This is a genomic window from Nocardia suismassiliense, from assembly GCF_900269665.1.
Classification (GTDB): domain Bacteria; phylum Actinomycetota; class Actinomycetes; order Mycobacteriales; family Mycobacteriaceae; genus Nocardia; species Nocardia suismassiliense.
Window position 1 is genome coordinate 7329282 of record NZ_LT985361.1, and the last position, 57671, is coordinate 7386952.

At 67.3% G+C, this 57671-nt stretch carries 50 protein-coding genes (2 of these 50 cut by a window edge); 17 read left to right on the plus strand and 33 right to left on the minus strand.

From position 1 onward, the window contains the following. On the minus strand, positions 1 to 578 hold the start of the coding sequence (gene serA, locus DBO33_RS32690) for a phosphoglycerate dehydrogenase (protein ID WP_107658479.1). The gene continues 1021 nt to the left of window position 1, outside the view; only the first 578 of its 1599 coding nucleotides appear in the window; it begins with the start codon at positions 576 to 578; its stop codon lies off the left edge, out of view. Positions 579 to 725: 147 nt separating this feature from the next. On the opposite strand from serA, the gene DBO33_RS32695 reads away from it, so the two are divergent. After that, positions 726 to 1280: a TetR/AcrR family transcriptional regulator gene (locus tag DBO33_RS32695; RefSeq protein WP_107658480.1), complete on the plus strand. Its 555-nt coding sequence runs from the start codon at positions 726 to 728 to the stop codon at positions 1278 to 1280. Positions 1281 to 1348: 68 nt separating this feature from the next. Continuing rightward, positions 1349 to 3055: an alpha/beta fold hydrolase gene (locus DBO33_RS32700; RefSeq protein ID WP_107658481.1), complete on the plus strand. Its 1707-nt coding sequence runs from the start codon at positions 1349 to 1351 to the stop codon at positions 3053 to 3055. A gap of 677 nt (positions 3056 to 3732) precedes the next feature. Here the strand turns inward: DBO33_RS32700 and DBO33_RS32705 are convergent. Beyond that, the gene (locus tag DBO33_RS32705) at positions 3733 to 4620 is read right to left on the minus strand and encodes a LysR family transcriptional regulator (protein WP_107658482.1); all 888 of its coding nucleotides are present in this window, start codon (positions 4618 to 4620) and stop codon (positions 3733 to 3735) included. 136 nt (positions 4621 to 4756) lie between these two features. Here DBO33_RS32705 and DBO33_RS32710 point away from each other — a divergent pair, with 136 nt between their 5' ends. Together DBO33_RS32710 and DBO33_RS32715 are read left to right on the plus strand one after the other, a co-directional pair. After that, positions 4757 to 5968: an MFS transporter gene (locus tag DBO33_RS32710; RefSeq protein ID WP_107658483.1), complete on the plus strand. Its 1212-nt coding sequence runs from the start codon at positions 4757 to 4759 to the stop codon at positions 5966 to 5968. A 48-nt stretch (positions 5969 to 6016) separates the two neighbouring features. After that, positions 6017 to 6820 carry a nucleotidyltransferase domain-containing protein gene (locus DBO33_RS32715; RefSeq protein ID WP_107658484.1) on the plus strand — a complete coding sequence of 268 codons (804 nt, stop codon included), beginning with the start codon at positions 6017 to 6019 and terminating at the stop codon, positions 6818 to 6820. A gap of 4 nt (positions 6821 to 6824) precedes the next feature. Here the strand turns inward: DBO33_RS32715 and DBO33_RS32720 are convergent, their stop codons facing one another. Next, a complete protein-coding gene (locus tag DBO33_RS32720) occupies positions 6825 to 7319 on the minus strand; it encodes a winged helix-turn-helix transcriptional regulator (RefSeq protein WP_107658485.1) in 495 nt (164 codons plus the stop codon). Positions 7320 to 7435: 116 nt separating this feature from the next. Between DBO33_RS32720 and DBO33_RS32725 the strand changes: the two genes are divergently transcribed. Continuing rightward, entirely contained in the window at positions 7436 to 8077 is a 642-nt protein-coding gene (locus tag DBO33_RS32725; RefSeq protein ID WP_107658486.1) for a dihydrofolate reductase family protein, read from the plus strand. A 70-nt stretch (positions 8078 to 8147) separates the two neighbouring features. Here DBO33_RS32725 and DBO33_RS32730 read toward each other — a convergent pair whose 3' ends face one another. From DBO33_RS32730 to DBO33_RS32775, 10 genes are all read right to left on the minus strand, one after another. Continuing rightward, positions 8148 to 8351, minus strand: a complete 204-nt coding sequence (locus DBO33_RS32730; RefSeq protein WP_054814460.1) for a cold-shock protein — start codon at positions 8349 to 8351, stop codon at positions 8148 to 8150. Between the two features lie 143 nt (positions 8352 to 8494). Further along, positions 8495 to 8923, minus strand: coding sequence for a putative immunity protein (locus DBO33_RS32735; RefSeq protein WP_107658487.1), 429 nt, complete (start codon positions 8921 to 8923; stop codon positions 8495 to 8497). Positions 8924 to 9107: 184 nt separating this feature from the next. After that, entirely contained in the window at positions 9108 to 10949 is a 1842-nt protein-coding gene (gene iolD, locus DBO33_RS32740; protein WP_107658488.1) for a 3D-(3,5/4)-trihydroxycyclohexane-1,2-dione acylhydrolase (decyclizing), read from the minus strand. Then, positions 10946 to 11833 (minus strand): 5-deoxy-glucuronate isomerase, encoded by an 888-nt coding sequence (iolB, locus tag DBO33_RS32745; RefSeq protein ID WP_107658489.1) that lies wholly within the window; start codon positions 11831 to 11833, stop codon positions 10946 to 10948. The genes iolD and iolB overlap by 4 nt, the downstream gene beginning before the upstream one ends. Positions 11834 to 11867: 34 nt before the next feature. After that, a complete protein-coding gene (locus tag DBO33_RS32750; protein ID WP_107658490.1) occupies positions 11868 to 12761 on the minus strand; it encodes a Cgl0159 family (beta/alpha)8-fold protein in 894 nt (297 codons plus the stop codon). A 33-nt stretch (positions 12762 to 12794) separates the two neighbouring features. Next, positions 12795 to 13733 (minus strand): 5-dehydro-2-deoxygluconokinase, encoded by a 939-nt coding sequence (gene iolC, locus DBO33_RS32755; RefSeq protein WP_107658491.1) that lies wholly within the window; start codon positions 13731 to 13733, stop codon positions 12795 to 12797. 28 nt (positions 13734 to 13761) lie between these two features. Then, entirely contained in the window at positions 13762 to 14565 is an 804-nt protein-coding gene (locus tag DBO33_RS32760) for an ATP-binding cassette domain-containing protein (protein WP_107658492.1), read from the minus strand. After that, the gene (locus DBO33_RS32765; protein WP_199856826.1) at positions 14562 to 15614 is read right to left on the minus strand and encodes an ABC transporter permease; all 1053 of its coding nucleotides are present in this window, start codon (positions 15612 to 15614) and stop codon (positions 14562 to 14564) included. Before DBO33_RS32765 ends, DBO33_RS32760 begins: the two co-directional genes overlap by 4 nt. Before the next feature lie 18 nt (positions 15615 to 15632). After that, positions 15633 to 16637, minus strand: coding sequence for a sugar ABC transporter substrate-binding protein (locus DBO33_RS32770; protein WP_234391160.1), 1005 nt, complete (start codon positions 16635 to 16637; stop codon positions 15633 to 15635). Between the two features lie 10 nt (positions 16638 to 16647). Next, positions 16648 to 17538 (minus strand): TIM barrel protein, encoded by an 891-nt coding sequence (locus DBO33_RS32775; protein WP_107658494.1) that lies wholly within the window; start codon positions 17536 to 17538, stop codon positions 16648 to 16650. Positions 17539 to 17800: 262 nt separating this feature from the next. Between DBO33_RS32775 and DBO33_RS32780 the strand changes: the two genes are divergently transcribed. Further along, entirely contained in the window at positions 17801 to 18805 is a 1005-nt protein-coding gene (locus DBO33_RS32780; RefSeq protein WP_107658495.1) for a LacI family DNA-binding transcriptional regulator, read from the plus strand. A gap of 61 nt (positions 18806 to 18866) precedes the next feature. After that, positions 18867 to 19886, plus strand: coding sequence for a Gfo/Idh/MocA family protein (locus DBO33_RS32785; RefSeq protein ID WP_107658496.1), 1020 nt, complete (start codon positions 18867 to 18869; stop codon positions 19884 to 19886). Positions 19887 to 19981: 95 nt separating this feature from the next. Here the strand turns inward: DBO33_RS32785 and DBO33_RS32790 are convergent, their stop codons facing one another. After that, on the minus strand, positions 19982 to 20524 hold the full coding sequence (locus tag DBO33_RS32790; RefSeq protein WP_234391161.1) for a hypothetical protein: 543 nt from the start codon (positions 20522 to 20524) through the stop codon (positions 19982 to 19984). Positions 20525 to 21304: 780 nt separating this feature from the next. On the opposite strand from DBO33_RS32790, the gene DBO33_RS44235 reads away from it, so the two are divergent. Continuing rightward, positions 21305 to 21805 carry an endonuclease domain-containing protein gene (locus tag DBO33_RS44235; protein WP_234391162.1) on the plus strand — a complete coding sequence of 167 codons (501 nt, stop codon included), beginning with the start codon at positions 21305 to 21307 and terminating at the stop codon, positions 21803 to 21805. 107 nt (positions 21806 to 21912) lie between these two features. Here the strand turns inward: DBO33_RS44235 and DBO33_RS32800 are convergent, their stop codons facing one another. From DBO33_RS32800 to DBO33_RS32815, 4 genes are all read right to left on the minus strand, one after another. Beyond that, on the minus strand, positions 21913 to 23091 hold the full coding sequence (locus DBO33_RS32800) for an McrC family protein (RefSeq protein WP_107658498.1): 1179 nt from the start codon (positions 23089 to 23091) through the stop codon (positions 21913 to 21915). A gap of 2 nt (positions 23092 to 23093) precedes the next feature. Continuing rightward, complete coding sequence (locus tag DBO33_RS32805; protein ID WP_107658499.1) at positions 23094 to 24257, minus strand: McrB family protein; 1164 nt, start codon at positions 24255 to 24257, stop codon at positions 23094 to 23096. Between the two features lie 137 nt (positions 24258 to 24394). Then, a complete protein-coding gene (locus tag DBO33_RS32810; protein ID WP_107658500.1) occupies positions 24395 to 25813 on the minus strand; it encodes a vWA domain-containing protein in 1419 nt (472 codons plus the stop codon). 124 nt (positions 25814 to 25937) lie between these two features. After that, a complete protein-coding gene (locus tag DBO33_RS32815; protein ID WP_107658501.1) occupies positions 25938 to 26816 on the minus strand; it encodes an AAA family ATPase in 879 nt (292 codons plus the stop codon). Between the two features lie 97 nt (positions 26817 to 26913). Between DBO33_RS32815 and DBO33_RS32820 the strand changes: the two genes are divergently transcribed. The 3 genes from DBO33_RS32820 to DBO33_RS32830 all read left to right on the plus strand — a co-directional run bounded on the left by DBO33_RS32820 (position 26914) and on the right by DBO33_RS32830 (position 29661). Beyond that, positions 26914 to 27330, plus strand: coding sequence for a PPOX class F420-dependent oxidoreductase (locus DBO33_RS32820; RefSeq protein ID WP_107658502.1), 417 nt, complete (start codon positions 26914 to 26916; stop codon positions 27328 to 27330). Between the two features lie 354 nt (positions 27331 to 27684). Then, positions 27685 to 28899 (plus strand): cation:proton antiporter, encoded by a 1215-nt coding sequence (locus tag DBO33_RS32825; RefSeq protein WP_159080647.1) that lies wholly within the window; start codon positions 27685 to 27687, stop codon positions 28897 to 28899. A 468-nt stretch (positions 28900 to 29367) separates the two neighbouring features. Next, a complete protein-coding gene (locus DBO33_RS32830; protein WP_135232572.1) occupies positions 29368 to 29661 on the plus strand; it encodes a hypothetical protein in 294 nt (97 codons plus the stop codon). A 238-nt stretch (positions 29662 to 29899) separates the two neighbouring features. Here the strand turns inward: DBO33_RS32830 and ilvC are convergent, their stop codons facing one another. The 3 genes from ilvC to DBO33_RS32845 form a co-directional block, all read right to left on the minus strand. Beyond that, positions 29900 to 31015, minus strand: a complete 1116-nt coding sequence (gene ilvC, locus DBO33_RS32835) for a ketol-acid reductoisomerase (protein WP_325050765.1) — start codon at positions 31013 to 31015, stop codon at positions 29900 to 29902. Between the two features lie 69 nt (positions 31016 to 31084). Next, complete coding sequence (gene ilvN / locus DBO33_RS32840; RefSeq protein ID WP_107658505.1) at positions 31085 to 31588, minus strand: acetolactate synthase small subunit; 504 nt, start codon at positions 31586 to 31588, stop codon at positions 31085 to 31087. A 76-nt stretch (positions 31589 to 31664) separates the two neighbouring features. Beyond that, positions 31665 to 33590 (minus strand): acetolactate synthase large subunit, encoded by a 1926-nt coding sequence (locus DBO33_RS32845; protein WP_107660796.1) that lies wholly within the window; start codon positions 33588 to 33590, stop codon positions 31665 to 31667. A gap of 328 nt (positions 33591 to 33918) precedes the next feature. On the opposite strand from DBO33_RS32845, the gene DBO33_RS32850 reads away from it, so the two are divergent. Together DBO33_RS32850 and ilvD are read left to right on the plus strand one after the other, a co-directional pair. Further along, complete coding sequence (locus DBO33_RS32850) at positions 33919 to 34650, plus strand: PH domain-containing protein (protein ID WP_107658506.1); 732 nt, start codon at positions 33919 to 33921, stop codon at positions 34648 to 34650. Positions 34651 to 35165: 515 nt separating this feature from the next. Continuing rightward, the gene (gene ilvD, locus DBO33_RS32855) at positions 35166 to 37007 is read left to right on the plus strand and encodes a dihydroxy-acid dehydratase (RefSeq protein ID WP_107658507.1); all 1842 of its coding nucleotides are present in this window, start codon (positions 35166 to 35168) and stop codon (positions 37005 to 37007) included. Positions 37008 to 37593: 586 nt separating this feature from the next. Here ilvD and DBO33_RS32860 read toward each other — a convergent pair. Continuing rightward, a complete protein-coding gene (locus DBO33_RS32860; RefSeq protein ID WP_234391163.1) occupies positions 37594 to 38451 on the minus strand; it encodes a DoxX family protein in 858 nt (285 codons plus the stop codon). A gap of 151 nt (positions 38452 to 38602) precedes the next feature. Between DBO33_RS32860 and DBO33_RS32865 the strand changes: the two genes are divergently transcribed. Beyond that, positions 38603 to 39706, plus strand: coding sequence for a PQQ-dependent sugar dehydrogenase (locus DBO33_RS32865; RefSeq protein ID WP_107658509.1), 1104 nt, complete (start codon positions 38603 to 38605; stop codon positions 39704 to 39706). A gap of 305 nt (positions 39707 to 40011) precedes the next feature. Here DBO33_RS32865 and gatB read toward each other — a convergent pair whose 3' ends face one another. The 10 genes from gatB to DBO33_RS32915 all read right to left on the minus strand — a co-directional run bounded on the left by gatB (position 40012) and on the right by DBO33_RS32915 (position 53082). After that, entirely contained in the window at positions 40012 to 41517 is a 1506-nt protein-coding gene (gene gatB / locus DBO33_RS32870; RefSeq protein ID WP_107660797.1) for an Asp-tRNA(Asn)/Glu-tRNA(Gln) amidotransferase subunit GatB, read from the minus strand. Positions 41518 to 41571: 54 nt separating this feature from the next. Further along, complete coding sequence (locus DBO33_RS32875) at positions 41572 to 42957, minus strand: alpha/beta hydrolase family protein (RefSeq protein WP_107658510.1); 1386 nt, start codon at positions 42955 to 42957, stop codon at positions 41572 to 41574. Beyond that, positions 42939 to 44108 carry an MAB_1171c family putative transporter gene (locus tag DBO33_RS32880; protein ID WP_107658511.1) on the minus strand — a complete coding sequence of 390 codons (1170 nt, stop codon included), beginning with the start codon at positions 44106 to 44108 and terminating at the stop codon, positions 42939 to 42941. Before DBO33_RS32880 ends, DBO33_RS32875 begins: the two co-directional genes overlap by 19 nt. A gap of 72 nt (positions 44109 to 44180) precedes the next feature. Further along, the gene (locus DBO33_RS32885) at positions 44181 to 44624 is read right to left on the minus strand and encodes a hypothetical protein (RefSeq protein ID WP_107658512.1); all 444 of its coding nucleotides are present in this window, start codon (positions 44622 to 44624) and stop codon (positions 44181 to 44183) included. Positions 44625 to 44701: 77 nt separating this feature from the next. Continuing rightward, complete coding sequence (locus tag DBO33_RS32890) at positions 44702 to 45736, minus strand: ATP-dependent 6-phosphofructokinase (protein ID WP_107658513.1); 1035 nt, start codon at positions 45734 to 45736, stop codon at positions 44702 to 44704. Between the two features lie 72 nt (positions 45737 to 45808). Further along, positions 45809 to 47356, minus strand: coding sequence for a serine/threonine-protein kinase (locus DBO33_RS32895; protein ID WP_234391164.1), 1548 nt, complete (start codon positions 47354 to 47356; stop codon positions 45809 to 45811). A gap of 110 nt (positions 47357 to 47466) precedes the next feature. After that, positions 47467 to 48294 carry a serine hydrolase gene (locus tag DBO33_RS32900; protein ID WP_107658514.1) on the minus strand — a complete coding sequence of 276 codons (828 nt, stop codon included), beginning with the start codon at positions 48292 to 48294 and terminating at the stop codon, positions 47467 to 47469. Positions 48295 to 48346: 52 nt separating this feature from the next. After that, positions 48347 to 50944 (minus strand): serine/threonine-protein kinase, encoded by a 2598-nt coding sequence (locus DBO33_RS32905; protein ID WP_234391165.1) that lies wholly within the window; start codon positions 50942 to 50944, stop codon positions 48347 to 48349. Between the two features lie 61 nt (positions 50945 to 51005). After that, positions 51006 to 51701, minus strand: a complete 696-nt coding sequence (locus DBO33_RS32910) for a response regulator (protein WP_107658516.1) — start codon at positions 51699 to 51701, stop codon at positions 51006 to 51008. A 55-nt stretch (positions 51702 to 51756) separates the two neighbouring features. After that, positions 51757 to 53082, minus strand: a complete 1326-nt coding sequence (locus tag DBO33_RS32915) for a sensor histidine kinase (RefSeq protein ID WP_107658517.1) — start codon at positions 53080 to 53082, stop codon at positions 51757 to 51759. Positions 53083 to 53239: 157 nt separating this feature from the next. Between DBO33_RS32915 and DBO33_RS32920 the strand changes: the two genes are divergently transcribed. Genes DBO33_RS32920 through DBO33_RS32930 form a run of 3 tightly spaced genes read left to right on the plus strand, consistent with a single transcriptional unit; the run spans position 53240 to position 56802 of the window. Next, positions 53240 to 53560: a hypothetical protein gene (locus DBO33_RS32920; protein WP_107658518.1), complete on the plus strand. Its 321-nt coding sequence runs from the start codon at positions 53240 to 53242 to the stop codon at positions 53558 to 53560. Positions 53561 to 53605: 45 nt separating this feature from the next. After that, entirely contained in the window at positions 53606 to 54313 is a 708-nt protein-coding gene (locus tag DBO33_RS32925; protein WP_107658519.1) for an ABC transporter ATP-binding protein, read from the plus strand. After that, a complete protein-coding gene (locus DBO33_RS32930; RefSeq protein WP_107658520.1) occupies positions 54310 to 56802 on the plus strand; it encodes an ABC transporter permease in 2493 nt (830 codons plus the stop codon). Before DBO33_RS32925 ends, DBO33_RS32930 begins: the two co-directional genes overlap by 4 nt. Before the next feature lie 10 nt (positions 56803 to 56812). On the opposite strand, the gene DBO33_RS32935 is transcribed toward DBO33_RS32930, so the two are convergent. Next, positions 56813 to 57671 carry the end of a serine/threonine-protein kinase gene (locus tag DBO33_RS32935; protein ID WP_234391166.1) on the minus strand. The gene runs 1109 nt beyond the window's last position, so only the last 859 of its 1968 coding nucleotides appear in the window; its start codon lies beyond the right edge, outside the window; the stop codon is at positions 56813 to 56815.

Consider the following 57671-nt stretch of genomic DNA (forward strand, 5'->3'; position numbering starts at 1 on the left):
TCCAGGCTCAGCAACTCGATGCCGAGCTGGGCGGCGCGGGCCGGCGACACGTAGGGGTCGTACGCGACGATCTTGGTCTCGAAGGCGGCGAGCCGAGCTGCGAACAGCTGGCCGATGCGGCCGAGGCCGACCACGCCGACGGTCTTGTCGAAGATCTCGACGCCGTTGAACTTGCTGCGCTGCCAGGTGTGCTCGCGCAGCGTCGCATCGGCGGCCGGGATCTGGCGGGCGGCGGCGAGCAGCAGCGTGACGGCGTGCTCAGCGGCGGTGTGAATGTTCGAGGTCGGCGCGTTGACGACCATGACACCGCGCTCGGTGGCCGCGGGCACGTCGACATTGTCGAGGCCGACGCCGGCGCGCGCGACGATCTTCAGGTTCTTGCCCGCCTCCAGCACCTCGGCGTCCACCGTGGTCGCGGAGCGCACGAGTAGTGCGTCGGCTTCGGGGACCGCGGCGAGTAGAGCCGGGCGGTCAGGGCCGTCGACCCACCGAACCTCGACTCCGTCACCGAGCGCGTCGACGGTCGACTGGGCAAGCTTGTCGGCGATCAGGACAACAGGACGGCCTGCTTGGCTCACTGTGGAGTACTCCTGGGGAAAGGGGTCGGCAATTACCGCCGATCAGCTTAGTGGGCGTCGTTTCGGCATGTGCTACCCCCTGGTAAGGCGGCCGTCGTCAGTATGACCCATTGGTCAAATTATGCAGACCGGTCTACTGTTACCGGCATGGGTGCCAAGGGAACCGAGACGCGCGGCAAGCTGATCGACGCCACCCGCGGACTGGTGGAGAAGCACGGATACTTCGGCGCCGGCCTCAACCAGATCATCGAGACCAGCGGCGCACCGCGCGGTTCGCTGTACTTTCACTTCCCCGGCGGCAAGGACCAACTCGTCGCGGCGGCCGTCGCACAGTCCGGAAATGAGATCACCGCGCTGATCGACGCGGTCGCGCCCGGCGACACCGCGGCCGCGGCGACCAGCTTGCTCGCCGCTTTCGGTGATCGGCTGGAAGCCTCCGACTGGCACCAGGGTTGCCCGGTCGCCACGGTCACCCTCGACGTTTCCGCGGCGAACGACACGATCCAAGCCGAATGCGCCGCCGCGTACACGGCATGGGAACAGGCGCTGCGCATTCGATTGCAGGCCGACGGCCGCTCGGACGCGGCGGACCTGGCCGCGGCGATCCTCGCCATGATCGAGGGCGCTCTGCTCTTGGCCCGTGCGCAGCGCAGCCGCGAACCGCTCGAGCGGGTGGCGCGCACGATTCGCGCGATGCTCTGATCCGGCGTTATGCCAAAGGTTTTCGCAGGTCTACAGAATATGTAGACCGGTCTATTAAGGAGAGATCTATGACCGCCAGCCTCGTTGTCGGCGCCGCCGGGTTCATCGGCCGCGCCGTGGTCGAACAGCTGCTGAAGCAAGGGGGAACCGTCACGGCCGCGCTGCGGCCGGGAAGCGAGAAACGACTCGCCGCATGGCTGGAGTCACGCGCCGTCGACCAGACCCGGCTCCGCGTCGTGCCTTGTGACATCACCGCGAAAGATCTAGGCCTGCCTGCCGATCTCGACACCTCCGGCATCCACGACGTCTATAACTGTGCGGCGCGTTTCGCTTTCGGCCTCGACAAGGACGACGCGTACGCGGTGAACGTGACCGGCGCGCTCAACGTGCTCGACTGGGCGGCGGAGCTGCCTGCCCTGCGGCGCGTCGTGCACATCACCGGCTATCGCGTCACCGTCGAGGACTCCGGCGAACAGCGCTACGAGCGTGGGGCTTACGAGGCCTCAAAGGTCGAGTCCGACCCGATGCTGCGGCGACGGGCAGCCGAGCGCGGCATACCGCTCACCATCGCCAACCCGAGCAGCGTGCTCGGCCCCGGCCAATACGTCGGGCTCGCAAGCATTGTCGCGGACCTGTGGCACGGCAGGCTCGCGGCGATCCCCGGCGGTCGCGAAACCTTCCTTCCGATAGTCGATCTGGACTACTTCGCGACCTTCCTGACCGCCCTGCCAAGTCAGGACGACACGGTGGGCCGATCCTTCACAGTGCTCGATCCCCGAACCCCGGTGCTGCCGGACCTGATTCGGCTGCTCGCGCGACATCTGGGGGTGCGCGCGCCGCGCTTCTCGATTCCGGTCAGTGTTATCCAGAAGCTACCGCGGGCGCTCACCGGTGCCGATCCCGAGTCACTGCCGTTCATCGCCGACGACCGTTACGACACCTCAGCAGCGGACGAGGTCGCACGACGGGCCGGAATCACCATGCCGCACACCGAGACCGTGCTGCGGACCTGGGCCGATCATCTGGTGTCGAGCCGGTTCGGCGCCGTCGAAGCGGATCCGACCGCCGGATTCGTCGACGGCACTTGGGTTTCCGGGGATCGGGAGAATCCCGCGTATGTGCTGTTGCACGGACTGCCCCTCGACGGCGACTCCTGGTGGGCGGTGCGGTCGGCGCTCGAAGCGCCGAGCCTGGTCGCCGACCTGCCCGGCCTCGGACGGTCGGTACCGGGCGACATCGATGACGTGCTACCGCGATTGATGAGTTCCGTGCGCAGTCGTCCGGTGCTGGTCGGTCATTCGCTCGGCTGCGGTCCGGTGCTGCGGTACGCGGCGGCGCATCCGGATCGCGTCTCCGGTGTTGTCCTGGTGTCGCCCGCGTTTCTACAGCAGCCGACCGGTTGGCTGCTGCGCTCTCCGCTGACCGCGGTGGCGTTGCGGCGAATGTCGACCGCCGCCTTGGCAGCTCGGCTGGGTATCCCCGTCGGCGCGGCGACCGACGCGGCCGCCAACCTGCGGCGGCCAGGGGTGGCAGCGCGTACGGTCGCTGCGCTCCGACGGGCGAGCGCACCCGCTAGGCAACACGAGTTGACGGAACTGCTCGCGGGGATCACCGTGCCGGTGCGGATCGTCGTCGGGGCCGCAGACCCGCTCTCGGTGGCCGTGCCGCGTGAGCCGATCGTCATCGAGGGCACCGGCCACTACCCACAGTTGACTCATCCGGACCGGGTCGCGGCCGAGCTCGCCCGGTCGGCCGTCGGCGCACGGGCACGCTGACAGCACGAGGAGGGCCCCGCACCACTGGGGTGCGGGGCCCTCTCCGGAATCGCGCTCAGTGGCGCGAGACCCGGTCGATTACTCGACCATCACGTTGATTCAGCGGCCGCCGAAGGATCCCGTCCACAGGGTGTTGACGATTCCGTGGAGAGCGGCACCGAAGGTGTCCAGGAAACCGCCCAGGGCAGCGCTACCGGTGTCGATGATAACGGGGATCATTTAAATACCTCTTCGTTGAAAGACCATCCAGTTGTACTGGCTGACACAAGGCACATCGGCGTCTCGACAAAGTCGGTTACCAATTTTCGCTATTTAGTGATGCAGGTTACAGTCACATCACGAAGAACACCTGGTCAGGTGACCATTTGGGGTTGCCGCCCGGAGAACCATGGGCTTGACCACGTCGTATGCATCGACACCTACGCACGGAGATGGCTACAGCGGTAAACATGACGATCTTCTAAGAAATCGATGGGACCCGAATAAGAGGGGCATTCGAACTCGGACATTCCCGACAAGTAAGACGGTTGCGCAATACGTTGTAACAAGTGCTCGAATTCCTCGATTGCTCTCACTAGAAGCACTCTTATGCGCCTCGCGAACAACAGCATCCAGCTGCCGAATCAGCCCTGGATAAACCTGGCGCGCAATACCGTTCGCCGCCTCCGCAATACCGCTCAGCCTGCCGCTGCGACGGCCCGCGAAAATGCCCGTACCCGGGTGGTTTCCCGGTTGCGATGCCAGACCAGCCCGAGCCGGGAGTGCGCCAACCCGGTCACCGGCACGAAGCGCACCGCCGGCCGGTCGTGGTACACGGCGGTCGGATGGCACAGCAGCATCGCACCCTGACCGGCCGCCACCAACTCGATCCCCTCCCGCAGGGTGGCGACGCCCGGACCCGCCGGCACCGGCCGACCGCCCGGTGTGACATCCAGCGACTGCGCGCGCCGCCAGTACTGCGGTGCGGGTCCGCGCACACCGATCAACGCGAACTCTGCGAGATCTTCCGGCGACAAGCTGGCTCGCGCCGCCAGCGGGTGCTCGTTGTGCACCGCCAACATCTGCGGCTGCTCCGAAAACACCTGCCCGAGAACGAGATCGCTCTCCCCCATCGGCAGCAGCACCACCGCGATATCGACCTCGCCGCGCTGCACCGGACCGAACGGGTCGGCCAGCGGAATCTCGATCACCTCGGTGCCGCAGTGCGGGAATCGGCGCGCGAACAGCGCGAGAGCGTCCGTCAGATTCTCGCTGGTCGAGCCCTGAAAACCGATGCGCAGCACACCTTCCATGCCGCGCGCAGCGGCTCGGACACCGTCTACCGTCGCACGCAGCGCGGCATACGCGGGCTGCAGGTCGGCGAGGAAGTCCGCGCCCAGCGGGGTGAGCGCGACCTTGCGACTGGTGCGCTCGATCAACCGCGCGCCCACCCGGTGCTCCAGCGCGCGCAGCAGTTGACTGACCCGGCCCTGCGAGACGTACAGCCGTTCACCCGCCCGCCCGAAGTGCAGTTCCTCGGCGAGTACCAGGAAAGCCTCGAGCTCGCGCACCTCCAAGCCGCTCATGAACGCGCCTCGCTAGCGATCGGCTCCGTCATGCGCTCGCTCATCGGCTTCCCTCTCCACCGTCGATTAGTCCAGCTCATAGAACGATGAGACCTTCGCCGTTGTTTCCACCAGGCCTGATCAGTTGGCTGGAGTCATGACACAGGTTGAGGAAATCGCGAGTTCGGCACCGGCAGCGCGCGATTCGGCATTGCGCGGCTGGCTCGGCGTCGGTGCCGTGACCGGGGCCACGTTCACGGTCGTCACCTCGGAGATGCTCCCGGTCGGGTTGCTCACTCCGATCAGCGCGACATTGCGGGTCAGCGAGGGTGCGGCGGGCCTTTCGCTGACGGCCACCGGCCTGGTCGCCGCGCTGTCCGCACCGTTGATCACCGCCGCGCTCGGGCGCACCGACCGCAGGCTCGTGCTCTGCGCGCTACTCGCGGTGCTGACGGTGGGCAATGTCGGCGCGGCGTGGGCACCGAATTTCGCGGTCATGATGGGGGCCAGGGTGCTGGTCGGCGTCGGGATCGGCGGCGTGTGGGCGATCGCGGCGAGCATGGCGGCGCGCCTGGTCCCGCCGAAGTCGGTCGGTACCGCTACCGCGCTCGTGTACAGCGGCGTCGCGGTGGCCTCGGTGATCGGCGTCCCCGCCGGGACCTACATCGGCGCACTCGCCGGATGGCGCGCGGCGTTTCTCGTCATCGCCGGGCTTGCGGTGGTCCTGCTGGTCGCGATCGCCGTGCTACTTCCGAGATTGGCTGCCACGCAAGCGGTTCCGCTTCGGGACACCCTGCGATTGACGCGAGAACCGCAGTTACGCACGGCATTGCTGGTCGTCGCGTTCCTGGTGACCGGCCACTTCGCCGCCTACACCTACATCCGCCCACTGCTGGAGAAGGTGACCGGCATCGGCGCGAGCGCCATCGGCACCCTGCTCCTGGTGTACGGAATCGCCGGTGTCCTCGGCAATTTCGGTTCGGGCGCCGCGGGTGTGCGCAGCCCGCGGCGGACGCTGATCACGATCGGCATCCCGCTGGCGGTCACCGTGCTGCTGATACCGGCACTGGGCGGTTCGCTGTGGCTCGCGGTCGTGCTGATGGTGGTGTGGGGGCTGTCTTACGGCGGGGTGTCGGTCACCTCGCAGAATTGGGCGTTCGCCGGGGCACCGGACGCACGCGAGGCGGCCTCCTCGCTCAACGCGGGTGTCTTCAACGCCGCCATCGCCCTCGGCGCGTTCGTGGGCGGGCGCTCAGCGGACGCGTTCGGCGTCACCTCCGCGATGTGGCTCGGCGGCGCGCTGGTCCTCATCGCGCTGACCATCGCCGCCGTCAGCCGCCCGGCAGCGGCCCGCGAGCTGCGCGGATAGCCGAAAACCAGATGCGGTCGTGATCATCGGCCGCCTAGCATCGGCGGCATGGCCCTGCGCGCGATCCCCGCTTCGATGGACCCGACAGTGGTCGGGTCCATCGACTTCGAGCTGGACCGGGTCGAGCGCGAGCACCGCGTCTCGGTCCGGCTCGCCATCGAAAGCGGCAGCCGCGCCTGGGGTTTCCCGTCGCCGGATTCCGACTACGACTGCCGTTTCGTCTACGTCGCGAGCCTGGATACCTACCTCTCGCCCTGGCGCACCCGCGACGTCATCGAGACGCCGCTGACCGGGCTGCTCGACGTGAACGGCTGGGACCTGGCCAAGGCGCTGCGCCTGCTGGTCGCCGGCAATGCCGTGCTCATCGAATGGCTGATGTCGCCGATCGTGTACCGCGGCGATACCCGATTCCGAGATGACCTGCGTGCCTTGGCCGACGAGGTCGCCGACCGCGACCGGGTGGCCCGGCACTACCTGCACCTGGGTGCCAAGCAGTGGGAGTTGTTCGACCGCAACCGATCACTGAAGAAGGTGTTCTACTCGCTGCGCCCGGCCATGGCGTTGCGCTGGCTGCGTCAGCACCCTGGCGCGGCGGTGGCGCCGATGCACCTGCCGACCCTGATGGACGAGTGCGACCTGCCCGCCGAACTCGTTGCGTCAGTGGCGGAGTTGACCGAGCTCAAGTCACGCACCCGCGAAATGGGCAGCGGGACAGTGCCTGCGCCGATCGCCGCGTTCATCGAGGCCGAATTCGACCTGGCGACAGACGCTTTCCCGAAGACCGCGGACCCGGACCTCGACCGCGCCCGTAGCCTCACCGCGGAGTTCTTCCGCGCCGAGGCACAGCAGTAACCGCTCACGATTCGGCGACGGCCGCCGCGTACGCCTGGGCAAGCCGGTGCGTGGCGGTCGGCCGATCCTGGTCCGGACGGGGGATCCCCAAGTGGGACTCCCGAAGTTCAGCCATGAACTCCGCCCACAGCTCCGGCCCGCCCTCCGCCAGTAGCTCGGCTCGCACCCGCAGTCGCTTTGTGGTCGGCCGGTGCCGCAACCCCCAGGCCCCGAGTTGCGCCATGATCGGTACGAGCTGGATGGCAGGCTCGGTCAGCCGGTACTCGACCTTCTGACCAGGCCTGCTGTCCGCTCGACTGAGCATGCCCGCCGCGACCAGCCGTTTGAGGCGGTCGGCCAGGATGTTCGAGGCGATGCCCTCCTCCGAGCCGGCCAGCAGTTCCCGGAAATAGCGCCGGTTGCCGAACATCACGTCGCGCAGCACCAGCAGGGTCCACCGATCGCCGATCACTTCGATCGTCGCGTTGATCGGGCAGCCCGAGCGTCCCTCATCGCGCATCCACCGCTCCTTCTCCGCAAAACCGAGTCGAACATCTGCTTGCAATATACAACCAGTTACCCGTAATCTGACCCCAAGCGATTGCAAACTGCAAGCACTATAGAAAGACTGACACCATGGCGAAGCTGCACGTGCGCAACCTGGCGATCTCCCTCGACGGCTACGTCGCCGGACCGAACCAGAGCGCGGACAACCCGCTCGGCGAAGGCGGCACGAGCCTGCACGAGTGGGTCTTCGCCACGCAGACCGGTCGCACCTGGTTCGGCGACGAGGGCGGCGAGACCGGTGTCGATGACGATTTCGTCAAGGCGGGCGAGGTCGGCATCGGCGCAACCATCATGGGCCGCAACATGTTCGGGCCGATCCGCGGCACGTGGCCGGACGAGGAGTGGAAGGGCTGGTGGGGCGACAACCCGCCGTACCACCACGACACCTTCGTGATGACCCATCACCCGCGGCCTTCGCTGCCGATGGCGGGCGGGACCACGTTCCACTTCGTGAACGACACCCCGGAAGAAGTGCTGAAGCAGGCAGTCGAGGCAGCCGATGGCAAGGACGTCCGGCTGGGCGGCGGATCATCGGTCGTGCGCCAGTTCCTGCAGGCGGGTCTGGTCGACGAGCTGCACCTGGCCGTCGTGCCGATCCTGCTCGGCGGCGGCGAGCGACTCTACGACGACCTCGGCACGCTGCCCGGCTACCGGGTCAGCTCGGTGGTCCGCTCCCCCGCGGTCACCCATGTGCAGTTCAGCAAGGCCTGAGCAGTCCCCTGAAATGGGGAAAGGCCCCGCACCATGCCGGTGTGGGGCCTTTCGAAAGCTTGGGAGCGAATCAGAGGACGCGAACGTCCTGCGCCTGCGGGCCCTTCTGGCCCTGGCCGATTTCGAACTCCACGCGCTGCCCCTCATCGAGGGACCGGAAACCCGCGCCGCTAACGGCCGAGTAATGCACGAAGACGTCGGGGCCTCCGCCGTCTTGCGCGATGAAGCCGAAGCCCTTCTCGCTGTTGAACCACTTCACAATGCCCTGAGCCATTTCATACTTTCTGTAGACGAGCCAGATTCTGGCAAATGGAATGCCCTGGTCTCGTAGATCAACGATGCCATGATCCGACGAATTTCTCCACATCTTCCCCCGTCAACTGTGAGCAATACAACGCTGACGTGGGGTTGTTGCCTTCACCTCCCATGCTCTGACAGGCCCCGATCCGGGAAAACCACCCGAAACAGACGTTCGGGAACCTGAGCTTGTTGCCAGGCGCGTTCGTCGTCCCCCTCCGACGAATCGGCCTGTACCGCCTGCATCGCATAGTTGGCCGCATGCACCGCGTGGCCCGCCACATGGGCGGTGGCCGCGGCATGCCCGGCCGCTCGCGCGGCGAAAGCGGCGGGTCCGGTGGTCTCGCGGGCCGCGTCGTGGGCGGCGAAGGCTGCTCGGCGCGCTTCCGGCATCGTCAGGTCGCCGCGTACCCATGCTCGGGCGGCCTCGATCGCCGCCGCCGGTCGGGGATCCTGGGGGCAGGCGCGCTCGAAAAGCGGCAGCACATGCTCGGCGCATGCGGCCGCCCACAGCGCCAACGCTGTGTGGTCGACCCTGTTGAGGGTCACCGACCCGCTCTGATCGCCTCGGTCCGCACAGGCTTTTCCCCTTCTCGACGCAAGTGGTCGCCGATGCCGGGCCACGTCCAGTTACCTTGTGCCGCAAGGGCCATCACTACCAGCGCAGCACTGCGCCGCTAAGTCATCCTACGACTTTCTGCCCCGTCGCGCAGCCCCCACGGGCATCCCCGGTTCACGGTTGCAGATAGCGCACCTGACGCGGTTTCGCCGCGGCGTAGGCGGCGCGACCGGACAGGTGTTCGGGGACACCGACCTCCCACCAGGCGCCGGCTTCGGTCCAGGACGACGGCTGGGTGCGGATCACCAGCACGGCTGGGCGGGATTCGCGGACCGCGGCCTCCCGCGCTCCGGCGTAGGCGTCGCGGAACTCGGTCAGGTCGGCGGCGGTGAAGACGGCACAGCCCAGCGCGCGAGCGTGCGCGGCGAAGTCCACCCGCGGCGGCTCGGCGTGGGCGCTGCGGCAGTCGGCGTAGAAATTATTGAACGGTGCGCCGCCTTGCCCCTCCTGAAGACGGGCGATCACCGCGTAACCGTCGTTGTCGCAGACCACCGCGACGAACGGGTGCCCGGCGAAGGCCGCCGAGAACAGTTCGGAGTTCAGCATGAGGTAGGAGCCGTCGCCGAGCATGGTGGTGACCAGGCCGTCGGTGTGCGCCATGGCCGCACCCCAGGCGCCGGCGAGTTCGTAACCCATGCAGGAGAAGCCGTATTCTACGTCCATGCTCGGGACGCCGCCGGTGGCGCGCCAGCCGCCGACGAGTTCGCCGGGCATGCCGCCCGAGGCGGTCATGACATAGTCGTTCGGTCCGCTGAGCTCGTTGACGATGCCGACGACCTGGGCGTAACTGGGTGTGCCCGGGGTGTGAGCGCGCAACTTGTCGATGTGGGCGTCCCAGGTGCCGCGCTGAGCTGCGGCGCGGGCGGACCACTCGGGCTCGACGCGCCATTCCCCCAGGTGATCGGCCAGATCGCGGACCGTCGCGGCCGCGTCGCCGACTACCGCGAGCGCGCCGTGTTTGACCGCGTCGAACCGTGCGGTGTTGATCGTGACGAGGCGGACTTCTGGTGCGAAGACCGTCCACGAGGCGGTGGTGAAATCCTGCAGGCGGGTGCCGACGGCGAGGACCAGGTCGGCTTCGGCGGCCATCGTGTTCGCCGAGTTCGAGCCGGTGACGCCGAGCGGGCCGGCGTAGAGCGCATGGTCGTGCGGCACCAGGGTCCGGCCCGCCGTCGTCTCCACGATCGGAATCCCATGGCGCTCAGCGAATTCGAGCGCCGTGCGGCCCGCACCCGAGTAGCGGACACCGCCGCCGAGCACCAGCAGCGGCCGCGCGGAGCTACGCAGCGCCGCGGCGGCGTCGGCCAGCGAGCGCTCGTCGGCGCGCGGGCGCAGGATGCGATGCACGGTCGGTTCGAACAGGGCGTCGGGGAAGTCGTAGGTCTCGGCCTGGACGTCTTGGGGTAGGGCGAGGGTTACCGGACCGGCCTCGGCCGGGTCGGTGAGCACCCGAACCGCCTGGGGCAGTGTCGAAATCAACTGCTCCGGGCGGGTGATCCGATCGAAGTACCGGCTCACCGCACGGAAGGCGTCGTTGACCGTGGCGGTGGCGTCGCCGAAGTGCTCGACCTGCTGGAGCACCGGGTCGGGGGCGCGGGTGGTGAAGGTGTCGCCCGGAAGCAGCAGCAGCGGAAGGCGATTGGCGTGCGCGACACCGGCGGCGGTCACCATGTTCAGCGCGCCGGGCCCGATGGACGAGGTGGCCACGCCGATCTGCCGCCGATGGGTCGCCTTGGCATAACCGACGGCCGCCAGGGCCATGCCCTGCTCGGTGTGCCCGCGCCAGACCGGGATTTCATCCCTGCGCTCTTGTAGCGCGGTGCCGAGGCTGAGCACGTTGCCGTGCCCGAAGATGCCGAAAACAGCCGGGAACAACGGCACTTCGCGGCCGTCGAGGGTTTCGGAGCGTTGGGCGACCAGCCAGGCCACCAGCGCCTGTGCCGCAGTGAGTTTCATCCGAGCCGTCCTTCGTGGTTGGTGATCGGGCAGCGCGGATCGCGGACTTCGGTGTCCCAGGTGCCGCGCACCCAGCTGTGTACCGGGTCGTCGCAGAAGGCCATCGAGCGCTCCGGGGCGGGGCCGGCGAGCACGTTCAGGTAGTACATCGGGTAGCCCGGCGCGGCGATGCACGGGCCGTGGTAGCCGCGTGGGACGAGAAAAACATCGCCGTCGCGCACCACGACGTTTTCGTCCAACTCGCCGTCCGAGGTGTAGGTCCGGTGGATTCCGAATCCGTCACGTGACGGAGTGGTGCCGTCTCGTCCGGCGATGCGGAAGTAGTAGATCTCCTCGTTCACTACCTCGCAGTCGCTCGCTTCGTCGTGCTTGTGCGGCGGATAGGACGACCAGTTGCCGTCCGGGGTGATCAGTTCGCAGGCGTTGAGTTTGTCGGCGTGGTCCCAGATGCCGGGGACCCCGAAGTTGGTGACCTGACGGGTGGCTCGGCCCGCGCCGCGGATATCGATCGGGACCTGTTCCGCAGGGCCATATTTCGGGTCGAGGCGATTGATGCAGCGCGCCATGGGCAGGGCGAGCTCCGCCGCCGCGTCGGCCGTCAGTTCGACCTCGGCGTCGCGGGGGATGTATGCGAAGTCGGTCACCCGGGCGAAAACCGATTCCCGGCCGGTCAATTCGAATGTCATGTCGTCGACACGGACGGTGCACGCGCCGGCCAGCGGCAATACGAACGCTTCGTACTCGCCGGTCGTCAGCTTTCGGGTTTCCCCGGCGGCCAGGTGCAGCACCCGCAGGCCCGTGTAGGTCCATCCGGCGTCTTCGGGGCCCAGGCGGATCGGATCGCCGCCGTCGCTCAGGGTTCCAGCTGGTCTGTGCAGCCTCATCGCGATCCCCGCCTGTATTCAGGACGATCAAGTCTCATCGCGTCTCCTTCAGCATCTTGGCGGCTGCGTCGACGGCTGCGCCCACGTCACCGTCGGGCGGATACAGCAGGGTCCGGCCGACCACCAGGCCGCGCACCACGTCATGACTGAGCGCGCCGTCCCAGAACGCGAGGTCGGCGACCGGGTCGCCGGAGGGTGCCCCGCCGAGGACCACGACCGGCAGCGTCGTCGCGTCGAGGACCGAAATATCCTGCGGGGCAGGAATCTTCAGCCAGGTGTAGGCCGAGGTGACGCCGAGACCGGAGGCGACCGTGATCGCCCGGGACAAAGCAGGCGCGTCCTTGGCCATCACCAGGGCGCCGGATTCGTCGCGGTGGTACGGCAGGGGCTCGACCATGGCCATCAGGCCGTTCGCCGCGAGTTCGGAGACCGCCTGCGCACAGGCCTGCAACGTCGGGACCGTGCCCGCGTCCGAATCGACAAGGCGCAGCAGCATTTTGCCGCCGTCCAGCCGGAATCGGGCGAGTGAGTCGGCGTCGTACCCGGTGAAGCGGTCGTCGATCTCCCACTCGGCGCCCGCGAGCCCGCCCCGGTTCATGGATCCGATGACGACCTTGTCGTCCAACGCATCCAACAGCAGCAGCTCCTCGACCACGTCCGGCGAGCCGAGCACGCCGTCGACGTCCGGGTGGGCCAGCGCGATCAGCAGCCGCTCCAGCAGCATCCGCCGGTCCGCCATGGCGGTCAGGTCCGAGCCGACGCCGAGGGCGCCGCGGGCCGGGTGGTCCGCGGCGACCAGGAACAGAGTGTCCTTGTCCGCCAGCAGGTTCGGGCGGCGGACTCGTTTCGCATAAGCCCGTTCGACCGCCGCCGGGTCCGTCGCGCGGACGCGCAGCAGCTCACGCCAGCGTTCGTCGGTCAAATGCACGGTAGGTTCTCCATTTCTGTCTCGTGCGCCGCCTCAGCGGCACAGCAGATCCTCGATCTCCGAATCCGTCGGCATGGCGTCCGCGCACGCCAGCCGGGACGCCACCAGGGCGCCCGCGGCATTGGCGTAGGTGGCGATGCGGTGTGGATCCCAGTCCGCGAGCAGGCCGTGGATCAGCGCACCGCCGAAACCGTCGCCCGCGCCGAGTCCGCAGACCACCTCGACAGGGCACGGCGGCACCGTCCAGCGTTCGTATTCGGTCGCCACGAGCACGCCCTCGGCGCCGCGCTTGATCACCGCGAGCCGGACACCGCGGGCGAGCAGACGGTCGGCGGCCTCGTCGGGATCGGCTGTGCCCACGGCGACTTGGACCTCGGTGCGGTTACCGACGACCACGTTGACGTGGTCGACCATCCAGCCGATCTCTGCTCGGGCGGTGTCGACATCCGGCCAGAACATCGGCCGGTAGTCGAGGTCGAGCACGGTGTGGCCGCGGCGATTCCGCCGTTCGAGGATGCGGCGCTGAGTACTACGTCCAGGCTCCGCGCTCACGCCGGTGCCGGTGACCCACAGCAGGGGAACCGAATCCACCACGTCCCACGGCACCTCGTCCTCGGTGAGGGTGAGGTCCGGTGCGATGGGCGCGCGATAGAACAGCAGCGGCGGGTCGGCGGGCGGCTTCAGCTCGCAAAAGACCACGGGCGTCAGGAGGTCCGGCGCCGTGCCGACATAGTCCGTCGAGACCCCGAAGTCCGCCAAGGCCGTTCGCACGTAGTCGCCGAAACCGTCCGGGCCGACCTTGGTCAGTACGGCGCTGCGGCGGCCCAGTCGCGCGGCCGCCACCGCTACGTTGGTCGCGGTGCCGCCCAGGAATTTCGCGAAGGACTCGACCTCGGCCAGGCCGACGCCGCTCTGCTGCGGGTAGAGATCCACGCCGACGCGTCCGATGGTCAGTGCTTCCAAATCGGTCACGGCAACACCTTTCGCCGCGGTGAGCTGTTCACGACACGACCCGCTGCAGTTCGTGCTGCAACGCGTCCAGTTCGGCGCCGCCCGCCATCTGCCTCGTGAGCTCCGACAGGTCGATCTCGTCCTTCTCGTACGAGCCGAGCATCGTGCCGCGTTTCAGCAGCAGAAAACGGTCGCCGACCGGGAAGGCGTGGTGCGGATTGTGCGTGATCAGGATGACGCCGAGGCCTCGATCACGCGCTTGGACAACGTATTTGAGCACCACCCCGGCCTGCTTCACACCGAGCGCGGCGGTGGGTTCGTCCAGGATCAGCACCTTGGCGCCGTAGTGCACGGCCCGCGCGATGGCCACGCATTGGCGCTGCCCGCCGGACAGCGTGCCGACCGGCTGCTCCATATCGCGGATCTCGATGCCCATGTCCGCCAACCCTTGCCGGGCGATCTCGCGACCCTTGCGGCGGTCGAGCAGCCGCAAGAAGCCGGTGGTCGGCTCGGAACCCAGCACGAAGTTGCGCCAGACGCTCATCAGCGGCACCACCGCGAGATCCTGATAGACCGTCGCGATGCCGTGATCCAAAGCCATGCGCGGCGAAGACATCCGGACCGGCTGTCCGTCGATGCGCAACTCGCCGCGATCGTGCTGGTGCACCCCGGCCAGGATCTTGATCAGCGTGGACTTGCCCGCACCGTTGTCGCCGAGGATGCAGGTGACCTGCCCCGCGTTGACCACGGTCGACACGTCCTCCAACGCGACGACGCCGCCGTAACTCTTGCCGATACCAACGGCTTCGATGAGCGGGGTCGCCCCACTCGTCGCCTGTGCTGGTGCACTCATCGGCGTACCCTTTCGGCTCGCTTCTGGAATCTGTTGTTGACCAGCACCGCCGCCAGCAGCAGCACGCCGAGGAACAGCATGAACCAGTCACTGTCCCAGCGCGCGAACACAATTCCCTGACGCGCCATGCCGAAGATGAGGGCGCCGATGGCGGCGCCGATCGCCGAGCCGAAGCCGCCGGTCAGCAGGCAACCGCCGACGACAGCGGCGATGATGTAGTGCAGCTCCAGGCCCACCCCTTGGTTCGCCTGCACGCTGGCGAAACGCAGGATGCCACAGGAACCGACCACCCAGCCGGCGAATGCGGTGGTCATGAAGAGCACGATTTTCGTCCGGTCCGCGGGTACACCGACGGCCCGTGCGTTGGTGAGTGAGCCGCCGACAGCGAAGATCCAATTGCCGAACTTGGTACGCACCAAGACGATCGCGGCGATCGCGGTCAGCACGATCCACCAGATGACCGAGGCTTGGATGCGGGCCTCACCGATGTTCAACGTCGAGGCGAAGACCCAGCCTGCCGAGTTGTAGCCCTCGGCGCTCCGAATCCCGGACACCTGAACGGTTCCGGTGACCAGTCGGGTCACGCCGAGGTTCAAGCCTTGCAGCGCAAGGAAAGTGCCGAGCGTGACGATGAAACTCGGCAATCCGGTACGCATCACGAGCCACCCGTTGAATGCGCCGACCAGCAACGCCAGTAGCAGCGAGGCCAGCAGTGCGAACCAGACGTTCCAGCCCGCGTGCACCGCGAGCAGCGCGGTGACCAGCGCGGTCGACGCGGTCATCACACCGGCCGACAGATCGAATTCACCGCCGATCATCAACAGCGCCACCGCGACCGCCATGATGCCGAGCGTGGACGAGTCGTCCAGCCAGGTCGCGATGCCCAGCGGGCTCAGAAACCGCTCGGTGATGATCGAGAAGAACACGAACACGAGCAGCGCGCCGAGTGCGGCGCCGATCTCCGGCCGCACGATCAGCCGCTGCAGCAGCGTCGGTCCCTGGGGTTGCGCGGCCGGTGCGGCCTCGGATGCTTTTGTGGCAACAGTCATTTCATCTACTCCCTGACCTCAGCGGGTGCCCTGTGCCACGAGCGCGGCGACGGCATCGACGTTGTCCTTGTCGACGAAGGCCGGACCCGTCTGCACCGGTGCGCCACCACCGACGGTGTTCAAATTCGTCCGGTAGGCCTGCAGCAGCACCACGGGCAGATAACCCTGCTCGTACTGCTGCTGGTCGACGGCGAACAGCAGCTTGCCCGCCCGGATGGCCTCGACCACATCGGTATTGAGGTCGAACGTCGCGACCGTCGCGCCGGACTGCGATTCCTTGACCCCGTCCACCGCACGCGCGGCGACCTGCGAATTCAGCGTCAGCACCGCGTCGATGGTCTTGTCGGCCTCCAGCGCGCCCTTGATGCGGGACTGCGCGTCGGTCGGGTTGTTGATGTCGACCTGCAGCGTCGTGCCGTTGCCGAAGGCCTTGGTTGCACCGTCGCACCGCTGGGTAGCGCCGATATTGCCCGCCTCGTGGATCACGCAGAGCAGCTTGGTCTTCTTGGCATCGGCCAGCCGCTTGCCCGCCGCCTGGCCGGCCAGCGACTCGCTTTGTCCCACATGGCCGATGGCGCCGTACTTGACGCTCTCGTTCTCGCCGGAGTTGATGGTCACCACCGGAATGCCTGCGGTGACGGCCTTTTCGATCGAGGGGCGCAACGCGTCCGGGTTGGCCATCGAGACGACGAGCCCGTCGACGCCCTGCGCCACCGCGTTGTCGATCAGCTTCGCTTGCTGGCCCGGATCACCGGCGGAGTTGTATTCGACCCGGACGCCGAGATCCTTGCCTGCCGCCTCCGCGCCGTTCTTGACGACGTTCCAGAACGCGTCGCCGGGGCTGCCGTGCGTGACCACCGCGACAGAGTTCAATTTTCCTGCGGCCACCGGCGAGTTGGTCGGGGCGGGCACGTCGGCGCCCGGCCCGCTACAGGCGGCCAGCACCGTGGCGGCGGCGAGCCATGGCAGCAACCGGCGCGACCGCTGCCATCCTCGGCCGAGTCGTAGAGACATCGTTGTCATCACTTCCCCACTAGATTCGTGCGGCCACGAGGCCCGCGAGGTGCCGCAGGCTGCGTTCGGTATCCCGGCTCGGCAGCTCCGCCGAGTCGGTCGGCTGCAGGGCGGTGTCCTGCTCCATGACATACCAGCCCTGGTATCCGGCGGCGTGCATGCTGCTCACCAGGGCGGCGATGTCGACGTCGCCGTCCCCCAAGGGGGCATACAGGCCACGCCGCACGGCCTCGCTGTATTCCACTGTGCCGCCGCGTACTTCGTCGGCGACCGCGCTGCGGACGTCCTTCAGGTGAATGTGCCCGATGCGACCGGCATGTCGCTGTGCGAGCTGCACCGGGTCGGTGCCGCCGATCAGCAGGTGACCGGTGTCGAGGCAGATGTCGAGATCGGAATCGGCAAGGAAGCGTTCGACTTCGGGCTCGGTCTCCACATGCGTGCCGACATGCGGATGCAGCACCGTGCGCAGCCCGCACTCGGCGGCGACGTCGCGGATCGCGGCGGCGGTGTCGATGAGCGTGCGCCACTCGGACTCGCTGAGTTGCGGGCGTGCGTCGTAGCCACCGAGACCGGTCGCGGCGGCGAGCACCAGCACGTCGGCGCCGGTCGCCGCGAACAGCGTGGCGGTCTCCTTCGCCGCCGCGATCGCCTGCTCCGGCTCCGCGTGCAGCACCTGCGCCAGGAACCCGCCCACCGCGGCGATGCCGAATGTTTCGAGCAGCGACCGTAACTCGTCCGGGTCACGCGGAAGATAGCCGGGCGGGCCCAGTTCGGTCGCGGACAAGCCGAGTGCGGCCATCTCCGAGAGCACGGTGCGCGCGTCGAGCACATGACCCCAGCCGGGAACTTCGCACACTCCCCAGGAGATGGGGGCGGCCGCGATGCGCAGCGGGTAGAGCGGTTCGGTCATCAGGACTTCTCCGACCTTCGATGTCGAGTTGGAGCGCTCCAAGCGATTGGAGCGCTCCAACTATGTAACGTGGGTCATAGTGTGTCAAGAGGTTCCGCGTTGTCCAGAATATCGCTACTACCAGGTAATATCCGCGCTTCCAGCAGATACGCCGGGAACTCGGCAACGAATATTGTCGAATTAGAGCGCTCTATTGATTAGCGCGCGCCGACCTTGTAACGTCCGACACGGCACAGCTCATCGAACGCGGAACGGAGGCGACATGGCGCGACCCACCATGGAAGATGTCGCCGAACGCGCCGGCGTCTCCCGCGCCCTCGTCTCCCTCGTCATGCGCAATTCACCGAAGGTCAGCGATCATCGGCGCCGCGCCGTGCTGGAGGCCGCGAAAGACCTCGGCTACCAGCCGCACATCATGGCGCGCTCGCTGGCCAGCCGAACCTCGAACATCGTCGGAGTCATGGTCTCCGACCTGCGCAACGCCTTCTTCGCCGACGTCGTCGAGGGAATGGACACCGCCGCACAGGAATCCGGCCTCGAGCTGATCCTCAACACCGGCCGCCGCAGCGCCGCCCGCGAGCGCACCGCGCTGGAAAGCCTGCTCGCCTTCCGCCCCGGCGGCATCATCCTGCTCTCCCCCATCCTGCCCGCCGCCGCCATTCGCGATGCGGCACAACAGGCCCCGCTGGTCCTGGTGTCGCGCAGCACCGCCATCAGCGACGTCGACACCATCAACGACGACGGCGAAACAGGTGCCGCGCTCGCCGTCGATCACCTTGCCTCCCTCGGCCATCGGCGCATCGTGCACCTCGACGGCGGCACCGCGTTCACCGCGGCCCCCCGCCGCAGGGGCTATCGCGCCGCGATGGAACGGCACGGCCTCGAACCGATGGTCATCCCCAGCGAACACACCGACTCCGCCGGCCTGGCCGCCGTCCAGAAACTGCTCAACCTCTTCACCCGCGACAACTTCCCCACCGCCCTGGTCTGCGGCAACGACTTCAACGCCGTCGGCGCCATGTCCGCACTGGAAGAAGCCGGATTACGCGTCCCCGACGACGTCTCCATAGTCGGCTACGACAACACGTCCCTGGCCGCACTCCGCCACGTCTCCCTCACCACGATCGACCAGCCCCGCGTCCAAATGGGCAGTCTCGCAATCGAAGCCCTAGTCGAACGCCTGCGCGCCGACCGCACCACCCCGGTCCGTCGCCGCCTACAGCCTTCCCTCGTCGTCCGCGCGACCACCAGCGCCCCGACCCCCTGAAACTTTCACTGCCCCAGGCAGTTCCACACCGCACGTCGAGATTTCACCAGGAGGAAAGTCGATGACATCCCACAAAGCCGTCACCCTCGGCCTCGCAGGCACCGGCCGCATCGGCACCTCCCACGCCGAAACCCTCAAAAACCTCCCCAACGTAGCCAATGTCCTGGTCGCCGACGCCGACCCCGACCGAGCCCGCACCACCGCCACCAAACTCGGCCTCGAATTCACTCCCGACCTCGACACCCTCTTCGCCGCCGACCTAGACGGCCTCATCATCGCCACCGCCACCGACTCCCACCCCGAACTCATCTGCCGCGCCGTAGACGCCGGCCTCCCCGTCTTCTGCGAAAAACCGGTAGCCGCCGACATCGAAGGCACCCTCGCAGTCCTCGACCACATCCAAAACTCCCCCACCCCAGTACAAATCGGCTTCCAACGCCGCTTCGACGCCGGCTACCAAGCCGCCCGCACCGCCATCACCTCCGGCTCCCTCGGCTGGCTCCACACCCTCCGAGCCACCTCCCACGACGCCACCCCACCCCCCGCCGACTACATCCCCCGCTCCGGCGGCATCTTCCGCGACTGCGGAGTCCACGACTTCGACATCATCCGCTGGGTAACCGGCCGCGAAATCGTCTCGGTATACGCCACCGGATCCAACCGCGGCGACCCCTTCTTCACCGACGCAGGCGACGTCGACACCGCCGCAGTGCTCTTGCGCCTGGACGACGACTCCCTCGCCACCGTCTCGTTGACCCGTTACAACGGCGCAGGTTACGACGTCCGCCTCGAAGCCCTCGGCTCCAAAGGCAACGCCATAGTCGGCCTGGACGACCGCTCCCCCCTAACCTCAGTCGAACCCGACTACGTCCCCTCCACCTTCCCCGCCTACCCAGGGTTCATGGACCGCTTCCGTCGTGCGTACACCGACGAACTCATCGCCTTCGTCTCGGTAGTCAACGGAACCCTCGAAAACCCCTGCAGCCCAGCGGATGCGCTTGAGGCGTTCTACGTAGCCGAGGCCTGCGAACTCTCCCGTAGGGAAGCGCGCCCTGTCCAAGTAGCGGAAGTCCGCCGCTAATCGGCCGTCGTCAGTGGGCGCCTTGACGTATCGGGGACAGTCCACGATGACCAGCTTGTTTGTGTGTAGTGGCGCAAACGACGTAGTCGCTCAGGTCATGTCGACTCTCGATCGATCGCGACCTCAACCGCTGGAAGCGGATCACGATTACTAGGCGGAAGCGCACCACTATTCACGCCGAGATCAGCCCTCGCGCATGCGTAGAACTCATCGCGCCGAAGGGTCAGCTCCCTGTAGTGACGATAGTAAGCATCATGGTCAACCTCACCCCCACGGGTCGCCGACCGGAATTTCCAGGCCGCCTCATGCCACTTCCGTGCGGCGCCCACCGCTTGGGGTGAACCAAGAAGCAACACGGTCTCCCACTTGACTGACCGGTCTGCTGCTGCCTCTGCTAACGCTTGCTTGCCATCTTCGAGGTCGATCGGCTCAGAATTGGTCGGGTATCCGCTGGCCGCCGCCAGCCGATACACCACCCTCACATAGCGCTTCAGGGCGTTCGCGTACTCCATGTAGGCGATCAGCCGCTTGTCATCCCACCGCGTATCGTGACTCCTCTGCCACTTCGCCCGCTCAGTGAACGTCGTCGCGGTATACGTCGCGCCTGCACCGAGAAGCACACCGCCAATGGTCAACAACTGTTGAACTATCGGACTCACTATTCGATTCTGCCTGCGCACACAACGGAATTCGCCTTAACTGCCAAAATGACTCTGCGGGGGAGGTTGCACCTTACGCCTGGCGCTTACGTGCCTCGTCGGCACTCAAAGTCTCCGTCAGACACCAACCGTGAATGCACCCATTCAGCCGCTGTTCGGTTGACTCCCGACGTGTGAGGGTCTCCTGGCAGTGGAAGGATCGTCGAGGATCAACTCGTCCTGCGTCCAGCCCGGATCGGAAACCACGTGGGTCAGGTTAGCGTCGATCTCTGACGCATACGGGGCAGTGCGACCCGGTATCCCGTCCTACCTACCGATCCGCTGAGGCCAGGCACTCACAACCCTGCCCTTGTCCACAGCTCGACTGTTTGGCCAGCACCGTCGTTCTATCGAGCAGCGCCGACAGCGCAGTCTCGGCGCATGGACCTTTACGGCGTCTGCTCGCGCGAACAACTCATTGCCGACGGTGTGCCGGCGACGACGGTCGACGACCGTTGTCGCCGAGGCACATACGTCCGTCTCCTGCCACGCACATACTTGCTGGGCGCACCCACCGGTTTAGCACGATGTGCGGCCGTTGTGACTTGGATCCCGACAGCCGCGTTGAGCCACCGAACGGCCGGATGGCTGCACAATATGCTGCCGGAGCCGACTGTCTTCGAGGCAACCGTCCCGACGAGGATGCACCGTCGAAGCCCCGATTGGCTGACTCTGTACCGCCGGGATCTACCCGCCGATGCAGTGGAGGACATGTGGGGTATGCCGACCGTGAATGCTGCACAAACCCTGATCGACTGCGTTTCGGTTATGCCAGAGGGGGACGCCGCCCGTCTGGTCGACAACCACGTCGACCGCTCCGTCGCGGCGTCCGAACTCGTCCACCCGTGCAGATCAGGCAAACGAGGCTCGCCCGCGATGCGCCGGCAACTCCGCGAAGCAGCGCTGTACTCTGCATCGGAACCGGAGCGACTGTTCGCGCGCGCCCTCTCCAAACGTCGTCTGCACATGTTGGCAAACCATCCGATCGGACCGTACATATGCGACTTCGTAGACGAGCGGTCACGCACCGTCGTCGAAGTCGATGGTCGTGAATTCCACAGCGAGCCAGAGGTATTCCGCCGTGACCGGCGGCGGCAGAACTGGCTGCAACTGCACGGCTGGCTGGTGCTCCGCTATGCCGCAGCGGACGTTTACACCGCGATCGATCGATGCGCGGACGAAGTGGTTTCGGTAGTCCGGGGGCGACGGCGAAACGCGTGACGGCCTAGGCGGACAGTTTCCCGTACGAAAGCCTGATACAGGGCACGTTATCTTCGAAACTGTCCGTGCAGGCTGGGACACCCGGCTACCACCCGCGACTGCCGCCACTACCGGTGCAGGATGGCTCGGGCCAGTGAATCTATCTCTGCCAGCAGCTGTTTCGGAGGCTGGGAAAGATCGAGGGCGTGACAGTGGATGGTGATGCCACAGTTTCTGATCTCGTGGATCGTTGCCGGCTCGTTGCCTTTGGCGTAGATCAGGTGTCCTTCCGGTAAGTCCAGGACAGCGCAGTAGGCGAGCATTTGATAGAGGTCGGCTTCGGGAAAGCCTTTGGGTCTTTCCGCTTTGTACTTGGCGTCGACCACCGCAACCGGGACGTCGTTGTCGTCGCACCACACGAGGTCGGGGATGAACTTGATACGGGATGCTTTGTCCAGGTGGCGGCCGAACTGGACCCTCGGGTGCCCGCCGAACTGGCGCATGGCCATGCCGACCGCGCCGGTGACAAAGTCCTCGTAGATGCGCCACATGTCGAACATGAAGCCGGATACCGCGAGGGATCCGTTGTTTTGATCGAAGGAACTGTTGTCGAGGATGACTTCGGACAGCCTGAGTAGGTCGTGGTAGCGGGCGTTTATTCGATCGAGTTGGCATTTCGGTGCTCGGCCACGGTTGGGTAGCATCGTGATCTCGTCGAGCAGCCAACGGAGTCGGCTCAGTTGCTGACGCGCCCCGACGCCGATGTCGGGGATGCTCAGCAGCCGCAACGTCGCCAGCAATACGATCTGGTTCTCGATGATGTCCGTGGTGAAATCGTCGTACTCGACGGCAATCGGTAGCGGCAGCCCGTAGTTGCGCATGATCTGCTCACGGAACTGGACCCGACCGCGAACAACGGCCAGCGAATCCGACCTGGTGTGGTAGCCCTGGAGCAGCCCGCCTTCGATGGCACGAGAGGCGAGCCGCGAGAACGATTCGGCGACCGCCGGATACAACCCGGGCGCTTGGTCCAGGTGCACGAACTCCTCGCGCCAGATAGCGGGGTTCGAGCAGTAGCCGACAAAAAAGAGGAGTCTGTTCAACTCGGTGATCTTCGGGCGCACGTTGATTTGGATATCGCGATACGTTACCGACCCCACCTTGCTACCCGGCTTGATGGAGTACTGCCCTGACGGGGTTTGAGTCACCTTGGCGATCCCGAGTTGAGACAGTGCCTCGTATTCGCTCACCGACAGAACGACCTTCTCTGGCGAGCCGAACTCGATCAGGTCAATCGGCGGCCGCACGATTACGCTTCCTGGCCATTATTTCGGCTGCTCACCAGTTCCCGGATCCGCTGCAAGGAGTATCGCTCGTGCACATCGATACCGGGATCCCGGTAATGGAACTCCTCAAGCAGCGGCATCACTGACGTGTTCCAGGCGATATCAATGCCCTTCGGTGTCGTCGCGGCGGGCCTCATGAAGTACGACGGACCGATCTTGAAGTCCCTGTCTTCGATCAGCCTGTTCAGCTCGTCCAAGAGCTCAGCAGCCTCGGACGGGTAACCCCGATCCGCCAACCACCTGCGCAGGATTCCGTTGGTCGGTTCTTCCGACGGATGCAGGTGCACAAACGAAAACCTCCGTCGCATAGCGGAATCCATCGACGCGATCGAGCGATCGACCGTGTTCATCGTTCCTATGATCACGACATTCTTCGGCAGATAGAACGTTTCTACCTTTTCCGAGTACAGCAGGTTGATGCTTTCATCCCGATACTCCAACAGGTAGTACAGCTCACCGAAGATCTTCGACAGGTTGCCGCGGTTGATCTCATCGATGATCAGTGTGTACAGCACGCCGGGGTTCTGCCGGGCGTCCTCGGCAAGCAGCCGCAGTGGCCCCTGATGGAGGCGATACGAGACCTGACCGTTGCTCGATCGGCCTGGCCGGAACCCTTCGAAGAAGTCTTCGTACGAGTACGACGGATGGAACTGGACGACCTTAACGTTCTCTGCGCTCGACAGGTGTTCGGCGAGCGCCTTCGCCAGGTAGGTCTTCCCGGTTCCCGGCGGACCGTAGAAGATCAGCTGTGGTCGATCCTTGAGTAGGTCGATGCATTGCTGGAGCCACGGCTTCGACATGAACAGGCGTTTCGCGAGCGCTTCTGTCGCATCGGGGAACTCGGGTTCAACCTCATCAATGGACGGCTGCTTCCCTTTGCGGCCCCACGTGATACCGAACGCATCTCTGAACACGTCCATCAACTCAGCGGCGTTTTCGAGAGTGAGCTGTAGCGACTGACTGCTCTTGGGATCTGATTCCCGCTTGTTCGAACCGAACGTCGACAAGTGCACCAACGGCCGCCCATCAGTGTCCGCGATCACCTGATATCGACAGCTGACCTCGTCCTCAGGTTTGTGCGGTCTGATGTTCTGCGACCCCTGAACAATCTCGCGAATCCGTGCCATCCAAGACTCCCTGCTGCCCCGCGCTCGATAGTGGACGTCACGACCTCAATCGGAACGTTCCAGTGCGGCCCAGACTAGCGCCGGCCCCCGACAATCCGAGGTAGGCACGAGTGCTCGGATCCAGCCAGTCGGAGCGCTTACGCCGGTAGCAGGCGGGCGACGACCTCAGCCAACTGCTTGACGTTGCGGCACTCGTGCATGGTGACGTGCTCGACATAGACGTGGGCGGCGGAGTCGCCGGTGGACCAGGAGCGGGAGGGTTCTGGGTTGAGCCAGTAGGCGTGTTTGGCTCTGTCGCACATGGTCTGCAGCGCATCGAGATTGGGGTCGGTGCGGTTGGTGCGGGCGTCGCCGAGGATTAGGAGGGAGGTTCGGGGGCCTAGGGCGTCGAGGTAGTTGTCGGTGAAACCTTGGAGGGCTTCGCCGTAGTTGCTGCTGCCGTAGCGGGCGACGTTGGAGTTGCGGATGATGTGGGCGGCTAGGCCTGGGGTGGGGGGTTCACCTGGGGTGAAGAAGTCGGTGATTTCGTCGCAGGTGTCTATGAAGCCGAAGCTGCGGACCTTGGTGAATTGGTCTTGTAGGGCTTGGATCAGTTGGAGGGTGAATTCGGCGAAGCCGGTTACTGAGCCGGAGAGGTCGGCTAGGACTACCAGGTCGGGGCGGCCGTGTTTGCGGGAGCGGAGGACGGGGGTGATGGGGACGCCGCCGGTGGACATGGAGCGGCGGAGGGTGCGGCGCATGTCTATTTGGCCGCGGACGGATTTGCGGCGGCGGGCGGCTAGGCGGGTGGCTAGTTTGCGGGCCAAAGGGGTTACCAGGCGGCGCATTTCGGCTAGGTCTTGTTCGCGGGCGCCTAGGAAGTCGACCTGGTCTGGACTGGATTCGACGCCGCGGCGGGCGATGTATTCGGTGCCGCGGAGTTGGGCGGAGCGTAAGCGGGCCTCGGTTTGGACGGCGGTGCGGAATTGGGTGAGGCGGCGGTTGGCTTCGATGGTGCGGACGGCGGTGTCGAGGGGGGATGCGCCGGTTGTGTCCGCGGTGATGCGGGCGATGAGGTCTTCTGTGCGTAGGGATCTCATGGTCAGGTACGAGGACCAGCCTGCGCCCGAGGCGGTGGTGACGGGGGCGGAGGTTTGGCCGGTGCCTGCTCCGCCGTAGGCGCCGAGTTGGGTCAGGGCTTGGCGGGCTAGGTCGGCTCCGGCGGCGGGGTCGTCTTCGGTGAGCGCGGTGGTGAGGCGATCTCGAAGCGACTCAATGGATTCCGGGGTCGCAGCAGGTGCTTGTTGCGGCTGTTCCGTGGTCAGGAAGTAGAGGTCGAAGAGTTGGTTGAAGACTGTGCGTTGGCCGTTGCGGCGGAGGAGGCAGGCGGCCATCCCGGAACGCAGTCGGTTGCGGTCGGATAGGCCGAGGGCGAGCATTGCTTCTGCGGCGTCGATGGTTTCGCTGGGGCCGGCGTTGATTCCGTGGTCACGGAGTAGGCCCACGAACTCGACAAGGCGGTCGGTGATCGTGTCGGAAGGCTGTTGGGGAACAGAGTTACGGCGCGACGACGTCATATCGCCGTCTCCTCAGTGTCAAGGCATTCGAGGCGGGGACCTTGGGATACACCGCAGTGCTGGCGCGGCACTGTTGCGCCGGCTTCGAGGACCTTAGAGACGGACCGCGGGGCCGACTGGCCATTCACTTCGCTGGCCCCTCATCGGTATCCAACGACAGGCGCTCAGCCGCAATGCGGTGGTCCGCTTGAGATTTCAGCAGTACGCCGAGGGTTGAGCGGACAACGCCACCGGTCAAGGAGCGGGTGCCGAGCGCTACGAGAGTTCTTGCCCAGTCGACGGTTTCGGCGATGGACGGTGGTTTGCGAAGGGACAGTTCGCGTAACGCGCTCACGACGCGGACCACGGGTTCGCCCAACGCCTCGTCCAGCTCCGGGACCTTCATGCGGACGATGGCTCGCTCCAATTCGGCTGTGGGGTAGTCGATGTGGAGGTAGAGGCAGCGGCGCTTGAGTGCGTCGGAGAGGTCGCGGTTGGCGTTGGAGGTGACGAGGACGAAGGGTTCGCGGACGGCGGTGATGGTGCCGAGTTCTGGGATGCTGACCTGGTAGTCGCCGAGGACTTCCAGCAGCAGGCCTTCCAGCTCGACGTCGGCCTTGTCTAGTTCGTCGATGAGCAGCACGGTGGGGTTCGGGTTGCGGATGGCGGCGAGGAGGGGGCGGGCGAGGAGGAACTCCTCGGTGAAGACGTGGTCGCGGGTGCTGTCCCAGCCTTCGCGCTCGGAGGTGATGCGGAGCAGTTGTTTGGCGTGGTTCCACTCGTAGAGGGCACGGGACTCGTCGATGCCTTCGTAGCACTGCAGGCGGACGAGGTCGGCGGTGGTCGCGGTGGCGACGGCTTTGGCGAGCTCGGTTTTGCCGACACCGGCCGGCCCCTCGATCAGGAGGGGTTTGCCGAGGTGGCCGGCGAGGAAGACGGCGGTGGCGATATCGAGGGACGGGAGGTACCCGGCCTCGGTGAGCCGCTGCGTGACTTCGTCGACGGAGCCAAAGAACTTACTCATCAGTAGACAGTGTAGATCGCCCGGCTACCAGGCCTTCGTCACGCAACCCGCAAGCGCCACTTGAACTGAACCGCACTCGAGGTTTTATGGTCGGCCCATGATCTTCACCGACGTCGAACGCGCCTATCTCAGCGGCCAGGGACTCGCCCGGCTCGCCACCGTCTCGCCCAGTGGTGCACCGCAGCTCGTCCCGCTGGCCTTCCGACTCAACCCGGACGACACGATCGATATCGGCGGGCCGAATCACGCGGCGACACAGCGCTATCGGAACATCTTGAAGAACCCGAAAGTCAGCCTGTTGATCGACGATATGACCCCGGACGAGCCCGGCGCGGTCAAACCCGGTTGGGGTCGTGGCGTCGAGATCCGCGGCGTGGTGGAGACGCTCACACTGGACTCTCCGCCAGTGGCCGAGTGGTTCTCCAACGATGTCATCCGGATCCACCCACGGCGCATCAAGAGCTGGCACATCGACCCGGCAAACCCGGACGGCAGCAGCCGCACTGTCGCTTAGCGGCACGACTCAGCCAACCGACGGCCGCACCCCGGACCGTCGAGTCGCGGCAAGACTCCGCCAACCTGGATGGCAGCGGCCGCACCATCACCTGATGGCGAGACGCGGCCAATGCCGACAGAGGCGCCCACACCACTGTGTAGCGGCACGACTCAGCCACCCCGATGCAGGCACTCACACCGTCGAGCAGCGGGAACCGCGACTAGGCGGCCACCCTGTCGCGTTGATCATGAACTCCCGACTTGAACCACCCGCGACTCGTCACCCCGAGTAAGCTCTGCGTTTGCTGTCAGCATGCCGGACAGCAGTACATGGAGGTCGAGGTCCAGCAGGGCTGTCCGAATCGGGAGACTCATGTTCATTGCGATCGCCGCGACGATGACGGTCATCCTGATCTGGTCGTGCCTGTCGCGGTCGATGGCGCGCTGGAAGGTGACCGCCCCGCTGGCGATGGTCGTGGTGGGCGCGCTGGTCAGTTGGGGCAGCGATCACTGGCTGGCCAACGCGATCAACACCGACTCGGCGCAGCGGATCGTCGAATTCATCTTGGCGCTCTTCCTTTTCACGGATGCGACCGAGGTGCGCGATGGGCTGTCCGGTCGTCGGCACACGGGAATCTTCCGGTTGCTGTTCATCGCCTTCCCGTTGAGCCTCGCCGCCGCCTATCTGCTGGGATTCGCGCTGCTGCCGGGTGTTTCGTGGACGGTGCTGCTGTTGATCGCGTGCATCGTGATACCGATCGATCTGGTGCCGGCCCAGGCGATCGTGCGGGATCTGCGTGTGCCGGAACGGGTTCGGCATGCGCTCAATGTGGAGAGCGGGTTCAACGACGGGCTGGTCGCGCCGATTTTCCTGTTCGCGCTGGCGGCGGCGGAGGCCAGTGCCGAGTCGGATCAGGCGGTGCACGCGCTCGGGCAGGCGGTGCCCGCGGTGCTGAAGTCGATAGTGATCGGCTTGGCGGTGGGCGCGCTGGCCGGGTACTGCATGTCCTTCGCCATCCGCAAACGCTGGACCGACGCGCGGGCGGTGCGCATCGGGACGATCGCGATTCCGGTGCTCACCTACAGCCTCGCGGTGTGGGTGGACGGCAACGGATTCGTGGCGGCGTTCCTCGCGGGCATCGCCTACAGCACCACTCGGCGCGAATTGCCTGGCGAGCCACTGCAATCGACTGAGGATGTCGCCGAATTCTGTGGTCTGGCAATGTGGTTCGTGGTCGGTAATGTCGCGGCAGCGAGCTTCGGCTGGCTCAGCTGGCAAGTGTTCGTCTACGGGCTGCTCGCGTTGACGGTGGTGCGGTGCGTTCCGGTAGCGATCTCGTTGCTGGGCTCACCTTTCACGCAACGCGAACGGCTGATGCTCGGCCTGCTCGGGCCCCGCGGTGTGGCGTCGATCGTGTTCGCACTGCTCGCCTTCAACGGACTGCACAAAGACGACGACGCTTACCTTGTGATCGGTGTGACCCTGGTGGTCGTCGTCGGCAGCGTCGTCTTGCACGGTATCGGCGCGCCACTCACCGCGGAATACCTCGGAAAACGCCGCCGAGACAAAGCAATAGGCGACGCCTAGGGTCTGTCGCAGAATCCGGCCGGTGGCCTCCCGGGCTGGATCCGTCGCCTGACCAGGCGGAGTAGTTGTCGGTACCGGGCTGTATCGACGACAACGCGGCCATCCAGCCCCCAGAGGCGCCGATCAGACTTTGCCGCAGCGTGAGTGGCACATGGTCGCGGCAAACGTCGAGAAGGCCACTCCATGGTGTGCCACTCAACGCGAATCACTCGGGTGCCGTTGCGTCAGTGGGGGTTAACCCCTAGTACCAAGGGTGGAAATCTTCCGCAGACCTGCCTGCACCCGTGACCTTTCGGGCGAAATGCGTAAGAGTGAGACCGTGCAGTCGGTGCTGTGCTGGGCGGGGGCCCGCAAAGCGGCGGCGACACAGTTGATCCCGACCTGCCGACGAGGTGCACTACGCCACGTGGGCAGACCACAGCGGGGGATGGTGAACGAGCAGTTCACCGCAGAGTGAAAGGATCCACGTTGTTCTCCACAACCAAGTCCACGACTTCGCGCCGCATGCTGGCCCGAGTGGCTGTCGCCGGTGCGATCGTCGCGGTTCCGTTGACCGCCTTGGCCATTCCCGCATCGGCAGGCCCGAGTGTCGGCGTGCCCGGCGTCACCGACGTCCGGCATCCACACCACGATCGCAACTGCGACTTCGGCCCGTTCAAGAACTGGAGCTGCAACAACGGCCCGTTCGACCGCGGCCACCACGACGATCCGTTCTGGCAGTTCCGGCAGAACCGCCCGCACGGGTTGTTCGGCAGCAGCTAACGCAGCGCGGCCCGGCACCCATCCCTGTGCCGGGCCGTTCCCATCAGCAGCCGCACACGTCCTGATTTCCCGCACAGGGAATCGCATGCGATTTCGTGTGCGGGAAACGAGAAGGTGTGCGGGGTGGCCGTGCGGACTGCGGCTCGGATCGCCTGGACGATCGCAACGCCGAGCCTGCGGCACCTACTGACGACAACGGCCCGGCACCAGTCAGGTGCCGGGCCGCTTCGGTTGAAACTCAGGCGGTTTCGGTGATCGGCCGATCGACCCAGCTCATCAGCCCGCGCAGCTTGGCGCCGGTGACCTCGATCGGGTGCTCGGCGTTGGCCTTGCGCAGACCCTCGAGCTCCTTGTTGCCACCCTCGACGTTGGCGACGAGCCGCTTGACGAAGCTGCCGTCCTGGATGTCCTTGAGGATGTCCTGCATGCGCTTCTTGGTGTCGGCGTCGATGACCCGCGGGCCCGACAGGTAGCCACCGAATTCGGCGGTGTCGGAGACCGAGTAGTTCATCCGGGCGATGCCACCCTCGTACATCAGGTCGACGATGAGCTTGAGCTCGTGCAGCACCTCGAAGTACGCCATCTCGGGCGCGTAGCCGGCCTCGACCATGACCTCGAAGCCGGTCTTGACCAGCTCTTCGGTGCCACCGCAGAGCACGGCCTGCTCACCGAACAGGTCGGTCTCGGTCTCTTCCTTGAAGGTGGTCTTGATGACGCCGGCGCGGGCGCCACCGATCGCCTTGGCGTAGGACAGGGCGAGCGCCTGGCCCTCACCCTTCGGGTCCTGGTCGACGGCGATCAGGGCGGGCACGCCCTTGCCGTCGACGAACTGACGGCGCACCAGGTGGCCGGGGCCCTTCGGGGCGACCATCGCGACGGTGATGAACTCCGGCGCCTTGATCAAGCCGAAGTGGATGTTGAGGCCGTGGCCGAAGAACAGCGCGTCGCCGTCCTTCAGGTTGGGCTCGATGTCGTTGGTGAAGATCGACGCCTGCGCGGTGTCGGGGGCCAGCACCATGATCACGTCGGCCCAGGCCGAAACCTCGGCGGGGGTGCCGACGGTGAGGCCCGCCTCTTCGGCCTTCGGCCGCGACTTCGAACCCTCCGCGAGGCCGACCCGGACCTCGACGCCGGAGTCGCGCAGGCTCAGCGAGTGCGCGTGGCCCTGGCTGCCGTAGCCGATGACAGCGACCTTGCGGCCCTGGATGATCGACAGGTCGGCGTCGTCGTCGTAGAACATCTCGACTGCCACTTGGTTGGTTCCCTTCTGGATTCTTCTGTTTAGGTCTGAAAGTCGCGTCCCTGTCCCGGTTTTCACCGAAACGCTGTGGCGCGATCCTCGCGTCGAGCCCACATCGGTTGCGGGCGCACGCTATTCAACTGTTCTGCTGCGGACGGCCCGAAGACGCGACACCCGCGAGCGCTACCGCGTCGCCGTGATCGACTTCGGTCCGCGACCGACGGCCACCACACCGGACTGCACGATCTCCCGGATGCCGTACGGCTCCAGCATGCGCAGCAACGCGTCGAGTTTGGACCGGGTTCCGGTCGCCTCGACGGTGAGCGCGTCCGGCGAGACGTCGATCACTTTCGCACGGAAGAGCGTAACCGCCTCGATCACCTGGGTCCGCACGCTGGCGTCGGCGCGGACCTTCACCAGGATCAGTTCGCGGGCCACCGAGGTGTCGGAATCCTGCTCCACGATCTTGATGACGTTCACCAGCTTGTTGAGCTGCTTGGTGACCTGCTCGAGCGGCAGATCCTCGACGGTGACGACGATGGTCATCCGGGAGATCTCGGGGATCTCGGTGCCGCCGACCGCGAGCGACTCGATATTGAAGCCGCGGCGGGAGAACAGCGCCGCGACCCGCGCCAGCACGCCCGGCTTGTCCTCGACAAGCACGCTCAGCGTGTGCGTAGTACTCATGCCTCCACCTCGCTAGCGCTCGGCTCCAGCACGAGCACACTCGTAGCTGTGTTTTCTGTTCGCTCGCTGCGCTCGCTCACGCCTCGCTCCCCTTGTTCTTCTCATGAGACATCGCTTCGTGGATAACGGCGGGCTCGGCGGCCTGCTCGTCGTCGTCGAACAGCGGGCGGATGCCGTGGGCGGCCATGATCTCGTCGTTGCTGGTGCCCGCGGCGACCATCGGCCACACCTGGGCGTCCTTGCCGACGATGAAGTCGATCACCACCGGCCGGTCGTTGATGGCCTGCGCCTCGCGGATCGCGGCCTCCACGTCCTCCTCGCGCTCGACCCGGATGCCGTGGCAGCCGAGGGCTTCGGCGAGTTTCACGAAGTCGGGGATGCGCAGGGTGTGCGTGCCGAGATCGGTGTTGGAGTAACGCTCCTGGTAGAACAGCGTCTGCCACTGGCGGACCATGCCGAGGTTGCCGTTGTTGATCAGCGCGACCTTGATCGGCACGCCTTCCACGGCGCAGGTGGCCAACTCCTGGTTGGTCATCTGGAAGCAGCCGTCACCGTCGACCGCCCACACCTCTTTGTCCGGCGCACCCATCTTGGCGCCCATGGCGGCCGGGACGGCGTAGCCCATGGTGCCGAGACCGCCGGAGTTCAGCCAGGTGCGCGGCTTCTCGTACTTGATGAACTGCGCGGCCCACATCTGGTGCTGGCCGACGCCGGCACAGTAGATGGCGTCGGGTCCGGCCAGGCGGCCGAGCGCGTCGATGACGAACTCGGGTGAGAGCGAGCCGTCGCTGGGCGCGGTCCAGCCGAGCGGGTAGCTCTTGCGGACGCCGTCCAGGTACTTCCACCATTCGGTGAGGTCGAGCAGCGGGGACTTGGCGGCCGGATCGGCCTTCAGGGTCTCGATCAGCTCGATGATCACCTCACGGCAGTCGCCGACGATCGGGACGTCCGCGTGCCGGTTCTTGCCGATCTCGGCCGGGTCGATGTCGGCGTGGATCACCCTGGCGTCGGGTGCGAACGAGTCGAGCTGACCGGTCACCCGGTCGTCGAAGCGGGCGCCGAGGGTGATCAGCAGATCCGAGCGCTGCAGTGCCGCAACGGCTCCCACGGTGCCGTGCATGCCGGGCATGCCCATGTTCAGCTGGTGGCTGTCCGGGAACGCGCCGCGCGCCATCAGCGTGGTGACCACGGGGATGCCGGTCATCTCGGCCAGCTCGAGCAGCTCGGGCGAGGCGTCGGCCTTGATCACGCCGCCGCCGACGTAGAGCACGGGCGACTTGGCTTCCAAGATCATCCGGGCGGCCTCGCGCACCTGCTTGCCGTGCGGCTTGGTCACCGGGCGGTAGCCGGGCAGGCGCATCTCCGGCGGCCAGCTGAAGGTCGTCTGCATCTGCAGCACGTCCTTCGGGATGTCCACCAGCACGGCGCCCGGGCGACCGCTGGCGGCCAGGTAGAACGCCTCGGCGATGATGCGCGGGATGTCGACGCCCTCGGTGATGAGGAAGTTGTGCTTGGTGATCGGCATGGTGATGCCGGAGATGTCCGCCTCTTGGAAGGCGTCCGTGCCGATCAGGCCGCGGCCGACCTGGCCGGTGATCGCGACGATCGGCACCGAGTCCATCTGCGCGTCGGCGATGGGCGTGACCAGGTTGGTCGCACCCGGACCCGAGGTGGCCATGCACACACCGACCTTGCCGGTGGCCTGTGCGTAGCCGGTCGCGGCGTGGCCCGCGCCCTGCTCGTGGCGGACCAGCACGTGACGCACCTTGGTCGAGTCGAACAGCGGGTCGTAGACCGGAAGAATCGCGCCGCCGGGAATGCCGAATACGGTGTCGACGCCGAGCTCCTCGAGCGACCGGACGACCGACTGCGCGCCGGTGACCCGCTCGGGCGGGACCTGGCGGCGGTTGGCCGACGTCGTCGAGCTGCCAGTGCTCGGCTGATTAGCCGAAGGCGCTGGCCTGCGGGCCGATGGCCCGGGCCGTGCGGTAGGTGCACTCACCGTCTTCGTTCCTAACTGCTTGTCGTTCTGACCCCGGATTTGTGTCTGACATGCGGTGTCTTGCGACTCGCCCATGCCGGACATTTGTCCGAACACAAAAAAGCCCCCGTCAGCCCATGGCTGATCGAGGGTGGCGCGTCGCAACGCGAGCTGACGTATTCGACTCAGATAGTCAGGCTCAACGCTGGACGCGCCGGCCGATTACGAGAAGCTCGTTTCGATTCACGCGCATGACGGTATGTGTGCGTGAGCCGAAGAGTCAAACAGGTCCCATTATGTGGGATAGTGCGGCTGCTTGGGTCCTTCACCAGGATGCGAGGATGGTGGTGTGTCATCACCGCATCAGTCCGTGCCACCGGCTAAATCGTCCCACACCGCGCCCGAGGGATCGGACACGGGTGGCGGCTCGGCCGCCACTGTGATCCGCATCCCACGCCTGGCCTTCCTAGGTGTGTTCATCCTGTTCATGTGCGTGTTCTTCATGTTCGTCGGCTGGCCCGCCGGACTGTGGTGGATGCTGCTGATCCCCGTGGCGGTCACCGTGTGGGTGCTGCGGACGCAGACGACGGTCTCCGAAGGTGGGCTGGATTTGCGGACCGTGTTCGGGTCGCGGCATCTGGACTGGTCTCAGTTGAAGGGGGTGCGTATCCCGAAGCGTGGATACGTGCGGGCCGATTTGGTCGACGGGGGTGAGGTGAAACTTCCTGCGGTCAGTTATGACCGGGTGCGGGATTTGGCGATTGCGTCGCAGGGGCGGATTCCGGATCCGTATGCGGTGCCGCCGGGTGATGCTGGTTCGGTGAGGTCGGGTGAGACGGAGTCCGGCGCGACGGGCGCCGACGCGGATTCGGTGAAGTCGGACGAGGCGGGCGCCTCGACCACCGACGCGGATGCGACCGAGTTGGACAACGCAGGCACCGCAACCGCCGACGCTGACACGACTGTGGCGGACAGTGGTACCCAGGGCACGACCTACAACGCCGGGACCGACCGCGAGGGTGCGGCTTCCAGCGCTGCGGCTGACGACGACGCCCCCAGCAAGGACAGCAACAAGCAGTAGACGCAGCTCATGTCCGTGCAAGCTGCGCCACCGCCCGCCCGCCGAGATCAGCCGTTGCCACAGCTGCGGCCGAAAGCGCGGCTAGGCCATCACCGATGGGAACGGCACCACCCATAGCCGACAGCGGGTAGTCCGGAGATGCGGCGAGAGGTGCAGCAGCACGGCTCTGCGCACGTTCCGGCACGGCTGCACCCGTCGATGGCACTGCGGACGGGAGCAGGAACAATCGCCGACGCTAGGATGTTGTCGGCGATGTGTCGGCAGATCGATCTCCGACTCGCACAACGCGGCCCGACGGTCCGGCAACTCCGGTGACACCGTCAGCGTCGACGAGTACCACTCGCGGCGACACCGGCACGCGGCACGGACTGACACCAGAACGGACCGGGACGACGGCCACGAGCCGCGCTGACCGGCAGGTCGGCCGATACCCACGCGGGAGTACCGTGGAGCGGCCGCCGAGCTCACTCTGCGCAGTCGCATCCCAGCCCCCGCGACCAGACCGAGGACCATCAATGCCACCGCTTCGTTCACGCACCACCACCGTCGGCCGCAATGCCGCAGGCGCCCGCGCACTCTGGCGCGCCACCGGCATGACCGACTCCGACTTCGGCAAGCCGATCGTCGCCATCTCGAACTCGTACACCCAGTTCGTGCCGGGCCACGTGCACTTGAAGAACGTCGGTGACATCGTTGCCGACGCGGTGCGCGCCGCGGGTGGCGTGCCGCGCGAATTCCACACGATCGCCGTCGACGACGGCATCGCGATGGGCCACGGCGGCATGCTGTACTCGCTGCCGTCGCGCGAGATCATCGCCGACTCCGTGGAATACATGGTGAACGCGCACACCGCCGACGCGCTGGTGTGTATCTCCAACTGCGACAAGATCACTCCCGGCATGCTGAATGCCGCTATGCGACTGAATATTCCGACGGTGTTCGTCTCCGGCGGGCCGATGGAGGCCGGTAAGGCCGTGGTCGTCGGAGGTGTCGCGCAGGCACCGACCGATCTGATCACCGCGATCTCCGCGAGCGCGAATCAGGCTGTGTCCGAAGAGGGTTTGAGCGAGGTCGAGCGGTCCGCCTGCCCGACGTGTGGCTCCTGCTCGGGCATGTTCACCGCGAACTCGATGAACTGCCTCACCGAAGCGCTGGGACTCGCGTTGCCGGGCAACGGTTCCACGCTGGCCACCCATGCCGCGCGCCGGGCGCTGTTCGAGCGCGCGGGCACCGTGGTCGTCGACATCGCCAACCGCTGGTACCGCGAGGACGACGCGTCGGTGCTGCCCCGTAATGTCGCCAACGCCAAGGCTTTCCGCAATGCGATGGCGCTCGACGTTGCCATGGGCGGGTCGACCAATACGGTTCTGCACACCCTCGCCGCCGCGCAGGAGGGTGAGGTCGACTTCGATCTGCACACCATCGAGGAGACCAGCCGCCGGGTGCCGACCCTGTCGAAGGTGTCGCCGAACTCCGATTACCACATGGAGGACGTGCACCGGGCCGGTGGCATCCCCGCCATCCTCGGCGAGCTGCGTCGCGCCGGTCTGCTGGAGACCGACGTGAGCACCGTGCACACGCGCAGCTTCGACGAGTGGCTCGACACCTGGGATATCCGCTCCGGCAAGGCCTCCGCGGAAGCGATCGAGTTGTTCCACGCCGCGCCGGGCGGGGTGCGCACGGTCGAGCCGTTCTCCACCGAGAACCGCTGGTCCTCGCTCGACACCGATGCCGCCGGTGGTTGCATCCGCGACTTCGAGCACGCCTACACCCGGGAGGGGGGACTGGTCGTGTTGCGCGGCAACATCGCTCCCGACGGTGCCGTGCTCAAGACCGCGGGCATCGACGAGGAGCTGTTCACCTTCCAGGGGCCCGCGCTCGTCGTGGAATCCCAGGAGGAAGCCGTGTCGGCGATTCTCGGCAAGAAGATCAAGGCGGGTGACGTGCTCGTCGTCCGTTACGAGGGTCCGGCGGGCGGGCCGGGTATGCAGGAAATGTTGCACCCCACCGCCTTCCTCAAGGGCGCCGGGCTCGGCAAGCAGTGCGCGCTGATCACCGACGGCCGATTCTCCGGCGGCACCTCGGGCCTGTCCATCGGCCACATCTCCCCCGAGGCGGCCAGCGGCGGCACCATCGGCCTCATCGAGAACGGTGACCAGATCCGCATCGACGTCAGCACCCGCGCCCTCGAGGTCCTCGTCGACGACGCCGTCCTCGCCGAACGCCGCGCCAAAATGGAAGCCTCCGAACGCCCCTGGCAACCCCTCAACCGCGACCGCCCCGTCACCACCGCCCTGCGCGCCTACGCCGCCCTCGCCACCTCAGCCGACAAGGGTGCAGTCCGCTACGTGCCGTAGTGATCCCGCCCAGCCCCAGCTGAGATCAACCCAAGCTGGGACTTCACCGGGCACCTCCTCGTCGTTGGCCGCCACCATGTCCCGTTCGCCCCCTCACGTAACGGCGAACGGGACATGCGGGCGCGCCCACTCGACACTCGCCACCACCACGTCCCACTCGACCCCTCACGCAACGGCGAACGGGACATGGCAGCCCACTCACTCGCCGTTCGCCGCCAGCATGTCCCGCAACTGCCCACCCGTAGCAGCGAACGGGACCTGACGGCGCCCACTCAACATTCGTCGCCACCACGTCCCCCAGCTGCCCGCGCGCAACAGCGAACGGGACCTGACGCAGCAGCCACTCGACATTCGCCGCCACCACGTCCCATTCGACCCCGCACCTAACGGCGAACGGGACATGACGGCACGCCCCTCGACACTCGCCCCCATGATGTCCCGCTTGAGGATGCCAACTGCCCGCCCACAGCGGCGAGCGGGGCATGGCGGAACGATCGCGCGAAAACCGCTGCGACCGCGTCTCGTTCGACGAGCAAACAAGACTGCGCCCCTCGGAAGTGCGAGGGGCGCAGAAGGTTCGGGCGAGTTAGTTGAAGGGGCCGATGCCGGTCAATGGGTTGCCGCCGTGCAGGTACCAGTAGGTGAAGATGGCGGCGGCTATGGACAGGAGCAGGACTACGAAGGAGCCGGCGAAGGGGCGGGTGGCCCAGCCGCGGTTGCGGTCGAGGGCCCAGCGGCCGGGGCCGGTGAGGATGATGACGGCGGAGATGCCGGCGAGGATGCTCTCCATTTCGACGCCGGTGGGGACGGATGCCTTGTATTGGAAGCCGGGGATCATGCCTTGCTTCCAGGCCCAGGCGTCGAGGATGACGGCGAGGACGGCGCCTGCGGCGAGCGGGGTGGCGAGGCCGAGGACCAGGAGTGCGCCGCCGCCGACTTCGCCGATGGTGACCAGGATGGCCGACACGGTCGGGTGGTCCCAGCCGCCTTTCTCCATCATGTCGCGGGTGCCGTCGAGGCCGGGGCCGTTGAACCAGCCGGTCAGCTTCTGCAGGCCGTGGTAGATGAAGGTGCCGCCGACGATCAGCCGCAGCAGGAATAAACCGAAATCCAGTGTGCCGCGGCGGTTCTCGCCGTTGCGGCGACGCAGCCTGCCGGTGTCGGTCGGCGCGTTCGCGGCGGGCGGGATGCTGGCGTAGGCATAGGCGGGCGACGCGTCCGGCGCGGTGCCGCTGGCGCCGACGGGCGGAACGTCGGGGTCGAGGCCGAGTTCGTCGTCGGTGCGCGGCACGTCCTTGGACAGCCTGGGAAACTGCTCGGTCGGCGAATCGAACGGACTGCTGACGCCTCGACCGGTGGACGACACCGCCGACTGCTCGGCCGTGGACGGCATTGAACGCTGGGCCGCCGAGGGGTCGGATGTGTCTTTCGGCTTCTCGGTCACGGCCAATACCCTATGCTGCGCCGCGCAACAGCGGGCACCAAACACTATTGGCGTGTCAGTTCCCGACAAAATACAGGTGTGCGGCCGGAATTCGGGGGCGCACCGGACCCGGGAGCGGCGGTGTCGGACGGTTTTCCGTAACGTCTGAGCTATGAGGTTGGTTGTCGTGGGTCGCGTTGCGGCGAGCTTGGTGCTCGGGTCCGTGCTGGTGTCCGGCTGCGCGCGGTTCGATGATTCGGCGTCGAGCCCGTTCACGCCGGAGCCGACGCTGCATGGGGCGAACATCGACCCGAAGAAACCGGGACAGGAGCAGACGTCGACCACTCGGCCCAGCGGGCCGTGCATCGACCCGGATCCCGCGGTGGTGGCGACCTGCCTGGACACCACGGGCGGACTGGTCGCGCTCGGCGACGGCGCGCTGGTCGCCGAGCGGCGCACCGGGCGCATCCTGAAGGTCGCGCCGGAAACGCCGCCGAGCGAGTACGCGCGGGTGGAGGTGGATGGCTCCGCCGACGGCGGGCTCAGCGATCTCGCGCTCTCCCCGACGTTCCGCGAAGACGGCCTGATCTACGCCTACATCACCACGCCCAGCGACAACCGGGTGGTCCGCATCGCCCAGGGCGGCGGCCCGCCGAAGGACATCCTGACCGGAATCCCCAAGGGCGCCACCGGAAATCACGGCGCCATCGATTTCGTCACGCCCACCCAGATGCTGGTGCTGACCGGTGACGCGGGCAACCCCGACGCCGCGAACTCTCCGTCCTCGCTGGCGGGCAAGCTGCTGCGGGTCAATTCCCCCGCGCCGGGCGCCTCCGCGGAGATCGCGGTGTCCGGCATCGGCGTCGCCGGCGATATCTGCCGGGACAGCAAGGACAGCGTCTGGATCACCGATCGCACCCCGGTCGAGGACCGGCTGCAGCGACTCGGCGGCGACGGTGCGGTCACCACGGCGTGGACCTGGCCCGACCGTCCAGGTGTTGCGGGCTGCGCCGCCGCGACCGACGGGGTCGCGATCGCGCTGACCAAGGGCAAAGCCCTCGCCATCGCGGCGGCCGACGCCAACACCCACGAGGTCACCTCGGCGCCGACGCTGATCGCACAGGACAAGTACGGGCAGCTCGGCGGCGCGACCGTCGGCGCGGACGGTGCCATCTGGGTCGGCACCGTCAACAAGACAGACGGCCAGCCCGGGCCGAATGACGATCGGGTAGTACGCATTCCGCCGCCGCAGGCCGGTGGGAACGGACCGGACTAACCTCCGGCAGACGGTAGACGGGCCGACTCCACGGAGTCGGCCCGTCTGCGTTACCAAGGTAGTTGCGTCCGAACAGGTTCGGCGGATGAGCCGATCCCCGCGCAAAAGACGCAACCGAGAACCGACAGCGCCCGACGACAGCCCAACCGTTGCGAGGCAACGCAACCCGTCGATGCGCCCGACTGCCGCGCCGACAAACCTTCGCGAGGCAACTCAGCCAGTCGGCGGCCCCGTCGCGTCGAACTGCCTACCGGATGGCGCAACCGACCTCGTCAACGCCTGCAACCCTTGCAGGCCAGCAGATTTCAGCTGCAGGCCGCCAGCACGAGCTCCCGCACGCGCGCCGCATCCGCCTGCCCACGAGTCGCTTTCATCACGTCACCGACGATCTTGCCCGCGGCCTGCACCTTGCCGGAGCGGATCTTCTCGGCGATATCCGGGTTCGCAGCGAGCGCCTTCTCCACCTCGGCCTGCAAAGCGCTGTCGTCACTGACCATGCCGAGCCCCTTGGACTCGACGATCTGGGCGGGGTCGCCCTCGCCGGCCAGCACGAAGTCGACGACCTGCTTGGCGACCTTGTTGTTCACCGTCTTGGCCTCGACCAGGTTGATCACCTCGGCGACCTGGGCGGGAGTGATCGGCAGGTCCTCCAGCGCGACCTCGCGCTCCTTGGCCTTCTCGGTCAGGTAGGCAACCCACCAGGAGCGCGCCTCGTTGGCCGGGGCGCCCGCGTCGACGGTGGCGATGATGAGGTCGAGCGCGCCCGCGTTGACGAGGTCGCGCATCACCTCGTCCGACAGTCCCCAGTCGGACTGGATGCGGGACCGGCGCAGCCACGGGTACTCCGGGATGGTGTCGCGCAGCTGCTCGACCCATTCCGCCTCGGGCGCAACGGGTTCCAGGTCGGGCTCGGGGAAGTAACGGTAGTCCTCGGAGGTTTCCTTGACCCGGCCCGGCGAGGTGGTGCCGTCGGTCTCGTGGAAGTGCCTGGTCTCCTGCACGATGGTGCCGCCACCGGCCAGCACGGCGGCCTGGCGGCGCATCTCGAAGCGCACGGCGACCTCGACGCTGCGCAGCGAGTTCACGTTCTTCGTCTCGGTGCGGGTGCCGAACTCCTTGGCGCCGATCGGCATCAGCGACACGTTGGCGTCGCAGCGCAGCGAACCCTGCTCCATCTTGACGTCGGACACATTGAGCGACCGGAGCACTTCACGCAGCGCGGTGACGTACGCGCGGGCCACCTCGGGCGCGCGCTCCCCCGCGCCGGTGATCGGTTTGGTGACGATCTCGACCAGCGGCACACCCGCCCGGTTGTAGTCGAGCAGCGAGTGGCTGGCGCCGTGGATACGCCCGGTCGCGCCGCCGACGTGGGTCGACTTGCCGGTGTCTTCTTCCATGTGCGCGCGCTCGATCTCCACCCGGAAGGTGCTGCCGTCGTCGAGCAGCACGTCGAGGTAGCCCTCGGTGGCGATCGGCTCGTCGTACTGGCTGATCTGGTAGTTCTTCGGCTGATCCGGGTAGAAGTAGTTCTTGCGCGCGAACCGGCCCCACGGGGTGATCGAACAGTTCAGCGCGAGCCCGATGCGGATCGCCGACTCGACGGCTTTCTCGTTCACCACCGGCAGCGAACCGGGCAGACCGAGGCACACCGGGCACACCTGGGTGTTCGGGCCTGCCCCGAATTCGGTCGGGCACCCGCAGAACATCTTGGTCGCGGTGGACAGCTCGACGTGGACCTCCATGCCAAGCACCGGCTCGAACCGGGCAATGACATCGGAGTAATCCATCAAGTCGAGTGTGGGTGTGCTCATGCCGAACATTCTATGTAAGCCCTCACGCGACAACGCACGGGCTCACACCCACTCCTACTTCGGCTGGACCCGCTGGGTCAACCAGCCGGTGACATAGGTGAGCACCTCCGGCGAGACAGTCGTCTCGATCTCGCTGTACTCGTCGGGCCGCCCGGTCTCGGTGGGCTGCATCAGGTGGTTGAGACCGGGGAACACATGAACGGTCGCATCAGGGTTGGCGGCGAGGGCGGCTCGCATCGCAGGCTCGCTCTGGCCGGGTGGCACCTGCAAATCCTTCTCGCCGAAGAACGCGAGCACCGGAACGCGCAGTGCCGCCAACGCCGGAGCCGGATCGTAAGCGACGAGAGCGGCCAGGTACGGCGTGATTCCGGCGGTGACCTGGGATTCCGGGGCACGCTGGTCGGCAGGCTTGGCCTCGTTCTGCTTGCGTACCAAGTCCTTTGCCGCCGCCAGATCACCCGCCTTCAACAGTGCCGCCAGCTCGGCGGTTTCCTGGACCTGTTTGTCGACGGCGTCGGCGGGCGCGCCGCTCGCGCTGGTGATCAGCCGGGTTTGCTCGACGAGCACGTCGCCACCCGAGACGCCCGGCCCGGCCATCAGGATGACGAAGGCGACCCCGCTGTCGGTTCGCGCGGCGACCATCGGCGCGAGGTAGCCGCCTTCGCTGTGCCCGAACAGGCCGACGCGGGCCGGGTCGATGTCCGGGCGACCGCGCAGGAAGCCGACGCCTGCCGCGGCGTCATTGGACAGGTCGGTGTAGTTCGCGTCATCCAGCTTGCCGCCGGTGCCGCCGACGCCCCGGTCGTCGACCCGGAGGACGGCGTAACCCGCCCTGGTCAACGTGTCCGCGATCAGCAGGAAAGGCTTGTGGCCGAGCAGTTCTTCGTCGCGGTCCTGTGGCCCGCTGCCGGTGATCAACAGGACCGCGGGGAACGGTCCGGTGCCCTCGGGTTTGGTCAGGGTGCCCGCGATGGTGAGGTCACCGTTGCGGTAGGTGACGTCCTCCGCTTTGTACGGGAACGGCGGCTTCGGCTCCTGCGGGCGGACCGGCGGCGGCAGTGTGCCGCGCTGCAGCACGAGCCGGAACGTCTCGCCGCCCTGGAGGAAATCGCCGGTGATCTGGTCGGGGCCTTGTTCGTATTCGCCACGGAACTTCGGGTCGCCCGGAACGTCCGCGATCGCGAAAGACACCCCGCTGCGATCGGATCGCACGTCCTTCAACTCCACCGCCTTGACGCCCTGCGACGGGATGTCGATGGTGGCCGTGCCTTTGTCGGTGAACGTCACGCCGATCTGAGTCGGTCGCCCCGGCACCTCGATCGCCCCGTGCCAGTCGCCGGTCGTCGGCTCGGGCGGATTCGAGTCCGATCCCGAAGAGCAGCCCGCCACCAGCATCGCAATGACGAACAGTGCCAACGCGATCAGTCGCCCAGTGCGCATGTCCCAACAGTACCGATCCCCGGTGACACCTTCGGCGTGGCGCGGGCGGACGACCAGACCCGTGCCAAATCCAGCAGCTGGCGGAGTTCGGAGTCGAAATCCTGCGCGGGCGGAAAGGGTTGCTGCACAACGCCTGTGTTCGACGGTGGAATTCCGGCCCGACGGGCACCAGCCGCCTGTGCGAGGCGGTTCGCGTAGTCCCTCAGCTGCGGTTCCGACACGTCCTGGTGAACCGCCGCAGACCCGGTGTGGGTGGGAGGCAGGTAGGGCCCGAGATGCAGTAGCGCGTCCCGTATCTCGACAGTCATCCGTATGAGGCGGGCGGTCGTGTCGCGCCGGGTCAGCCCATCACCAGCGGGGAACATCACGATCTCCGGCACGGCCGCGGTGACGTCGCGCCACAGCGGACGCAAACGACGGCAGATCCGTCCGTCGCGATCCAAGCTCGCGTATTCCAGTAACTGCCCGACCATCGGACCTGCGACGAGTGTGGCGGCGAGAACGGCGGCGAAGGTGAAGGCGATCTCCGCCCGGCTGACCGGTGGATACCCCAGGTCCCACCCGAGGACCAATTCGCCGGCCATGAGCGCCAGTGCCACGTACGTGGGCACATAGGCCAGCAACATCAGCGCACCAACCACTTTCACAAGCGGTTTCCGGTTTTCCCGGCGAAGTTCTCGAAGTGCCAGCCGGGTCTGGACCAGGGTTGTCACCGCCAGGGGAACTCCCTGCGCGGCCCAGACGACGAGCCCACCCCAGTTCGGGTTCGGGTCAGGCAGTTGTTCGGCACGTCCGGCGACCGGCCCGGCGATCAGGGTCAGCACCGCCGCGACCACGCCGACCGCACTGTAGATTCGCTGACGCCGCCAGGTCACCGCCGGGTCCGCACCGGGTTCCCACAGCCGGGCGAGGCCGTAGAGGTGCATGATGAACATGACGATGCAGCCCAGCGCGAGCTGGTTCGCCACACTGCTGATACTCGTGGTCTGCGTGCAGCGGAACAACACCAAGCCACTCAGACCCCACAGGAACGAACGATTGACCAGCTGGTCGGAGATCGTATTCCTGATGAAGAGCAGTCTGCCCACGCCGACGATGGCGATGTAGCCGATCACCGGCCACGCGATCAGCCCGGAGATCGGCGATGTCAATACTGCCCCCTACTGACCGACCAGTCCGTCGGGGGCGGAGTTTACCTACCGGAGTCGACGGTACGGAACCCGTCATTCCCCGCGCGCGTAGCGGACCGAGGCGGCGACGGCGTCCATGTCGAGGTGCAGGCTCGGGTCGCGATCTTGGGCCTCGCGGAATTCGAGCATGACGTCGTCGAAGGTGCTGCGGCGGGCGGAGGTGATCAGCGACTGGCGCACGTAGTCGCTGAGCGGCAGGCCGGTGGCGTAGGCGCGGCGACCGAAGATGCCCAGGGCGTCGGCGGGCAGGTCGTAGATGTCGATGAGGGCGACGGCGGCCGCGTCGATCTCCGGGATGAGCTCGCGGCCTTCGGACTCCAGGAACTCCACGACCGTGTCGTCGGCGGTGCGCTTGCGGGCCAGCGCGATGAGCTCTTCGCGCACGTAACCCAGCAGCGGGAGTCCGGCGGCGCCTGCCCGACGCCGCAGCACGGCGACGTCGGCGTCCGGCAGGTCGTTCACGTGTAAGTCGGCCATGCCCGCCAGCGTAACCCGGCAGCCGCTACCGCACCGCCGAGCATCCGCTGATCGGCTGGCTCCCTGGCGAATTCGGATCAGCCGAAGAAGGCCTCGGCCTCGCGGTAGCGCTCGTCCGGCACCCGCTTGAGCTGCTTGGTGGCCTCGGCCAGCGGCACCAGCTCGATGGTGGGGCCGTGCAACGCCACCATCTGCCCGAATTGACCGGCGTGCACGGCCTCGGCGGCGTGCAGGCCGAACCGGGTGGCCAGCACCCGGTCGTACGGGGTGGGGCTGCCGCCGCGCTGCACGTGGCCGAGCACCGTGGTGCGGACCTCCTTGCCGATGCGGCGTTCGATCTCCGCGCCGAGCTGCTGGGCGACACCGGTGAACCGTTCATGCCCGAACTCGTCGATACCGCCCGCCCGCAAGGCGAAACCGGAATCCTCGGCGGGATGCGAGCCTTCGGCGACGACGCAGATGAAGTGCTTGTCCCCACGCTGGAAGCGGCGCTTGATCATGGCGCACACCTCGTCCACGTCGAAGGGCACCTCGGGCACCAGCGTCAGGTGTGCGCCCGCCGCCATGCCCGCGTTGATCGCGATCCAGCCCGCGTGCCGCCCCATCACCTCGACCAGCATCACCCGCTGGTGCGATTCCGCGGTGGTGTGCAGCCGGTCGATCGCCTCGCTGGCGATGCTCAGCGCCGTGTCGTGGCCGAAAGTGACGTCGGTGCAGTCGATGTCGTTGTCGATGGTCTTGGGCACGCCGACGACCGGCACCCCTTCGTCGGCCAGCCAGCTGGCCGCGGTGAGCGTGCCCTCGCCGCCGATCGGGATGAGTGCGTCGATGCCGTTGTCGTCCAGGGTCCGTTTGATCCGGCCGAGCCCGGCGCGCAGCACGTCGGGATTGGTGCGGGCGGTGCCGAGGATGGTGCCGCCCTTGGTGAGCAGCCGGTCGGTGCGGTCGTCATTGTGGATCTGGATCTTGCGATCCTCCAATAGACCGCGCCAGCCGTCCTCGAACCCGACGATCGCGTCTCCGTAACGTCCGTTCGCGGTGCGAACGACAGCACGGATGACCGCGTTCAGTCCGGGGCAGTCTCCGCCTCCGGTCAAGACTCCGATGCGCATGGCCGCTATCTTGCCCCGCCCGGCGCGGTTCGGCAGGCCGACCCCCGGATGGGCCAACCTCTTTCGCGAAACTCAGTAGATGTAGACGATCGCGTTCTGCCCGCCGGTGCAGGTGACCAGGCCGTCCAGGGTGACGCATTCCATGGTGAAGTTCTGCCGCAGCGGCGGGCTGAACGCGGTCACCTGGCGGGTGCCCGCGGCATCGGATCCCTGGCCGTACGCCTTGCGCAGCTCCTCGGCGAACTCGCACGAGGTGACCTCGGTGCCGATCGCCGAGTAGAGAAAACGGCCGGCCGGCGGATATTTCGTCTCGCAGCCCCTGGCGGTGGCCGGCACCGGGGCGAGTGTCAGGGATGCGGGGCCGGAACTGAAGGAGCCCCGCCCCAGCCAGCCGATGACACCGGTCAGCGCGAGCACGATGAGCAGCGCGCCGACCACCGGCAGCCATCTGCGCCGTGACCGGCGCGGCCGCGGCGCTGCCTCTTTCGCCGGGGCCACCACGGCTTTCGGGCCGGTATCCGCGTCGGGGATCGGCTCCAGGACGCGATGTGGTTCGCGCAGCACGACTTCGCCGCGGGGGCCGTGCTCTCGATTCGGTTCCGGCCGCATGATCCGGCCGGCCCCGAGCCGACCGTTGACCGGCGGGCGCACCATCGCGTCCGTCGGCAAGGCATTCGCATGCAGCTGTTCGGGACCGACATTCGGAAACACCACGGTAGGCGGCGCTTTCGGCAATACCGCGCCCATCTGGTCGGTCGGCAACTCGGTGACCGCGACGACCGGACGGCCGGTGAGCGCCGACTTCGCCGCCGACGCCAACCCGCCCGCGGTCGAGTAGCGGTCCGTCGGCCGCTTGGCCATGCCCCGCGCGATCACCTCGTCCAGGGCGGCGGGCACCCCCGCTCGAACCGCACTCGGGCGCGGCGGCGGCGCCGAAAGATGCGAGTGGATCAGCACACTCATCGCCTCGGCCCGGAACGGTGTTGTGCCGGTGAGGCATTCGTAGAGCACGCAGGCCAGCGAGTAGACGTCGGCGGTGCCGGTGACCGGACCGTTCTCGAAGCGTTCCGGCGAAATGTAGCTGTAGGAGCCGACCGCGGCGTCGCCGGTGCCGGTCATGCTGGGATCGTCGGCGGACCTGGCGATGCCGAAATCGGCGAGGTAGGCGAAGTCCGAGGCGGTGACGAGGATGTTGGCCGGCTTGACATCCCGGTGCACCAGCCCCTCCGCGTGCGCGGCGTCCAGCGCGGCGGCGATCTGCTCGACGATGCCGATCGCGCGGGCCGGTGTCAGCGGTCCCTCACCGCGCAGCACCGAGCGCAGATCATGGCCGCGGACCAGCCGCATGTCGATGTAGAGCACGCCGTCGATCTCGCCCCAGTCGTGGATCGGGATGACGTGCGGCTCGGCCACCCGCGCGGCCGCCTGCGATTCCCGGCGGAACCGCTGCTGGAACATCGGGTCTTTCGCGAGCTCGGTCGGCAGCAGCTTGACCGCGACGACCCGGTCCTTCACCGTGTCGTAGGCCTCGTAGACCTCGCCCATGCCACCGCGGCCCAGCAGCGAGCGCAGCTCGTAAGGACCGAATCGAGTTCCGATTCTGGTCCGCGGTCCGTCCACCCCGTCACCTCCACCTCACATGCGCGACCCGGCGCACCGCAGGCCCGGCGGCCTACATCCGTTACGTCGGGATTGTCAGGGGTTGCCGTTACCCGGTGCAACTCGGCTGATCAGGCAGGACAGCGACCGCCCGACAGCTCGTCCAAGTGCTGGGAGATAACGGTGGACAGCTTGTCCAGCATCGTCATCCCGTCGGAGAACGCGCCGGAGTCCGGCTGGGCCGCGAACGCGATCGCGATCTGCCCGGACGGCGTGGAGATCAAGCCGAACTGCCGGACCAGGTACGCGCCCGAGGCGTCCGGGCCCCAGCCACCCTTGAACTCGGCGCCGCTGAACGCCCCGAGGCCCCAGCGCTGGGCCGATTGCACCTGCTCCATCAGGTTGATCACGGTCGCGGACTGCGGCAAGCAGGGCAGTCGCGAGGCGAACCGAACCTGTTCGGCCAGTGACCATTCCGCCTGGCCGAAGGCCGAATGCTCGGACCTGGCCCGGGTGGCAGGCACGGTGGTCTTGGTGTCGCCGCCCTCGCGCAGCACCGACTGCACCGCCTGTGCCGCTTCCTGATTCGTGCCGAGCGATTGCCACAGCGTGTCGGCGGCGGCGTTGTCGGACGCGGTGAGGGCGGCCGACACGGCATAGGAGGCGTTACCCGGACTGCGCCGCAGCGCGGCAATGGTCAACGGCACCTTCATGGTCGACCAGGCGGGGCCGGTGGTCCAGTCGCCGAAGCTGACCACCTGATCACCGCCCACCGGCATGATCGCCAAGCCGAGACGGCCGCGCACCCCGGCCTGTAGTTCCGCGACGCTCGCGGCCAGGGTGCCGGGGACGGTGATGGACAGGCCCTTTTGGTCCGCGTGCGACGCGGCCTCGGTAATGCTGGTCTCGTCCGCGTCCGAACGGTCGGTGCCCGACCCGCATCCGGCCACCAGGAACACGGCTAATGCCGCACAGCTCAATGCTTTTCGAACACGAGCCGCGCGGGATCGATCAATATACATACACCACCGCATTTTCGCCGCCACTGCACGTGACGAGCTGGCCTTCACTGAGGCAATTCATCGTGTAGGTCCGGCCGGTCACCGGGCTGGTCGCCACCACGGTGCGCGGTGCGTTCCGCGAGGTGGTGCTCCCGGGGCTCGCCTCGGCGTACGCCCGCCGGACTTCCTCGGCGAACGCGCACGTCGTCGCGGCGGAGCCGGTGGCGGACTTGGTGAACGAACCCGAGCCCGAATCGCCCTGGGTGCACGGCTTCGCACCGGCGGGCAGGGGAACCGCCGTGGTCGTCTTGGCCGGGGTGGAGGAGGTGGCCGGCGGTGCCGACGGACTGCCCGGCGCCTGTGGTTGTTGCGGGCCGGCCGTCGGTACCGGAGCGGTTGCCTGCTGATCGGTGGGCTTTGCGACGTTGGTGGAGGTGAACACCTGCCAGCCCACCACTCCGACGACCGCCACTACGACGATCACCACCACCGCGATCAGGATGGGCAGCACGATCGATCGGCGCTTGCCGGTCGAGTACGGCTCTTCCTCGGGGTCATAGTCGTCGTACTCCGGCGCGTAGCCCTGATCCGGGTATTCGCTGCGGCTCGCGTAGTTGCTCTGCGGCGGGTAGTCGGGGCGCGCGTGACTGCCTGGCTCGGAAAAACTTGCGGGGGCGTAGTAGTCGTCCGGTGCGGAATAGGCTTCCGGCGGCGTGTACCCACCCGGTGCCGCATAGACCTCGGTGGGCTGGTGATCGGAGGGATAGTCGTCGGCGCCCGGGGGTCGCCCGAAGCCGGGTTCATCAGGGAAGCGCGTCGGCTCGTATTGCTGGGCGGCCGAGTATGCTTGACCGCCGACTAAGGGCTTGTCCTCCGAATACGCCTGCGCCCCAGGATGTTCCGCATACGGCTGGTCGGGCTCAGCCGAATAGGCTTGCGCACCTGGGTGCCCCGGATACGGCTGTCCCTGGCGATCCGAATACGGCTGGTCGCCGGACTGTTCCGAGTACGGTCCGTCATCGGCACGATCCGGGTACTGCCGTCCGCCCGGCTGCTCCGAATACGGCTGCCGACCAGGCTGATCCGAGTACGGCGGTCGCCCGGGTTGATCCGAGTACGGCGGCCTCTCAGGCTGCTCCGAATACGGCTGCCGACCGGGCCCGTCCGAGTACCTTTGCCCCGCGGCCGGATCCGAATAGGGCAGTCCTCCGGGCCGACCCGAATACGGTTCGCCGCCGAGCGGCTCCGAATGATTCCGTCCGGGCTGCTCCGAGTACGGCGGTCCCCCAGGCTGATCCGAGTACCGCTGCCCGCCGGACTGCTCCGAGTAAGCCGGTCCCCCGGCAGACCCCGGATACGGCTGTCCGGACCGATCCGGATACTCCGGTCCCCCACCATGCTCCGAATACGCCTGTCCCCCGGACTCCTCCGAGTACAGATGCGCGTCCGGGAACGGCCGCACCGGCGGCAGACCCTGATCGGGTGTCCATCGCGGCGTCGGCGCGAGCGGCGGCGTGGGTTCCTGCGCTGACGACAGCGTCGTGAACTGGATCTCGGTCGGCCGCACCACGGTCGGCGCGCTCGGCAGGATCACGGCGGAGATCTCCCCCGTCGACTCCGGCGGCACGCCACCCGCGCCGGGCGCACGAACCACCAGCATCGGACCGGTCGGCGGCGGCACATTGGGCGCCCCGATCGGCGGCGACACACTCGGCGCACCCGCCGAATTCGCCCCCGCCACCGGTGCGCTCGCCTCCGGCACGCCCGTCGAGGGCGCACTGCTGAGCGCGGCCCGCGCCGCCAAGGCCATGGCGGACGCGGTCGGCCACCGATCGGCCGGATCCTTGGCCATGCCGCGGCTGATCACCGCGTCGAGGCCGGCCGGGATGCCCGCCTGCTGGGAGCTCGGCCGCGGCGGCGTCTCGGAGAGATGCGATCGGATCAGCACGTTCATGCTGGCGGCCGGGAAAGGCGAGGCCCCCGTCAGGCACTCGTGCAGCACGCAGGACAGCGAATAGATGTCGGCGCGGCCGGTCACCTGGGCGACGTCGAATCGTTCCGGCGCCATGTAGATGTAGGAGCCGACGGCCATGCCGACCATCGTGACGGCGCTGTCGCCCTCGGTGTGCGCGATGCCGAAGTCGGCGAGGAAGGCGTGATCGGCCGCGGTGACGAGAATGTTGGCCGGCTTGACGTCGCGGTGCACCAGTCCGCCCGCGTGCGCGGCGTCCAGCGCGGAGGCAATCTGTTCGACGATGTTCACCGCGCGGACCGGACTCAGCGGTCCTTCCTTGCGCAGCAGGGTGCGCAGGTCGACGCCGGGCACCAGCTGCATGTCGATGAACAGCACGCCGTCGATGACGCCCCAGTCGTGGATGGGCACGATGTGTGGCTCGGCGACCCGCGCGGCCGCCTGGGATTCGCGCCGGAACCGCACCTGGTACGCGGGGTCACCGGCGAGTTCCTCGTGCAGCAGCTTGACCGCCACCACTCGGTCTTTCACCGTGTCATAGGCCTCGTAGACCTCGCCCATGCCCCCCTTGCCCAGCAGTGACCGCAATTCGTACGGCCCGAACCGTGTACCGGTTCTGGGCCCAGGTGCCTCCACCCCGTCAATCCTCCACATCCCGGGCCGGATGTGCACGCATAACTCTCGCAACACCGGCCCGTCAAAGAGTGGATTCTCCGGGTGTCACCACCCCGTGGTCAAACGCAAAGACGATCGCGGCGGCCCGATCCCGCAGCTCGAGCTTGCCGAATATGTGTCCGACATGGCTTTTCACGGTCACTTCCGAGATACCCAGTTCGCGGGCGATCTCCGTGTTCACCCGGCCGCGCCCGATCAATTCGAGCACCTCGTACTCGCGCGCTGTGAGATCGGACAACCGGGCGCTCGTGCGTGTCGCGCTCGGCCGCACGGTGCGATAGGCCGACAGCACGCGTTCGGTGACCGACGGGTCGAGCCAGGCGCCACCACCGGCGACCATGCGCACCGCGCGGATCAGGTCCTCGGCGGGCGAATCCTTGAGAATGAACCCGGCCGCGCCCGCGCGCAGCGCACCCGACAGCAGCTGATCGTCGTCGAAGGTGGTCAGCACCAGCACCGGCGGTGATCCGTCGCGCGAGCGCAGCAGGCGGGTGGCGTCGATGCCGCCGACGCGTTTCATCCGCAGATCCATCAGCACCACGTCGGGCCGCGCGGCCGCCACCGCGGCGACCACCTCGTCGCCGTCGGCGCATTCGCTGACGACGAAGCCGTCCCGGCGGCGCAGGATCCGGCGCAGTCCGCCGCGCACCAACTCCTGGTCGTCGACGACCAGGACGGTCACCGCGTCCTCGGCGCCCGCTGGTGATGCCGCTGTCACAGAGCCTCCTGTGCGTTGCGGGGAACGCACCCCGTCTGTGTGGTGCGGCGGGTCGTCATCCCGCCTCCCGGCTCGCCGCCGAGCCGAGCGGACTGCCCGACAGGAGGCACGCGCCGCGGACCGGAGCCAGCGGGATGGACGCGCGGACCGACCAGCCGCCGTCGTCCGGGCCCGCGATGATGCGGCCGCCGAGCAGTTCGGCCCGCTGCACCATCCCCGACAGGCCCATTCCGGTACCCGGTTGCGCGGGCAGGCCGGCGGGCAACGTGTTGTGCACCGTCAGTGTCACCGCGGCCGCGTCCACCGCCACCTGGACGAGCGCGGACCCGCCCGGCGCGTGCTTGACGACATTGGCCAGCGACTCCTGCCCGATCCGATACAGCGCGAGCCCGACCGCGGGCGACACCGCACGCAGGTCCTCGGCGCACACGTAGCGCACGTCCAGCCCGGCCCTGGCGAAGTCGTCGACCAACGCCGCGATGTCCTCCACGCCCGGTTCCGGCACGTGTTTCGACGGTCGCGCGTCGAGCAGCCCGACGGTGCGCCGGATATCGGCCATGGCCTGACGGCCGAGTTGTTCAGCGTCGGTGAGCGATTCCACCGCCTCGTCGACGTCGCGGTCGGTCTGCAGCGCGTGCCGTGCCGCGGTGAGATGCAGCAGCGTAATGCTCAGCGAGTGCGCGATCACGTCGTGCACCTCGCGGGCGATCCGGCGGCGTTCCTCGTCGGCGGCCTGGGCCGCGCGGATGTCTTGGTAGCCGCGCTCCTGATAGAGGAAGCGCCGCTGATATTGCAGCAGCACACCGACCATCCACCCGAACGCAACGGTGACGAGATAGGTCGGCAAGCCCTCCGACAGGTTCCCGTAGATGTCGAACAGGACCAGTTCGAGCATCATCGCGGCGGTCACCGGCACGCTGATCCGCTTGGCCGCGATCGCCGACACCTCACCCGCCGCGGCGACGAGCACGAAAGGTGCGAGATCCGGCGAGACCGGCTGGAGGAGGAACAGCGCCTCGGCCGCCATCGCGAACAGCCCGAGCGTCACCGGCCGTGGCATCACCCCGAGGAACGCGTACATCGGGCCGAACGCGGAGGTCAGCAGCACGGCCAGGATCGGAAGGGCGGTCGGAAAGTAGCTGTGCCGCTGGATCGCCGCGCCGATGGCGACGATGACCAACGCCAGATCGACCGCGATGATGACCGACGGCGGATAGTCGAAGGGCAGTTCCTCGACCCGCCGCTGGAACGAGGCCACCGGTTGTCTGGCGAACTCGGCGATCCGTTCCCCGCTGCGGCGCAGACCGACGACCACGCGCCGCCCCACGCGGGTCGCCGGCCTCGGCTCGCCGGCCGGGGCGGAGACGCCGATCACACCCATGCGGTAAGGCTAACCGCCCGCTCGCGGCCCGTACATCGTTCCTGGAGCGGGTCGCTTCTCCTACCGTGGGCGGAGATCGATTCGGGTCCGTGGCACGAAGACAGGCCGACCGGCTCGTCCGTAGCGTGAGTCACAGCGTCACAGGGAGGCGAGGCTCATGTCCTGGAAAGATCAGCACGCTCGCACGGAAGTTGTGCACACCGTCCTGGCCCGGGCCGCCGTCGATCCGGGCGATCCGCACCTGTTCACCGGGATTCCGGAGCTGGAGCGACTGTTCGGCGGCGCGGAGGGTTTGCTGCTCGCCCTGCGCTATCGCTGGAACATCCATCTCGACGCCAAGCTGGATCAGGCGATGTCCCAAGGACAGTCGGCCATCGATGCTTATCTGGAGCTGGCCGCCGAGCAACCGGTGCTGCGCGCCGTCCTCGATGCCCAGTATCGTCGCCGCCACTACGCGCCGGAGGCCATGGCGCGCTAGCGCGGCGGACGAACATCTGACCGACCGAACAGAGTGGGGGCAGCTATGCCGGATCCGACCATGCTCGAATTATCCGACGTGACCAAGGAATACCGAGTCGGCGGGCAGACGGTCCGCGCGCTGGACGCGATCAGTCTGCGCATCGAGCCGGGCGAGTTCACCTCGATCATCGGGCCGTCCGGCTCCGGCAAGAGCACGCTGCTGCACCTGCTCGGCGCGCTGGACACTCCGGACGCGGGCTCGATCCTGTTCCAGGGCACCGAGATCGGCGGGATGGACGACGAGCGCCAGTCCGAGTTCCGCCGGCACCGGGTCGGTTTCATCTTCCAGTTCTTCAACCTGCTGCCGACACTGTCCGCGTGGGAGAACGTCGCGATCCCGAAGCTGCTGGACGGCACCGGGTTACGCAAGGCCGAGCCGCGCGCGCTGGAGCTGCTCGACCGCGTCGGGTTGAGCGATCGAGCGGGCCATCGGCCTGCCGAGCTGTCCGGCGGTCAGATGCAGCGGGTCGCGGTGGCCCGGGCGATGATGATGGATCCGCCGTTGATCCTGGCCGACGAGCCCACCGGCAACCTGGATTCCAAGACCGGCGCGTCCATCCTGGAGCTGCTCGGTGAGATCGCCGGTTCGGGTAATTCGGTGGTGATGGTGACCCACGATATGAGCGCGGTGACCTACTGCGACCGGGTGATCACGTTGCGCGACGGCAAGATCGGGTCCAACGAGCCCGCCGAGCGGTCGGTCAGCGCATGATCGGCGCCGCATGGGATCGCTTGCGGCTGTTCAATATCCGGGAACTTCTCGTCCATCGCGGGCGGACCGTGCTGTCCCTCGTGGTGATGGGAGTATCGGCGGGACTGCTCGTCGCGGTGCTGAGCATCTCCGGCTCGGTCACCGGGTCGGTGGATCGGCTGACGCACAGCCTCGGCGGCCGGGCCGCGCTGGAGGTCACCGGCGTCACCGACGCGGGCTTCGATCAGCAACTGCTGCAACGTGTCGCGGCCACGCCCGGGGTGGACAAGGCAGTGCCGATGCTGCGCGCGCAGATCGGCGCGGGCGCGGACCGGGCCCTGCTGATCGGGGCCGACCAGAATATCGGCGCGCTGGGGGGCGGACTGGCCGGGCCGATGACCGCGCACGTCGGCAAGCTGCTCACGGTGCCCAACGGCGTCCTGGTCGGTACCGCCATGGGACATGCGGAGGGTGCGCGGTTCGTCCTGGGTTCCGGAACCGTCACCGTCGCAGGCGTGCTCGACGAGGAGACGTCGAAACAGCTCAACGGTGGCCATATCGTCGCCGCGCCGCTCGGGCTCGCGCAGCAGGTCACCGGGCGGATCGGCCGATTGGATTCCATTCAGGTCGTTCCGGCACAGGGCATTTCGGTCGAGGCCTTGCGCGCCGAACTCACCGCGGCCGTCGATGGCCGGGCGGTGGTCGCCGACCCGAGCCTGCGCACCGCCCAGGCAGGCGGCGCCGTGCAGCTGGTGCGGTACTCCACCATGATGGCTTCGGCTGCGGCGCTGATCGTTTCGGCCTTCCTCATCTACAACGCCATGAGCATGGCCATCGCCCAGCGCAGACCCATGCTCTCGCTGCTGCGGGCCATCGGCGGCAAGCGCGGGCCGATGGTGCGGGATCTGCTCGCCGAGGCCGCGCTGCTCGGCCTGCTCGGCGGCGCCGTCGGCGCGATGCTCGGTATCTTCATGGGGCGCCTGGCGATCGACCAGTTGCCGGTCGCCATCATGTCGTCGGTGGAGGCGCGCACCGAGTATCTGGTGCCCGGCTACGCGATTCCGGTCGCCATCGCCGCCTGCGTGGTCGCCAGCGTGACCGCCGCCGGGTTGGCCACCCGCCAGGTGTACAAGGTGGAGCCCATCGAGGCGTTGGTCCCGGTCGGTGCCAACAGTGCGGATACGACGAGCCCGCTGGTGCGCTGGGCCGCGGTCGTCGCGGGTCTCGGGCTGGCCGCGCTGGCGGTCGCGATCGCCACGGTGGACCTCGGGCGCTATTCGCTCGGCGCCATCTCGACCGCGTTCGTCGCGGCCATCGCGCTTTGCTTCGCCGCGACCGGTCCGCTCGTCCGAGCGGCGGCGGCCATCGCGCGCGCGTTCGGCGCGCCCGGTGCACTCGGCGCGACCACGCTGGAACGCGCACCGCGCCGGGTGTGGGCGACCGCGATGACCGTGCTGATCGGGGTCGCGGCGACCGTCGCGATGAGCGGGGCGTCGAATAACATGGTGGATTCGGCCACCACCACGTTCGACGACCTGGCCAGCACCGATCTGTACGTCAGCCCCGCCTCGAGGGCACAGTTTCCGACCGGCCCGCTGCTGCCCGCCGGACTGGCCGACCGGATCGCGGCGGTCCCCGGCGTGGCCGAGGTCAGTCCGGCACAAATGGCTTTCGCCACCCTCGGCAGCGGCCGGGTGATGTTGCAGGGCTTCCCGCCCAGCGCACGGCAGACCCGAATGCGGATGCTGGACGACGCGGTCGCCGCGGGGCTGTCCGCCGGTGCGGGCGTGGTGATCTCGCGTGACGTGGCGAAGTCGCTCGGCGTGCACGTCGGCGCCCAGCTGACCCTGCCTACCCCCACCGGCCCACGCACCGTCACTGTGCTGCAAGTGATTCCGTACTTCTCGGCGATCTCCGGCGTCGTGATGATGGATCTCGACCTGCTGCGCACATGGTACGAGCGACCCGGCGAAACTATCGTCGCCGTGAACATCGCACCCGGCGCGGATCCCGCGGCCGTGCAGGCGGCGATCCGGCAACTGGTACCGCCGGAGATGCACGTGGACACCGGAGCCAACGCGGTCATCGCGGCCACCTCCAGCATCGAACAGGGCTCGGCGATGAGCAACGCCATCCTCTGGATCGTGGTGCTGGTGGCCACCGTGGCCCTGCTGAACACCTTGATGCTGTCGGTGCTCGAACGCCGCAGGGAACTCGGCGTGCTGCGGGCCATGGGCACCAGCCGCCAATTCCTGATGCGTTCGGTGCTCGCCGAGGCGGCGGGCATCGGATTGATCGGCGCGGCACTGGGTCTCGTCGTCGGCATCGCCGTGCAATACCTGGCCACCCTCGCCATGGCGCACGCGCTCACCATCGACGTCGTCTACCAGCCGAGCCCGATGCTGCTGGTCTACGGAACCATCGCACTCGCGCTCGCACTGCTCGGTTCGATCCCGCCCGCACTGCGGGCCGGACGGCTGCCGATCGTGGCGGCGCTGGCGGTCGACTGAATACCGGTGGCTACAACGGCAATCCGGTGAACCAGGTCTTGAACTTCTGCTGGGTCATGCCGAATCCGGATTCCGGTTGGCTGTCGGTGAGCGTCACCTTGGCGAAGAACAGGTAGTTCGACCGCGCCGGATCGGCTTCGAAGCTCACCACCAGGAACCCGTCGGGGAAGCCGCCGTCGGCCTTCTGCCACCGATAGGTGGTGTAGGACTTGCCGCCGTTGCGCTCGGTCGCCTTGGTATTGGACGGCAGGTCGCGCACCGCGGCCTTGGCGTCCTCGGGCGTCTTGAAGGCGACCACGATGAAGTCCGGCTCGGCGATCGGCACGCCCCAGCAGTTCCAGCCCGTCTCCCACTTCGGGAAGGCGGGCACGTCGTCGTCGCTGGAGATCTTCTCGCCTGCCTTGGCGGTGTCCAGGAAGCAGGTCTTGTCGTGATAGCCCTTGCCGGTGCCGATTCCGTATTGGGTGTCGACGCCCTGCGGGAGGATCTTCGGGAAGGCCTTGGCGACGAGCGACGGATCGGCGGACGTGTCCGCCGTGGGTGGCTTACCGACGTCCAGCGGGTCCGCCGAGTCCGAATCCAGCAGTTTCGTCAGCACCACCCCGGCGACCACCAGCACGACCACGACGATCAGGGCGATCACCGCGAGCAGGCCGGTGTTCGAGCGCCGGGCCTGCGGGACGGGGTAGCCCTGGGCGGCACCCGCTGGGCCGTAACTCATCGGTGGGAAGGCTTGTCCGCCTCCGGAATTGGGCGAATAGCCACCACCGGCCTGGCCCACCGGTGGAAACGACTGGTCAGCGCCGGAACTGGGCGCGTAGCCGCCGCCGGCCTGATTCACCGGCGGGAAAGTCTGTCCGGCAGCGGAA

Coding starts and splice junctions, on each gene's coding strand:
- DBO33_RS32695 (WP_107658480.1), top strand. CDS start 726: ATGGGTGCCAAGGGAACCGAGACGCGCGGCAAGCTGATCGACGCCACC.
- DBO33_RS32700 (WP_107658481.1), top strand. CDS start 1,349: ATGACCGCCAGCCTCGTTGTCGGCGCCGCCGGGTTCATCGGCCGCGCC.
- DBO33_RS32705 (WP_107658482.1), bottom strand. CDS start 4,620: ATGAGCGGCTTGGAGGTGCGCGAGCTCGAGGCTTTCCTGGTACTCGCC.
- DBO33_RS32710 (WP_107658483.1), top strand. CDS start 4,757: ATGACACAGGTTGAGGAAATCGCGAGTTCGGCACCGGCAGCGCGCGAT.
- DBO33_RS32715 (WP_107658484.1), top strand. CDS start 6,017: ATGGCCCTGCGCGCGATCCCCGCTTCGATGGACCCGACAGTGGTCGGG.
- DBO33_RS32720 (WP_107658485.1), bottom strand. CDS start 7,319: ATGCGCGATGAGGGACGCTCGGGCTGCCCGATCAACGCGACGATCGAA.
- DBO33_RS32725 (WP_107658486.1), top strand. CDS start 7,436: ATGGCGAAGCTGCACGTGCGCAACCTGGCGATCTCCCTCGACGGCTAC.
- DBO33_RS32730 (WP_054814460.1), bottom strand. CDS start 8,351: ATGGCTCAGGGCATTGTGAAGTGGTTCAACAGCGAGAAGGGCTTCGGC.
- iolD (WP_107658488.1), bottom strand. CDS start 10,949: ATGAAACTCACTGCGGCACAGGCGCTGGTGGCCTGGCTGGTCGCCCAA.
- iolB (WP_107658489.1), bottom strand. CDS start 11,833: ATGAGGCTGCACAGACCAGCTGGAACCCTGAGCGACGGCGGCGATCCG.
- DBO33_RS32760 (WP_107658492.1), bottom strand. CDS start 14,565: ATGAGTGCACCAGCACAGGCGACGAGTGGGGCGACCCCGCTCATCGAA.
- DBO33_RS32765 (WP_199856826.1), bottom strand. CDS start 15,614: ATGACTGTTGCCACAAAAGCATCCGAGGCCGCACCGGCCGCGCAACCC.
- DBO33_RS32770 (WP_234391160.1), bottom strand. CDS start 16,637: ATGACAACGATGTCTCTACGACTCGGCCGAGGATGGCAGCGGTCGCGC.
- DBO33_RS32775 (WP_107658494.1), bottom strand. CDS start 17,538: ATGACCGAACCGCTCTACCCGCTGCGCATCGCGGCCGCCCCCATCTCC.
- DBO33_RS32780 (WP_107658495.1), top strand. CDS start 17,801: ATGGCGCGACCCACCATGGAAGATGTCGCCGAACGCGCCGGCGTCTCC.
- DBO33_RS32785 (WP_107658496.1), top strand. CDS start 18,867: ATGACATCCCACAAAGCCGTCACCCTCGGCCTCGCAGGCACCGGCCGC.
- DBO33_RS44235 (WP_234391162.1), top strand. CDS start 21,305: ATGCCGACCGTGAATGCTGCACAAACCCTGATCGACTGCGTTTCGGTT.
- DBO33_RS32805 (WP_107658499.1), bottom strand. CDS start 24,257: ATGGCACGGATTCGCGAGATTGTTCAGGGGTCGCAGAACATCAGACCG.
- DBO33_RS32810 (WP_107658500.1), bottom strand. CDS start 25,813: ATGACGTCGTCGCGCCGTAACTCTGTTCCCCAACAGCCTTCCGACACG.
- DBO33_RS32815 (WP_107658501.1), bottom strand. CDS start 26,816: ATGAGTAAGTTCTTTGGCTCCGTCGACGAAGTCACGCAGCGGCTCACC.
- DBO33_RS32820 (WP_107658502.1), top strand. CDS start 26,914: ATGATCTTCACCGACGTCGAACGCGCCTATCTCAGCGGCCAGGGACTC.
- DBO33_RS32825 (WP_159080647.1), top strand. CDS start 27,685: ATGTTCATTGCGATCGCCGCGACGATGACGGTCATCCTGATCTGGTCG.
- ilvN (WP_107658505.1), bottom strand. CDS start 31,588: ATGAGTACTACGCACACGCTGAGCGTGCTTGTCGAGGACAAGCCGGGC.
- ilvD (WP_107658507.1), top strand. CDS start 35,166: ATGCCACCGCTTCGTTCACGCACCACCACCGTCGGCCGCAATGCCGCA.
- DBO33_RS32865 (WP_107658509.1), top strand. CDS start 38,603: ATGAGGTTGGTTGTCGTGGGTCGCGTTGCGGCGAGCTTGGTGCTCGGG.
- gatB (WP_107660797.1), bottom strand. CDS start 41,517: ATGAGCACACCCACACTCGACTTGATGGATTACTCCGATGTCATTGCC.
- DBO33_RS32875 (WP_107658510.1), bottom strand. CDS start 42,957: ATGCGCACTGGGCGACTGATCGCGTTGGCACTGTTCGTCATTGCGATG.
- DBO33_RS32885 (WP_107658512.1), bottom strand. CDS start 44,624: ATGGCCGACTTACACGTGAACGACCTGCCGGACGCCGACGTCGCCGTG.
- DBO33_RS32890 (WP_107658513.1), bottom strand. CDS start 45,736: ATGCGCATCGGAGTCTTGACCGGAGGCGGAGACTGCCCCGGACTGAAC.
- DBO33_RS32915 (WP_107658517.1), bottom strand. CDS start 53,082: ATGGGTGTGATCGGCGTCTCCGCCCCGGCCGGCGAGCCGAGGCCGGCG.
- DBO33_RS32920 (WP_107658518.1), top strand. CDS start 53,240: ATGTCCTGGAAAGATCAGCACGCTCGCACGGAAGTTGTGCACACCGTC.
- DBO33_RS32925 (WP_107658519.1), top strand. CDS start 53,606: ATGCCGGATCCGACCATGCTCGAATTATCCGACGTGACCAAGGAATAC.
- DBO33_RS32930 (WP_107658520.1), top strand. CDS start 54,310: ATGATCGGCGCCGCATGGGATCGCTTGCGGCTGTTCAATATCCGGGAA.